General features: G+C 46.0%; 41 protein-coding genes and 1 tRNA gene (1 of these 42 only partly in view). 35 read left to right on the top strand and 7 right to left on the bottom strand.

Features of this window, described 5'->3' with window-relative positions:
- Nucleotides 1-181: 181 nt before the first annotated feature.
- Complete coding sequence (gene ung, locus JUB15_RS03490) at nt 182-853, top strand: uracil-DNA glycosylase (protein ID WP_207510924.1); 672 nt, start codon at nt 182-184, stop codon at nt 851-853.
- Between the two features lie 127 nt (nt 854-980).
- A complete protein-coding gene (locus tag JUB15_RS03485; RefSeq protein ID WP_207510923.1) occupies nt 981-1,724 on the top strand; it encodes a lysophospholipid acyltransferase family protein in 744 nt (247 codons plus the stop codon).
- A gap of 127 nt (nt 1,725-1,851) precedes the next feature.
- On the opposite strand, the gene JUB15_RS03480 is transcribed toward JUB15_RS03485, so the two are convergent.
- Nucleotides 1,852-4,614, bottom strand: a complete 2,763-nt coding sequence (locus JUB15_RS03480) for a putative LPS assembly protein LptD (protein ID WP_207510922.1) — start codon at nt 4,612-4,614, stop codon at nt 1,852-1,854.
- A gap of 80 nt (nt 4,615-4,694) precedes the next feature.
- Between JUB15_RS03480 and JUB15_RS03475 the strand changes: the two genes are divergently transcribed.
- The 4 genes from JUB15_RS03475 (at nt 4,695) to JUB15_RS03460 (ending at nt 10,329) form a co-directional block, all read left to right on the top strand.
- Nucleotides 4,695-5,720 carry an N-acetylmuramoyl-L-alanine amidase family protein gene (locus JUB15_RS03475; RefSeq protein ID WP_207510921.1) on the top strand — a complete coding sequence of 342 codons (1,026 nt, stop codon included), beginning with the start codon at nt 4,695-4,697 and terminating at the stop codon, nt 5,718-5,720.
- A 223-nt stretch (nt 5,721-5,943) separates the two neighbouring features.
- Nucleotides 5,944-6,918, top strand: coding sequence for an N-acetylmuramoyl-L-alanine amidase family protein (locus JUB15_RS03470; RefSeq protein WP_207510920.1), 975 nt, complete (start codon nt 5,944-5,946; stop codon nt 6,916-6,918).
- A 253-nt stretch (nt 6,919-7,171) separates the two neighbouring features.
- Nucleotides 7,172-8,140: an MlaD family protein gene (locus JUB15_RS03465; protein WP_207510919.1), complete on the top strand. Its 969-nt coding sequence runs from the start codon at nt 7,172-7,174 to the stop codon at nt 8,138-8,140.
- A gap of 17 nt (nt 8,141-8,157) precedes the next feature.
- Nucleotides 8,158-10,329 carry an OstA-like protein gene (locus JUB15_RS03460; protein ID WP_207510918.1) on the top strand — a complete coding sequence of 724 codons (2,172 nt, stop codon included), beginning with the start codon at nt 8,158-8,160 and terminating at the stop codon, nt 10,327-10,329.
- Nucleotides 10,330-10,452: 123 nt separating this feature from the next.
- On the opposite strand, the gene JUB15_RS03455 is transcribed toward JUB15_RS03460, so the two are convergent.
- Nucleotides 10,453-11,553, bottom strand: a complete 1,101-nt coding sequence (locus tag JUB15_RS03455) for a Gfo/Idh/MocA family protein (protein WP_207510917.1) — start codon at nt 11,551-11,553, stop codon at nt 10,453-10,455.
- Nucleotides 11,554-11,898: 345 nt separating this feature from the next.
- On the opposite strand from JUB15_RS03455, the gene JUB15_RS03450 reads away from it, so the two are divergent.
- From JUB15_RS03450 to JUB15_RS03425, 6 genes are all read left to right on the top strand, one after another.
- Nucleotides 11,899-12,357 (top strand): hypothetical protein, encoded by a 459-nt coding sequence (locus JUB15_RS03450; protein ID WP_207510916.1) that lies wholly within the window; start codon nt 11,899-11,901, stop codon nt 12,355-12,357.
- A gap of 765 nt (nt 12,358-13,122) precedes the next feature.
- Nucleotides 13,123-13,872: a DeoR/GlpR family DNA-binding transcription regulator gene (locus JUB15_RS03445; RefSeq protein WP_207510915.1), complete on the top strand. Its 750-nt coding sequence runs from the start codon at nt 13,123-13,125 to the stop codon at nt 13,870-13,872.
- A 101-nt stretch (nt 13,873-13,973) separates the two neighbouring features.
- The gene (locus JUB15_RS03440) at nt 13,974-17,192 is read left to right on the top strand and encodes a SusC/RagA family TonB-linked outer membrane protein (RefSeq protein WP_207510914.1); all 3,219 of its coding nucleotides are present in this window, start codon (nt 13,974-13,976) and stop codon (nt 17,190-17,192) included.
- 30 nt (nt 17,193-17,222) lie between these two features.
- On the top strand, nt 17,223-18,881 hold the full coding sequence (locus tag JUB15_RS03435; protein WP_207510913.1) for a RagB/SusD family nutrient uptake outer membrane protein: 1,659 nt from the start codon (nt 17,223-17,225) through the stop codon (nt 18,879-18,881).
- Between the two features lie 190 nt (nt 18,882-19,071).
- On the top strand, nt 19,072-19,779 hold the full coding sequence (locus JUB15_RS03430) for a hypothetical protein (protein ID WP_207510912.1): 708 nt from the start codon (nt 19,072-19,074) through the stop codon (nt 19,777-19,779).
- A 182-nt stretch (nt 19,780-19,961) separates the two neighbouring features.
- A complete protein-coding gene (locus JUB15_RS03425) occupies nt 19,962-20,711 on the top strand; it encodes a DeoR/GlpR family DNA-binding transcription regulator (RefSeq protein ID WP_207510911.1) in 750 nt (249 codons plus the stop codon).
- A gap of 556 nt (nt 20,712-21,267) precedes the next feature.
- On the opposite strand, the gene JUB15_RS03420 is transcribed toward JUB15_RS03425, so the two are convergent.
- Nucleotides 21,268-22,671: a nucleoside recognition domain-containing protein gene (locus tag JUB15_RS03420; protein ID WP_207510910.1), complete on the bottom strand. Its 1,404-nt coding sequence runs from the start codon at nt 22,669-22,671 to the stop codon at nt 21,268-21,270.
- A gap of 197 nt (nt 22,672-22,868) precedes the next feature.
- Between JUB15_RS03420 and ychF the strand changes: the two genes are divergently transcribed.
- The 3 genes from ychF to JUB15_RS03405 all read left to right on the top strand — a co-directional run bounded on the left by ychF (nt 22,869) and on the right by JUB15_RS03405 (nt 24,984).
- Complete coding sequence (gene ychF, locus JUB15_RS03415; protein WP_207510909.1) at nt 22,869-23,966, top strand: redox-regulated ATPase YchF; 1,098 nt, start codon at nt 22,869-22,871, stop codon at nt 23,964-23,966.
- A 116-nt stretch (nt 23,967-24,082) separates the two neighbouring features.
- A complete protein-coding gene (locus tag JUB15_RS03410) occupies nt 24,083-24,355 on the top strand; it encodes a hypothetical protein (RefSeq protein ID WP_207510908.1) in 273 nt (90 codons plus the stop codon).
- Nucleotides 24,356-24,474: 119 nt separating this feature from the next.
- On the top strand, nt 24,475-24,984 hold the full coding sequence (locus tag JUB15_RS03405) for a hypothetical protein (RefSeq protein WP_207510907.1): 510 nt from the start codon (nt 24,475-24,477) through the stop codon (nt 24,982-24,984).
- 107 nt (nt 24,985-25,091) lie between these two features.
- On the opposite strand, the gene JUB15_RS03400 is transcribed toward JUB15_RS03405, so the two are convergent.
- Entirely contained in the window at nt 25,092-26,435 is a 1,344-nt protein-coding gene (locus JUB15_RS03400; protein ID WP_207510906.1) for a sensor histidine kinase, read from the bottom strand.
- A 100-nt stretch (nt 26,436-26,535) separates the two neighbouring features.
- Complete coding sequence (locus JUB15_RS03395) at nt 26,536-27,894, bottom strand: sigma-54-dependent transcriptional regulator (RefSeq protein WP_207510905.1); 1,359 nt, start codon at nt 27,892-27,894, stop codon at nt 26,536-26,538.
- A gap of 301 nt (nt 27,895-28,195) precedes the next feature.
- Between JUB15_RS03395 and JUB15_RS28745 the strand changes: the two genes are divergently transcribed.
- The 8 genes from JUB15_RS28745 to JUB15_RS03355 all read left to right on the top strand — a co-directional run bounded on the left by JUB15_RS28745 (nt 28,196) and on the right by JUB15_RS03355 (nt 40,452).
- Nucleotides 28,196-29,452: an efflux RND transporter periplasmic adaptor subunit gene (locus tag JUB15_RS28745; protein WP_207510904.1), complete on the top strand. Its 1,257-nt coding sequence runs from the start codon at nt 28,196-28,198 to the stop codon at nt 29,450-29,452.
- Between the two features lie 57 nt (nt 29,453-29,509).
- Nucleotides 29,510-30,187 (top strand): ABC transporter ATP-binding protein, encoded by a 678-nt coding sequence (locus JUB15_RS03385; protein ID WP_207510903.1) that lies wholly within the window; start codon nt 29,510-29,512, stop codon nt 30,185-30,187.
- Nucleotides 30,188-30,414: 227 nt separating this feature from the next.
- Entirely contained in the window at nt 30,415-32,847 is a 2,433-nt protein-coding gene (locus JUB15_RS03380; RefSeq protein WP_207510902.1) for an ABC transporter permease, read from the top strand.
- 20 nt (nt 32,848-32,867) lie between these two features.
- Nucleotides 32,868-35,261 carry an ABC transporter permease gene (locus JUB15_RS03375; protein ID WP_207510901.1) on the top strand — a complete coding sequence of 798 codons (2,394 nt, stop codon included), beginning with the start codon at nt 32,868-32,870 and terminating at the stop codon, nt 35,259-35,261.
- Nucleotides 35,262-35,288: 27 nt separating this feature from the next.
- A complete protein-coding gene (locus JUB15_RS03370; protein WP_207510900.1) occupies nt 35,289-37,715 on the top strand; it encodes an ABC transporter permease in 2,427 nt (808 codons plus the stop codon).
- 387 nt (nt 37,716-38,102) lie between these two features.
- Nucleotides 38,103-38,765 carry an ABC transporter ATP-binding protein gene (locus tag JUB15_RS03365; protein WP_207510899.1) on the top strand — a complete coding sequence of 221 codons (663 nt, stop codon included), beginning with the start codon at nt 38,103-38,105 and terminating at the stop codon, nt 38,763-38,765.
- 194 nt (nt 38,766-38,959) lie between these two features.
- Nucleotides 38,960-40,303, top strand: coding sequence for a TolC family protein (locus JUB15_RS03360; RefSeq protein ID WP_242696173.1), 1,344 nt, complete (start codon nt 38,960-38,962; stop codon nt 40,301-40,303).
- Nucleotides 40,304-40,379: 76 nt separating this feature from the next.
- A tRNA-Gly gene (locus tag JUB15_RS03355) sits at nt 40,380-40,452 on the top strand.
- Nucleotides 40,453-40,780: 328 nt separating this feature from the next.
- Here the strand turns inward: JUB15_RS03355 and JUB15_RS03350 are convergent.
- On the bottom strand, nt 40,781-43,678 hold the full coding sequence (locus tag JUB15_RS03350) for an SBBP repeat-containing protein (protein WP_207510898.1): 2,898 nt from the start codon (nt 43,676-43,678) through the stop codon (nt 40,781-40,783).
- A gap of 1,099 nt (nt 43,679-44,777) precedes the next feature.
- On the opposite strand from JUB15_RS03350, the gene JUB15_RS03345 reads away from it, so the two are divergent.
- Nucleotides 44,778-45,047, top strand: coding sequence for a hypothetical protein (locus JUB15_RS03345; protein WP_207510897.1), 270 nt, complete (start codon nt 44,778-44,780; stop codon nt 45,045-45,047).
- A 359-nt stretch (nt 45,048-45,406) separates the two neighbouring features.
- On the opposite strand, the gene JUB15_RS03340 is transcribed toward JUB15_RS03345, so the two are convergent.
- On the bottom strand, nt 45,407-45,670 hold the full coding sequence (locus tag JUB15_RS03340) for a hypothetical protein (protein WP_207510896.1): 264 nt from the start codon (nt 45,668-45,670) through the stop codon (nt 45,407-45,409).
- 309 nt (nt 45,671-45,979) lie between these two features.
- Between JUB15_RS03340 and JUB15_RS03335 the strand changes: the two genes are divergently transcribed.
- The 11 genes from JUB15_RS03335 to JUB15_RS03285 form a co-directional block, all read left to right on the top strand.
- A complete protein-coding gene (locus tag JUB15_RS03335) occupies nt 45,980-46,570 on the top strand; it encodes a hypothetical protein (RefSeq protein ID WP_207510895.1) in 591 nt (196 codons plus the stop codon).
- 166 nt (nt 46,571-46,736) lie between these two features.
- Nucleotides 46,737-47,588: a class I SAM-dependent methyltransferase gene (locus tag JUB15_RS03330; protein ID WP_207510894.1), complete on the top strand. Its 852-nt coding sequence runs from the start codon at nt 46,737-46,739 to the stop codon at nt 47,586-47,588.
- A 455-nt stretch (nt 47,589-48,043) separates the two neighbouring features.
- Nucleotides 48,044-49,051 (top strand): DNRLRE domain-containing protein, encoded by a 1,008-nt coding sequence (locus JUB15_RS03325; RefSeq protein ID WP_207510893.1) that lies wholly within the window; start codon nt 48,044-48,046, stop codon nt 49,049-49,051.
- A gap of 292 nt (nt 49,052-49,343) precedes the next feature.
- On the top strand, nt 49,344-50,816 hold the full coding sequence (gene miaB / locus JUB15_RS03320; RefSeq protein WP_207510892.1) for a tRNA (N6-isopentenyl adenosine(37)-C2)-methylthiotransferase MiaB: 1,473 nt from the start codon (nt 49,344-49,346) through the stop codon (nt 50,814-50,816).
- 280 nt (nt 50,817-51,096) lie between these two features.
- On the top strand, nt 51,097-52,341 hold the full coding sequence (locus JUB15_RS03315) for a sigma-54 interaction domain-containing protein (protein WP_207510891.1): 1,245 nt from the start codon (nt 51,097-51,099) through the stop codon (nt 52,339-52,341).
- Nucleotides 52,325-52,882: an LPS assembly lipoprotein LptE gene (lptE, locus tag JUB15_RS03310; protein WP_242696172.1), complete on the top strand. Its 558-nt coding sequence runs from the start codon at nt 52,325-52,327 to the stop codon at nt 52,880-52,882. The genes JUB15_RS03315 and lptE overlap by 17 nt, the downstream gene beginning before the upstream one ends.
- 9 nt (nt 52,883-52,891) lie before the next feature.
- Entirely contained in the window at nt 52,892-54,496 is a 1,605-nt protein-coding gene (locus JUB15_RS03305; RefSeq protein ID WP_207510890.1) for a DUF8458 domain-containing protein, read from the top strand.
- 1 nt (nt 54,497) lies between these two features.
- Nucleotides 54,498-54,827, top strand: a complete 330-nt coding sequence (secG, locus tag JUB15_RS03300) for a preprotein translocase subunit SecG (protein WP_207510889.1) — start codon at nt 54,498-54,500, stop codon at nt 54,825-54,827.
- Between the two features lie 245 nt (nt 54,828-55,072).
- Nucleotides 55,073-56,128: an endolytic transglycosylase MltG gene (mltG, locus tag JUB15_RS03295; RefSeq protein WP_207510888.1), complete on the top strand. Its 1,056-nt coding sequence runs from the start codon at nt 55,073-55,075 to the stop codon at nt 56,126-56,128.
- Complete coding sequence (locus JUB15_RS03290) at nt 56,125-57,105, top strand: YihY/virulence factor BrkB family protein (RefSeq protein ID WP_207510887.1); 981 nt, start codon at nt 56,125-56,127, stop codon at nt 57,103-57,105. The genes mltG and JUB15_RS03290 overlap by 4 nt, the downstream gene beginning before the upstream one ends.
- Nucleotides 57,106-57,397: 292 nt before the next feature.
- A protein-coding gene (locus JUB15_RS03285; RefSeq protein WP_207510886.1) for a thioredoxin family protein crosses the window boundary here: on the top strand, nt 57,398-57,671 show its beginning. 332 nt of this gene lie beyond the right edge of the window; 274 of the gene's 606 nt are visible here — the first part of the coding sequence; the start codon lies at nt 57,398-57,400; its stop codon lies off the right edge, out of view.

Raw genomic sequence — 57,671 nt, 5'->3', positions numbered from 1 at the left:
CGTTTCGCGTTCGGCGTTTCGCGTTCGGCGTTTGCGTTCGGCGTTCTAATTTAACGCATCCTGAATACTCTTTGCAAAAAAAATATTAGCACGTAGTAACTGTATCAGTTACATAGCAGGTAAATTATCTATATCAAATAAATTCCCTTTCCTTATTTTTATCGCAAATATGTAATGTATCATGGACGTACAAATTGAGGAAAGCTGGAAAACAGCCTTGAAACCCGAATTTGCCAAATCCTATTTTCAAAATATTGTTACGTTTTTGAAGACTGAAAAAATGGCCGGGAAAACCATTTATCCGCCCGGTTCCCAGATATTTAATGCGTTCAACACAACTCCACTCGACCAGGTAAAAGTGGTCATCCTTGGACAAGACCCCTATCACGGTCCCGGTCAGGCGCACGGCCTTTGTTTTTCCGTTGCCGATGGCGTAGCACCGCCGCCTTCGCTGGTAAATATTTTTAAAGAACTGCATAGTGATATTGGTGTTCCCATTCCCAATCACGGCAATCTCACCAAATGGGCCGAACAGGGTGTCATGCTGCTCAATGCTTCTTTAACTGTACGCGCTGCCGAACCCATGAGCCATTCTCAAATCGGCTGGGCAGAGTTCACCAATAATGTCATAAAAAAGATCTCCGAATTAAAGGCCCATGTGGTTTTCATGCTGTGGGGAAAATTTGCGCAGGAAAAACAAGTGCTCATCGATGAAACCAAACACCTGGTATTGAAATCGGCACACCCCTCCCCGCTGTCGGCGCATGCCGGTTTTTTCGGCTGCCGCCATTTTTCAAAAGCCAATGAATACCTGGTTAGAAACGGTATTGATCCAATTAACTGGGCATTGTAAAACCATGTGAATACCGTTTCAGGTAACAAGTTGCAGGGCTTTCAGTTGAGCCTCATGTCTGTCATTTACCGTAACCTGTAACCTGAAACTTGTAACTTGCGCTTTGAACACCGAAGCTTTATTTAGAATGAAAATCATCAAAGAAATAGTAGGCAGAATTTGTGCAGCCTGGGCGGCATTGGTATTTGTTATCACTTTGCTCATAGTGCTGGTCCCCTTCCTGATCTTCAGCTATCCATTGGCCGAGCCTAAAAAGACCAGGCGCTTTGCTGCTATTTCCCGCATCTGGATGGGCATTTACCTTCCTCTCATTGGCTGTCCGCTGAAAGTACGGGGAAGAAAACATTTTGCACCCGGCGAAACGTATATCGTCGTTAGCAACCATAATTCTTTTATGGATGTACCCATCTCCTACCCGGCCATTCCCGGCGGCAATAAAACAATCGCCAAGGTTGAAATGGCTAAGATCCCCATCTTCGGAATGATCTATAAAGCAGGTTCGGTACTCGTTGATCGCAAAAGCGAAGCCAGCCGTAAGGAAAGTTATTTGAAAATGCGCAAGGTGCTGGAAATGGGTTTACATATGTGCCTGTACCCCGAGGGCACCCGTAACCTTACCGGTCAGCCGCTGAAATCTTTTCACGATGGAGCGTTCCGCCTCGCCATCGACAGTGGCAAAGCCATTATTCCCAGTTTGATATTCAATACCCGGAAAGTATTACCGGCCAGCAAACCCTTCTTCCTGTTACCGCATAAAATGGAAATGCATTTTCTGCCGCCTGTTCCGGTTCAACCGGGTGACACCACGCAGACGTTAAAAGAGAGAGTTTTTCAGGTCATGTATGATTACTACACCAGGAACGCAAAGTGATTTCGGGATGTCTGATTTTGAGATTTCGAGATTTTGAGATTTCGGGATTTTGAGATTTAATTATTAAGCTGAACGTAAAGAGATCTCAAAATCCCGAAATCAGAAATCAGAAATTGCTCACCGGGGGTTATTGATAGAAATAACGTGTACGGTTCAGCCTCAGGTCACGCAGGATACCCGACTTCGGACTGATCGTAAAATTGAACGTACGGTACAAGCCCACCGGGGTTACATTGATGCTCAGCTGCCAGCAGTGCATCTCCCGCGAAATATACATGGTAAAGGTTTGTATCTGTGAGGTCTTGATATCGTAATAGCCGTTCATGCCAAACTTCCATTTCGGCGTCAGATTGAAATCTCCGTTCCAGCTCAGGTTGGCGTAGGTATTTGTTTCCCATCCCGAATAATCGGGCCTCAATGCACGCGTAAAGGTCATGGAATACGATAAGCTCAGCGACCACGGCACATTGAAATCAGCAAACTCAGCCGGGTTGGCCCGCGCAAACGCCAATTGCGCCTGTTGTTCTTCGGGCGTTAAGATACCCTGCTGTCGCAAAGCCTCCTCTTTCTGCTCTGCTGCTTTTTTATCTTTTGCCTGGCTTTGGAACGACGTTGAAATGGCGATATTCCCACTCGTGATACGGCCCAGTTTGCTGAAAGAGAATTTCTCCCCTTCCCAGGTATACTTATTCATGCGGTAACCAAACGAATCAACCTGGTAAGGATCGAGGTTAGCACCGGCAGTAATATTGATCTTGTCGAACAGAGTGCTGCGTACATACAGGTTAAATGGCGCCAGCTTGAAGGAGTCGGCCATAAAGTTGTAGCTGCTGGTAAAACCGAAACCATCTATCAACCGGATCTTTTTGATGCCGCCATTCGAAGTATCTTTTTTGGAACGCATTTTCGCCTCTATATTATTATCGATACCAAAGCTGATACCACCAAAGGTCCCTTCTGACGGTGGCCCGTAAATGCTTCCTTCAAAATAAGAGAAGCGCTGAAAGTGTCCCTCTCCCGGATTTTTCCCATATGCGGTATCCACCTGCACATCATAATAGTGCTTTCCCCCGAGGTCTGGCCGGTAACTGGCCGAAACTGTTGGCCTGATCACGTGGCGAATGGCGGTTATCGGGCTCTTTTTACCAAATTTGTCGAACATCCCAAAGATGGCCGTATTAATACCTAAACTGAACGACACATCGCTGGCCCGGTACAATCCTTTTGTCATCTCAACTGTATCTACTTTGTAGGTATTAGGGTTCCATGCCCTTTTCATTCTCCTCTGGTACCATTTCTCCTGGTAACTGATACCCGGCGCTATTTGTAAGGGCCCCAATTGTGGCAGCGATAACTGAATAGGCACCGAGTGCTGCGCGCCCCATTGGGCAGAATCGATCAGGGTCCTGAAACTGAAATTTTCTTCTTTGAAATTTGCCTGGTTGGCCAGCGTACTGTTCAACCCGATACCGAGTTTATGATACCACTTCGACTCGCCGGCAAAATCTTTGGGTTGTAACGGGTAAAATGTATTTACCGTAAAAGACATATTGGGCAGGCTGAGATTGATATCACGCGTCTGGTTATTCTGGCTGTGGTTCGCAGTAGCCGTGAGGTTATACTTCGTACCCCAGGTTTTGGAGTAGGCTATTGATGAAGTGAGTGTATTTGAAAAGTTGAGTGTAGGATTGTTTGGTATAAGCCGGTTGTATCGGGTGGATGCCACATTCACGTTCGCTGAAAAAGTTTGTCCAGGCCTTGCCCTGCTGTCAACCGAATGGCTCCAGTTCACACTGTAGGTCTTTGTATTGTCGAACTCATTCTTCGAACCGGTTGATAAGATCCTCGAGGATTGATACGACAGGTTCATGGTTCCGTTATACCGGTAGCGTTTGCGGTAGGTAGGTGTTAAAAACAACGAATAACCGCCGTATGAATATAAATTCGAACGCAGGGTCACATCAAAATATTCATTGATCACTTTGTAATAGCCCAGCCCTTCCAGTCCCAACCCAAACTGTTCGCTTTGCGAGAACTGCGGAGGCAGAATACCGGAGTGGCGGCCCTGTGATAATGGGAAGAAACCAAACGGAATGTATATGGGAACCGGCACTCCTTCAAACTCGGGGTGAATGGGTCCTGAGATCGCCAGCTTCTGGCTTACCATTTTCATCTTATTGGCGCGAAAAGCAAAATGCGGCGTATCCAGATTACAGGTAGTGAACTGTGACCGGTAAGCATAAAAGTCGCGCTCATTGATCTTCTTTACTTTTTCCCCCTGCACATACATCTCACCCTGCTGGGTAATGGTATTTTCCGTGATCCCCTTCTGGCTTTTAAAGTTATACTTGATGACGTCCGACGACATTTTACTATCCGACTGCACCATGACCGGTTTACCCACCATAGCGCCTGCTGTATCTCTGCGGAACGTGGCCGTTACCATCTGCGACCCCTGATCCATTTCAATACTGTCGGCCGACAGATCCATATCCTTATATTTAACATTTGCTTTGCTGTAGAGGATGATCTTCTTATCAGGCACCACCAGCACCATACTGTCGGATGCCTTATACGCAACCGGTGCATCCAGTGAATCCTGGGAAACAGCAACATTAAACGTGTCTGATTTGTTTATTAATGTATCTTTCGAGGGAATAGTATCTGAGGGAATGGTATCTTTTATCCTAAGTAAAGAATCTGTTTTACCCGGAACAGTATCCAGTAAACGTACGGGCTTTGTAGTATCCTGAACATTTCTGGTTAAGGATTTGGTAAAATCGGGTTTGAAAAAATAATTCGCCCAGATATCAGACGTTAATAGCAAAAGCCATACAGATAAAATCAGGGCCGAACCATCTTTTAAATTATTTTTGCGTCCGTTCATCATATGCAGGTGGTGGGCAAAAATAGGTATTAATGCATTAAGAATATGTGAAGATTAATGTCTCCTAAATTCTTGAAGGATAAATGAATAAAAAAAATTTATATCGCGGTTTTTTAAGTTTTATTGTTGCAGGAATTTTATTTTTTGCAGGTACCCGCGCATGGGCGCAACAGAAACCTGTACTCGGCACTATCATTATCGATCCCGGCCACGGGGGCATTGACCCCGGCGCGCATGGACAATTCTCTACCGAAGCCGCCGTTGCTTTGTCCATTTCACTCAAACTGGGTAAGGCCTTAGCCGCTGAATTACCCGAAAGTAAGCTGATATTTACCCGCACTACCGATGAGCTCCCTGGTGGACTGAACAATATTCATGATGCCTTGCGGTATCGTGCTGATTTGGCCAACCAGGCCAAGGGCGATCTGTTCATTGCCATTCACTGCAATGCTTCCGGTGCAAAAGCCGGCGGGTGGTATGCCAAACGGGTGGTAGGCTATAAAAACCGCACTGTTTATGTGGGAAAAGGGTCAAAAAGACGTAAAAAAACCGTGCGCGTGCCCATTTATGAAAATTATTGGGTCAAGAATCAGATGCACGGCACGGAAACCTATATCTGGGCAGCCGACCGTACCGGTTATAAAGGCGAGGCTATTCAATCAACCGGTGAAACCGGGGAAATGGTAGAGGACAGCACCAATATGCTTGACCTGAATTCGCCCGAAGCCATGATCAGGGCACAGCTCTATGAAAAGAAATATTTCGGTAAGAGCCTGCTGCTGGCCACATTGGTTGAAGAAGAATTTGTTAAAGGCGGCAGGGTCAGCCGGGGTGTAAAACAACGGAATGAAAAAGGCATCTGGGTGTTGCAGGCTACCGGCATGCCCAGCATCCTGGTGGAAACCGGTTTTATTACCCAGACAGAAGAAGAAGAATACATTAACAGCGAAAAAGGACAGGAAGAAATAGTGGCCGCCATTGTAAATGCCATTAAACGTTACAAAGCCAGCCTCGAGGGCGGCATTACCCCGGTTCAACAGGCTTCATCTGCCACATCAGAACCAGCTCCGCCCCCATTGATCCCGGCCGACAGCACCGGTACTCATTAAGCTCTTAAAGTTCAAAGTTCATAGTTCAAAGTTCATAGTTTGGCCACTGCAAAACGTCTGTTAGCATCACATTTAATTATCATATCATCACATTATCCAATTATCGAATTGGTTTTTAGTACTTTTTGAATATTAACGAATTGATAAGCCAATAGCAGCACTATCTTTGCGTTATACCGGAAGAAAATAGCTTGTTTACATTAATCCCGTAATCCCGGAATAGATGCTGCGAAATTTAATTTATTGCCTGTTGGGCACCGGACTTTGCCTGGTTGTGTCTTCGTATAACACAGCCCCTGCCAGCAAAGCCCCCGCTGTGCCAGCAATCGCCAGACCGGGCATTAAGACCATCATCATCGATGCCGGGCATGGTGGCCGCGATCCCGGGGCCCGTGGGGATTATTCTACCGAAAAAAAGGTTTGTCTCGCCATTGCCCTCAAGCTGGGCGCGAAACTTAAATCAACATTTCCTGAACTCAAGATCTATTATACCCGCATGGGTGATACCTACCCGGAAATAAAAGCCCGGGCCGATTATGCGAATCGCAACAAAGGCGACCTCTTCATTTCCATCCACGCCAATGCAGCACCCAAGATCAAACACACGAAATTCCTCGGTTATAAAACGCAGGTTTACTATACCCGCAAGGGTAAAAAGCGCATAAAACATACGCGCCGGGTTAAAAACTACAAGACCTGGTATACCGATAATCCCAGCCGCGGTACTGAAACCTACATCTGGGCAGCCGACAGGTCAACGATCAAGGGTGGTTATGTTGGGGAACGTATGGTCGAAGATGTAAGTGATAAGGAATACGTGCCTGATATCAATGACCCTGAATTCAAGGCCAAGTCGCTTTTATGGACCAAACGCTTCTTCAACAAAAGTCTCCTGCTGGCCACCCTCGTTCAGGAAGAAGTGGCCAAAAAAGGCCGCATCAACCGGGGGGTGAAGCAGCGTAATGAAAAAGGCATCTGGGTGTTACAGGCTACGGCCATGCCCAGTATCCTCGTGGAGACCGGGTATATCACCCACAGCGCTGATGAAGCCTACCTGAACAGCAAAAAAGGGCAGGATGAAATGGCCTCTGCCATCGTCAATGCTGTGAAACGCTACCAGGGCACCAGTGCGCCACAGCCTATTTCAAAGAACGCCGCCCACAGCAGCAGCGCCAAATCACTGCACGCCTCCAGGTGATTGGCACTGGGTAATGGGCAGTTGGCAGATGGCCATGGGCAGTTCCCAGTAGGCAACCGGTAACTAAGATAACTTATCAACTCGCCTGTATTTCAATTTTTTATACTTTTGCTTCCAATTGGCCGTTTTTATAAGGGCAACCTTTAAAACTTAACCCGTTCAGATGAACCCGGGAATACAGGATTTTCACCTGGCGGTGAACAATTGTACGCGGGGATTTGTCTGGCCATTGAAAACATCATAGCAAATTCAGATGAAAATTTCTAATGAAACTAAAGTAGGCGCATTAACCGCAATTGCGATCACTGTGCTTATACTTGGCTTTAATTTTTTGAAAGGAAAAAGTGCGCGTGGTAAAGAAGTATATGCTGTGTTTCCTAATATTGAAAAACTGGTGGTATCCAACCCGGTATTTATCAAGGGCCTGCAGGTGGGTAAAGTCACCAGTATGCAGGAGACTGATAAGAACCTGAGTGGCATTGTGGTTACCATTACCTTAACAAAGGACATAAATATTCCCCGCAACTCGGTGGCCACCCTTAACAGTGAGTTGTTAGGTTCTACCGGCGTGAATATTTTTTTAGGCAGCGGCGGCGATTTCCTGAAAGAAGGTGATACCATCCGTACCGAGCGCTCCCTGGCATTGACCGACAAACTGCAAAAATCCCTCGATCCGGCTATCAACAATATCAATAAGACCCTGGCTTCGCTCGACCTGGTGTTGCAAAATCTGAATACCATACTCGATCCCAATACCCGCAACAATTTACAGGGTATTGTAGCCAACCTCGCCGCAAGCAGTCATTCATTACAGCAAATGCTGAATACCGAAACTGGCATGCTGGCCAAAACGATCGGTAACCTGAATACTATTACCACCGGCTTTGCGCGTAATGGTCCGAAAATTGACAGTACATTCTCAAACCTGCAGGCGGCAACCGATCAATTGTCGAAAGCAAAAATTCAGGAAGCTGTTGAAAGCCTGCAAAGAACAATGGCAAGACTGGAAGCGGGGATCGCCAAGATCGACAGCAAGGAAGGCACTGTTGGTATGCTGTTAAATGATCGCCAATTGTACGAAGAGGTTCGACGCACCAATCGCAGTTTGACTATCTTGCTCGACGATCTGCGGATAAATCCCAAACGCTATATTAATATATCCCTTTTCGGACCAAAAGATAAAAAGGGGCCGTTAAAAGCACCGCTTGATACACTGAAATAACAAGGAAAGCTTTATAAATGATACGATATGTGTTTTGGCCGCTGATAGCGTTGTTATCTTTTGGTAAAATAGATGCTCAGGTAATAACCACCCGGCCCGGCGCAGACACTATGAAAGTAGTGACGCTCATTAACGCCGACCGGCTCAGCTATAAACGGCCCGACTCATTGACCGACCTGCAGATGCTGGCCGGCAACGTTCAGTTACGGCAGGAAAATACATTGATCAACTGCGATAGCGCCGTGTTCAATAAAAAGACCCGGTACGTTGAGGCGTTTGGCAATGTACATATCATCGATAACGACACTGTCAATATCAGGTCGCAGTACCTGCAGTACTATGTCGACACAAAAATGGCCTACCTCAAAAACAACGTGTCATTAACCGACAGTAAAAGCACCCTGCTCACAAACGAACTTCAATACGATCTGAATACCAAGATCGGGGAATACCACAATGGTGGTAAACTTATTAACAAACAATCTGTCTTAACCAGTAAGGAAGGCACCTATTACGAAGAGCTGAAAGATGTGTATTTCAAAAAAGATGTCGACCTGAAAGATCCGCAATACAGTCTGAAGACCGATTCGTTGTTGTACAACACCGAAACCCAGATCGCAACCTTCATAGCCCCCACCACTATCATCGACAGCTCAAAAAGGACCATCAATACCAGTGATGGATTTTATGATACCCGCAACCGGAAAGCTTATTTCGCCAAACGGCCGATACTAAAAGACGGGGCAGTAACCATCATTGCCAATTCTATTGACAGCAACGACAGCCTCGGCCTCAGTTTACTGCGGGGCAATGCCGTGTATATAGATACTGCCCAGGGCGTATCGGTGCTGGCCAATTTCATTGAAGCCAACCGCGACGATGGCACTTTCCGCGCCACCCAGCATCCGTTGATGATCATTAAGCAGGACAAGGACTCCATCTTTATCACGGCCGATACCCTGTACTCGGGCCGACTAAGTAAATTGCCCGGCTACAAAGACAGCAGCAGCCATCAAACGGATACAGCCAAACGTATCTCAGATACCGCTGCGCAGCTGGCTAAAGCGCCTGTTAAACGGATAGATCCGGCCGCTCTGGCGGATGATACGGTGAAACGTATTGCAGATACCACTGCCCTGGCCAAAGATCCAGTTATCAAAGTAACTGATACCACGCTCCTTGCGAAAGATTCCGCCATAAAAATAACAGACACAGCTACCCTGGCCGCCACGCCTGTTAAACGCAAGACAGATACGGCGCTTGTAAAAGGACCGGCTACCAAAAAGCCGGGTAAAGCGGGCTCGCCGGCAGTAGCCAGTAAACCGGTGAAAGCAGCCAAACCCGCCAAAGCAACCAGAGAAAACAAGAACGATAGTACCGACCGCTATTTCCAGGCATGGCATCATGTACGTATTTACTCTGATTCCATGCAGGCGGTTTCAGACAGTCTGTTTTATTCAGGCAAGGATTCTGTTTTTCAGTTATACACCGACCCGGTCATGTGGGCCAGCAATAGCCAGATCACCGGCGATACCATTTTCCTGTATACTAAAAACAAGAACCCCGACCGGCTGTTTGTGTTTGAGAACGGCTTTGCCGTAAACCTGAGCGATACCCTGATGTATAACCAGATCAAAGGCAACCGCCTGAATGGTTATTTCAAGAACGGGGAAATAGAATACATGCGGGCAACGGGCAACGCGGAAAGTATATACTATGTAAAAGATGAAAAGAACTACCTGGTCGGTATCAACAACGCCACCAGCGACATCATCGACATGCGGTTCAAGAACAAAGAACTGAACAAAGTGGTATTCATCAGCGAAGTATCCGGTACCATGTACCCGGTAAGACAGGCAACGGAAGAGAATAAAAAGCTCCGCAATTTCAAATGGCTGGAAGACCGCCGGCCAAAGTCGAAATTTGAATTGTATGAAGATATCAAACCCGTGGTTATAAAGGATTCGCTGGATCTGGTGGATTCTTTGGAAATGGCAGATTCGTTGAGCAGTCAACAGCTGGTTGCACCGCCGTTAGAAACGCCTAAACAGGCACCCAAAGTAACGCCCGGCGCACCGCAGAAAACACCACAAAAAGAACCGTTGAAAGAGAGGCCCCTGTTCAGACATGCTTCGAAGGATAGCACTAAACAACAGCCGAAAACACCGCAGTTAAAAAACCGGCCATAGAGAACGCCAATAACAACAAATTTTCATCGCATTTCGCAGAAGCGGAGATGCGTAATAACAGATAATAACAAGGTTGTCCAATTCAGAAAAGGGACAACCTTGTTTATTTATTAAGTAATGTGCTTACAATTTTACCCGATGTTTGGTATTGGCTGACTTATAAATAGCTTCCACGATCCTGATATCGCGCAGGCCTTCTTCTCCCGGCACCAGCATGGGCTTCTTTTGCATAATGCTCAGCGCATCATCATCCATTTGTTTGGCCTGTTGAAAGGGAATACTGTAAGGATGATTGATGGTGCCGAGCGGACTGGTTGCATTTTGTCCATTGTATGAAGAATAGGGCTGCACTTTCACTTCGCCCTTCTCACAGGTAATATTGAGGAAATTGATATTCTCGCCGAAGCTTGTTTTGATATCGGCCATTACACCCCCGGGAAATTCCAGGGTGGCGATGGTGGTTTCATCCAGTCCGTTCTTATAGATCTCGGGCCTGGTGGTAGAAGTTTGGGCCGATACGATAGCGATCGGTTCCATTCCCGTGCCCAGCCTTGCTCCCTGTATTGAATAAACGCCCATATCATATAGAACGCCCCCACCCATTTCTTTCTTCTGCTTCCAGTGGTCGGTGCGGTTATCACGATAACCCGCTGCACAGTTCACCTTTGTTATTTTGCCCAATTGTTTTTCCTTAACGATCCGGCGCCAGGCCTGGGTATTGGGTTCATGATGCAACCGGTAGCCGATAGCCAGCGATTTTTTGTTGGAGCGGCAGGCATTGATCATGGCATTACATTCCGCTTCGGTTAAAGCCATCGGCTTTTCGCACCATACATCCTTACCCGCATTGGCAGCCCTGATCACATATTCCTTGTGCATGGAAGGAGGCAGCACAACATATACCACATCGATATCGGGGTTGTTGGCAATGGTATCGAAGTTCTGGTAGTTATAAATATTCTTATCGGGAATATTGTATTTCTGCTTCCAGGCCTCCGCTTTTGACGGCGTGCCGGTAACAATACCAGCCAGGTAACAATGTTTTGTTTGCTGCAATGCAGGCGCCAGCAGATCGGTACTGTAATATCCCAGTCCAACCAACGCCACACCCAGTTTATCTTTATTGCGGCGGTTACCGGCTAATAATGTATTGGGAGAAAGTAAGAGGATGCCGCTGCCGGCAGCAATCGTTTTAATTACACGTCTGCGTGAAACAGTATTCATTGTAACAGGATTTGAAGGTTCATAATGGCGCACCACCTTTGCGTGGCGATTACAGTGAAGTTAAGCTATTTTTATAAGGCAGCGCCTGCTATCATCATTTTATACGGCCGGCGGTTTGCCTCCCGCAACAGACTAATGATACGTTAAAAAACGCTCCAACTACTTTAACAGACAGTTAATCAATACCTTTGGCACTATTTTCGTTTTTAGTATACAACCCCGGTGACACCGGCATAAATCAATACACGGCTGGTAACGGTTACAATGTGCAGCATGATATCGAGGTGGCTCCATAGCTGTTTGTAGAGATGGTAATTTATCATTGAAATTCAAAAACTGTTTTTCATGAAGAGAGTCTCCATAACCCTGCCCGTTATACTATGTTGTATGTTTATTTGCCAGCGTGCAGCCGCCCAGGACTACCGGTTTGCAGCCGGTATACGCCTCAGCAACTCCTCGCCTACTTTAAGCAGCGCTATTTCAGGTAAATTTTTTGCAACCGATAAGACCGCTATAGAAGGGATCGTAGCCTGGGGCAACCGGTTTGGGATTGGTGCATTGCTGGAGATCCATAATAAATTCAACACTCCGGGCCTTAGCTGGTTTTATGGGGGTGGTGCATATGTAGGCTTCCAGGATGGGGATACTTACCTTGGACCTACCGGTATTGTGGGACTCGATTATAAATTCACCAATGCGCCTGTTAATCTTTCGTTAGACTGGAAACCCGAGCTGGACTTCCTGCCCGATATCAACTTTGTACCCGACGCCTTTGCCTTCACGATCAGGTTTGTTATTAAATAACGCGGAACGCTGAACGCAAAACGCTGAACGCTTAACGCTGAACGCTGAACGCTTAACGCGGAACGCTGAACGCTGAACGCTGAACGCGGAACGCGCTTTAGTCGGGTTTGATTTTCATTGACAATTCCGTAGATTATCGGAACTGTATTCCATTATCACATTAGCTAATCATCACATCATCTAATTCATTAGCACATCAGCTAATTAGCACATTAGCTAATTAACGTTTATCTTTTGCCCCGGCACCCACAATCCCCTTGATTATCGGAACTGTATTCAATTATCACATCAGCTAATTATCACATCAGCTAATTCATTAGCACATCAGCAAATTAGCACATTAGCTAATTAACGTTTATCTCTTGCCCCGGCACCCACGGTCGCCTTGATTATCGGAACTGTATTCCATTATCACATTTGCTAATTATCACATCATCTAATTCATTAGCACATCAGCTAATTAGCACATTAGCTAATTAACGTTTATCGCTTGCCCCGGCACCCACAATCCCCTTCAATATCGGAACTGTATTCAATTATCACATCAGCTAATTATCACATTAGCTAATTATTTCATGCTTCTTCCTTCTTATCAAGCTTCACTTTTTACATTCTACATATTATAATACCGCAAATAACCGCATAAATTGAGTATTAAGCCAAAAACATGCACAATTTCGTGCGTTATTTATACAGATTTAATCCAATTTATGCGTCTTCGTGCTACATTTCCTGTTATATTTGAATTGAAACCAACTAACGCGTATGCTGAAAAAAGAACGTCAGGCATATATCCTGCACCAGGTCAACCTGCATAACAAAGTACTTTCTTCCCTGCTCAGTCATGAGATCCGCGTTTCGGAAGACACCATCCGCCGCGATCTGCAGGAACTCTCAGAAGAAGGCAAACTGATAAAAGTTCATGGCGGCGCCCTGTCTCATTCTTTCAATGACGTTATATACGCCGGTCCAAGCGTGTATTCGCAGGACCAGAAACGGATCATAGCCGAAAAAGCAGCCGCTTTAATTGAGAACGGCATGTTTGTACTTACCAGCGGCGGCACTACCATCATTGAAATGGCCCGGGCACTGCCACCCTCTTTAAGAGCCACTTTTATTTCAGGCAGCATTCCCGCCATTCTCGAGTATATGCAGCATCCCAATATTGAAGTCATCATGATCGGCGACCGGGTATCCAAAAATGCCAAGATCACCATCGGCGCAGAAGCGATTGCCAAGATCAAGAACATCAATGCCGACCTGTGTTTCCTGGGCATCAATGCCATCGACATCAAACGCGGTACTACTGAAAACGACTGGGAAATAGCGCAGCTGAAAAAGATCATGATCGACTCATCGCGTAAAGTGGTATGCTGCACCATTTCCGAAAAGATCAATACCCTGCAGCCCATTCACATTTGCAATATCTCCGACATCGACGTGCTGATCACCGAACTGCCACCCGATGCACCTGTATTGAAGCCATACATCGATGCCGGTATCCAGGTGCTGTAACCCCGGCACCCCTATATATCACGACTTCCAGTTAACTGTAAAAACCAGCCTGTAACCAACAGGATTGAAAGCACTTTCCTACTAACTAAAAAAAACAAATTATGAGAAAAGCCCGTTTCCTTGCACTGATGGCACTATGCAGCTGTTTGATCAGCGCTGCACTTGGGCAATCGATCAGCGGGGAGGTTCACGACAAAGCAACGCACAACCCTATTCCCGGCGCTACTGTCATCACTGGTAAAAGCAAAAAAGCCACTTTTTCCGATCTGAATGGAAAATTCACTATTGAACTAACCGATGGGGATGAGTCTATTGAAGTATCCCATACCGGTTATAAAGCACAACGAATTGCCATAACGCCCGGCACCACCTCTTATCAAATCGAACTGGAAACCGCGTCATCGCTCGATCAGGTAGTGGTTGTAGCCTATGGCACCCAGAAGAAGGTAAACCTTACCGGCGCCATTGCCACCGTTGATGTAAACAAAACCTTTGGCAGTAAACCCCTCAACGACCCTACCAGGGCTTTGCAGGGTATTGTGCCTGGTTTAACCATTCAATATGGTAACGGTGGCCTGACTTCCGACGCCAGTGTATCCATCCGCGGTGTCGGCTCCATCAACGGCGCTGCCAGGCCGCTCATCCTGGTCGATAACGTACAAACAGACGATCTGTCTATCATCAACCCCCAGGATATCGAAAGCATCTCGGTACTGAAAGATGCGGCTTCTGCTTCTATTTATGGCGCACGTGCGGCTTTTGGCGTGGTATTGATCAAAACAAAATCGGGTCGTAAAAACCAGAAAGCATCTATTTCATATACCAATAACTTCTCCTGGAATAAGCCTACCATAATGCCCGACTTTGCCGACCCTGAATATGAGCTGCAGGCAATACACGATGCAGCCGTACGCGCCAAGCTGCAACCGGAAACGTTTGGCATGAGCCTGCTGAAATTAAGAGACGGTATCGTTAACTGGAAGAACAATTATGCCGGCAAGAACGGACTTGAAATGGTAAAAGGCGAAGACTGGGACATTCTGCCAGATGGCCGTACTTATTTTTATAAAGTATGGGACCCTAAAAAAGAAATGCTGAACAAATACACCTTTTCCCAATTGCATAACCTGAACATAGCCGGTGGCAGTGAAAAGATCACCTATTACTTATCGGCAGGTTACAGCTATGACGGCGGTATCATGAAAATGAATCCTGACGCCCTGAAAAAATACAACGTAACAGCAGGCGTTAACGCCACTGTAACCGACTGGCTCGATGTAAGCGCCAAAACCCTGTACCGGAACTTTGAATACGAATACCCTTATGAATACCAGAATTACTGGTATTATTTCTGGCGCTGGGGATCCTATTTCCCCTATGGCACTTACCAGGGAAAATATTTCAGGACCAACTCGGCGTATATGGCGGCAGCCAACAAAAGCAAGGTGGTTAGCAACTACCAGCGCATAGACCTGGGCGCTACCATCAAGATCAGCAAAAAATTAAATATCCGCACCGATTACACGATCGGTCGCGATAACATCCTGCGCAAAGAAGCCAGTGGCCCGGTAATAGCCTGGGATTACTGGACAGCCGGCGCCCTGACATTGTCAGATATCGCCGCTTCACAGAATGCACTGACCTATACCAACGGCCGCTTAAAAGTAAATACACTGAACTCCTTTGCTACCTACCAGGACAAATTCGGTGACCACAATTTGAAAGTGATTGCCGGTATCAACGCCGAAGACAATGAGAATATCAACTACTATGTATCGCGGAAAGGATTGTTAGATCCATCACAACCTGAATTCAATACGGCGGCTGGTGACTGGAGCGGAGGCCCGTCGTCTTCAAACGTTCCCCGCGGTTGGAGCCAGAACGGACATGGCCTGAAAGCCTTTGCCGGTTACTTTGGCCGTATCAACTATGATTATAAAGAAAAATACCTGCTGGAACTGAATGGCCGTTACGACGGTTCTTCCCTGTTTCCGCCACAGGACCGCTGGGCCTTTTTCCCTTCCGTATCTGCCGGCTACCGCATCAGCCAGGAAGAGTTCATGGATTTTGCCACGCCGTATTTGAATGACCTTAAATTACGCGCTTCTTATGGCGAGTTGGGCAACCAGGATATAAGTTCCACCGGAAGAAGTTTGTACCAAACCATAATGACAGGCACCCAGGCCAACTGGTTAAATAATTCAGGTATCTATGCACAAAGTATTAGCCAGCCTTCCGCTATTGCCAAATCTTTACAATGGGAACGCGTGAACACCCTCGATTTCGGTCTCGATGCCCGCATTCTCAATAATCACATCGGTATCACCTTCGACTGGTTCGAACGCAATACCAAAGGTATGATCCAACAGGTAGCAGTACCCGCTTCTTTCGGCGTGGCTGGCCCATACATTAATGCAGGTAATTTCCGCGCCCGTGGTTATGAAGTTAACATCGACGTTAATTATGACATTGGTAAAGACATTTCATTGTACGGTACGTTTGGCTTCAGCGATTATAAAACTGTGTTTACGAAATGGGAAAACCCCAGCATGTCTATCAACAGCAGCCTCAACTATGTAGGCAAAACCTATGGGGAAATCTGGGGCTTTGAAACCGACAGGTTCTTTGAATCTGCAGAAGACGTAACCAAATCACCTTATCAAAAGAACCTGGAAACCGGAAACTTCGATTTCGGCCCGGGCGATATCAAATACAAGGACCTCGATGGTAACGACACGATCAGCGGCGGCAGAATGACCCTCGAGGATCATGGTGACCTGAAAGTAATTGGTAACACCCAGCCCCGTTATATTTATAACGCCCGTATCGGTGGCAGCTGGAAAAACTTCGATATAGATATCTTTATTCAGGGCGTAGGCAAACGCAGCTGGTGGGGTATCGGTAATACCATTCTGCCCATGTACCAAAGCCTTGACATCTTATATGCCAACCAGATGGATTTCTGGACGCCCGATAATACAGATGCCCGTTATCCTTCCCCCTACCCCAATAACCAAACCGGCACCATTGGCGGTTTGTTGAACGGTAGCAATAACTTCTACCCGCAATCGAGCTATTTGTTAAACCTGGCTTATTGCCGGTTGAAGAACGTGTCTATAGGCTATACCATGCCGGCCAGCCTGTTAAGCCGCTACAAGGTACAGAAGCTGCGGTTTTATGTGAGCGGACAAAACCTGGCTGAAATTTCAAATGTAGGTGCACCGATCGATCCGGAGATAACAGATGGTGGATTGAATTATACGGGTAGGACCTACCCCTTCAACCGTCAATTTTCATTTGGTATCCAGATCACTTACTAAACCACAACTATCACTTACAATTTCAATAATATGAAATTTAATAAAGCTTATTTGTTCCTGTTGCTATTGCTGGCAGGTGCATCCTGTAGCAAATACATTGATAAAGACAATCCGGATACGTTAACCGATCCTGCCTATTGGAAAGACGAGAACAGCGTACGGGCCTATAACTGGGAATTCTATAATTTGTTCCCGGGTTTTGGCAATGGCTCCAGCACCAATGGCGATTTTTATTTTACCACATTTACCGATGATCAGTTACCGTCTGGTTTTACGCAATATCAACCTACCACGCCGGCAACCAATGCCGACTGGACGTTCGCATACGTAAGGAAAGCCAATATATTGCTCGAGCGGATCGACATGGTAGCCATGAGCGATGATGCAAAGAACCATTGGCGTGGAATAGCCCGCTTCTTCCGGGCCCTGCAATACTACAAACTGGTGCAGATCTTTGGTGATGTGCCCTGGTATGGCCGGTCGTATGAAGTTACTGATACGGAGGAGCTGTATAAACCCCGCACCCCGCGTAAACTGATTATGGATAGTGTGCTGGCCGATCTTAATTTCGCGATAGCGAACCTTCGTCAAACAGATCTGCCCAACACCGTAAATAAAGATGTGGCCCTGGCCCTTAAATCACGGGTATGCCTGTTCGAAGGAACCTATCGGAAATACCATACACAGCTCGGCCTGCCCGATGCCGGTAAATACCTGCAGGAATCGAAAGCAGCTTCGGAGGCTTTGATGGCAAAAGCCAGTTATACACTTGGCAACAATTACCTGTCTATTTACAATGCAGATAATTTAGCTCCCAACAGGGAAGTGATCCTGTACAAAAGGTATGAACCTACCTACCTGATGCACTCGCTCATCGCCTATTTGTACAGCAGTACTGTTATCAGCGGCTTGAGCAAATCGGCCGTAGAATCGTACCTGTGCACTGATGGAAAACCAATTACCGTTTCACCTTTGTATCAAAAGGATGATGACCTCAGTAAAGTACTCGCTAACCGCGACAGACGTTTGCTGCTGACGATAGATACGACCTATCTCTATTACCTGGGGCATACTAAAAATGGTTTTACGGCAACAACCGGCTACCGCGTAACCAAGTTCTTACCAGATACCACTACATTAAAACAGATCCAGACCGGCATCAACACCAACATCACGGATGCGCCTTTGTTCTATTTGTCGGAGATCTACCTCAATTATGCAGAAGCGGCTGCAGAACTTGACAATCTGGGATTATATACCATCACACAGGGCGACCTCGATATCACCATCAATAAGCTGCGGGCAAGAGCTGGGGTAGCGCCATTGACGGTTAATCCCGGTTTCACTGATCCTAAAAAAGATTCCGAGCTGTCGTCCCTCATTTGGGAGATCCGTCGCGAACGACGCGTAGAGCTGATGATGGATGGTTTCCGGTACCAGGACCTGATGCGATGGAAAAAAGGACCGTATATGGATAGCAAACTGAACCCAGATATATTCCTGGGCGCCAAAGTACCGGCCAACCCCGAAGTAAAAAGAAATGCGCAGGGATATATTACACCCTATGCCGCAACCAGTCAACGTGTATTTGTTGATCCCAAGAACTATTTATACGCAGTGCCTAACAACCAGATCCTGCTGTATCCGGCAGATATGCAGAGCAGCATGCAGAACCCCGGTTGGAAATAACCAACGGGTCTCAGTAACGAATACCCTTTCCTATTATAATCGATTTCAGACCGAAAACAAATATGGAAGCCTCCTGGTAAAACGGGAGGCTTCTGCTTTCGGTGTATACAGCACACCTTGCATTCAATTAAAAAGCCGTCATCCATTACATCTTGCGTTAATAATCGGTAGCTTTATATAAAATGGTGCTATGAAACCTACGATCATTAACCATCCTTTCCACGTTATACGCCTGGAATATATAAGCGAAGCGCCACTAAGTGCATTGGAACAAACAGCCATTGAAAAATATGTAGAACTGCATAACAGCGCAGAAGCCTATAAACAGGTATTATCGCGGTTGGAAACCTATTATACTTCAGCAATAAAACCATTGCAACAATGCCAGGTGATATTTGAAAACCTGCAGAATGAGTACCTGCTGCTTACACCCATGTTGCATTACCTGGAAGAAGGCGGTCCGTTAACACAAACAGAAATAGAATCCATTGATGAAAGTGAACGCGTTTGTTACGATACCCAGCCCCTGCTTACCGAGTTACATAATTTCAACCATATCTTCGATGCATACGTCGACGGATTGAAGACTGCCGAGCATGAATATGCGACCACTGAACAACAGCAGGAAAAACTGGAGCAGCAGTTTGATGATTTTGACGAGAACTATTTCTCCCCTATCATCAGGGATTATAAGAATATGGAAATTGACATTTGCAGCCTCGATGAGAATTTCGACGATTTCAGGGGCGCCTTCAGCGATCTGACCCAGCAGGCTGATAAATTATATAATACCCGCGCTACATTCCTGGATAAACATATACAGTTACATAATAAGATAGTGGAGCTCGACAAGGATATTGTCGCCCTCTTTGCAGCCATTAATGGAGAATCGAATTAATGCTCCGATTTTCGCCGGCCTGGGCCGAAAAATTGGCATTAAAGTAACATCCTTTCCGCAAAAAGCAGCAAAGTAGCGGAAAATCTAGCATAAAATGCCATTAAATTGCGTTTTTATCCCGTTTTTATGCACCTTTATGCAGCTAAATGGTTATATTTGATAAGTAACCTCATAGACTGCATATGTTAAAAAAAGAGCGTCAGGCCTATATTCTGCATCAGGTAAACCTGCATAACAAGGTACTTTCTTCTTTACTCAGCCAGGAGATCCGCGTTTCAGAGGACACGATCCGCCGTGATCTGCAGGAGCTTGCAGATGAAGGCAAGATCATCAAAGTTCATGGAGGAGCACTCAGCCATTCCTTCAACGAAGTTTATTATCCAACCGACAATGTGTATTCGCAGGATCACAAAAAGATCATAGCCAATAAGGCTGCTGCGCTTATTCAGAACGGCATGTTTGTACTTACCAGTGGAGGCACCACCATCATTGAGCTGGCGCGCGCGCTGCCCCGTCAGTTGAAGGCCACTTTCATGTCGGGCAGCATACCGGCCGTACTGGAATACATGCAGCACCCGACCATTGACGTGATCATGATCGGCGACCGCATTTCAAAAAGCTCCAAGATCACTATTGGGGCGGAAGCGATTTCAAAAATAAAACAGATCAATGCCGATCTCTGCTTGCTGGGCATCAATGCCATCGATCTCAAACACGGTACTACCGATAACGATTGGGAAGTGGTTCAGTTGAAAAAAGCCATGATACAGTCGGCGCAGAAAATCGTATGTCTCACCATTTCTGAAAAGATCAACACCTTACAGCCTATTCATATTTGCGACATTCAGCACATAGATGTTTTGATCACCGAGTTACCACCCGATGATCCCAAGTTAAAACCATACATAGACGCAGGCATACAGGTACTTTAACAGTTCAAAGTTCAAAGTTCACAGTTCAAAGTTCACAGTTCACAGTTCAAAGTTCACAGTTCAAAGTTCACAGTTCAAAGTTCAAAGTTTACAGTTTATAAAAGCACCTTGCCTAAGGCTGTATTTCATTAGCAAATCAGCAAATCAGCACATTAGCTGATCAGCACATTGGCTTAAGGTTGTATTCCATTATCACATCATCAAATTATCACATTATCACATTGCCTAAGGCTGTATTTCATTAGCAAATTAGCAAATTAGCAAATCAGCACATTAGCTAATCAGCACATTGCTTAAGGATGTATTTCATTAGCAAATCAGCACATTAGCTAATCAGCACATTGGCTTAAGGCTGTATTCCATTATCACATCATCAAATTATCACATTATCACATTGCCTAAGGATGTATTTCATTAGCAAATCAGCACATTAACTAATCAGCACATTGGCTCAAGGTTGTATTTCGTTCGCAAATCAGCACATTAGCTGATCAGCACATTGGCTTAAGGCTGTATTCCATTATCACATCATCAAATTATCACATTATCACATTGCTCAAGCGCTTCCCCCAAAGAAAAGATAAGCCAAAATAATGGCTGTAATGACGCATACCAGGTCGGCCAGCAACATAGTACCAATGGCATAACGGGTATTTTTTATGGAAACAGAACCGAAGTAAACCGCAACCACATAGAAAGTGGTATCCGCAGCGCCCTGGAAAATACCGGAAAGGCGGCTGGCGAATGAATCAGGCCCGTTTGCCATCATGGTGCTTACCATCATACCCCGGGCGGCTCCCCCGCTTAACGGGCGTATCAACGCAGTGGGCAGTCCATCCACAAACCGGGTATCAGCGCCCAGGAAAGCAAAGAAGTTCCTGATGCCATCCATGATCACATCGAAAGTACCGCTGGTGCGCAGCATGCTTACCGCTACCAGGATACCTACCAGGTAAGGAATGATGCGGATAGCTGTTTCAAAACCATTTTTGGCCCCGTCTATAAAAGCGTCAAATACGTCAATCTTTTTATATACAGCTCCCAGCACGGTCAACAGGAAGACCAGCAGGATCAACCCATTGCTCAAAACGCTGGAAAAGAATTGCACACCATTGGCATCCAGGGTAGTCAGGTACCAAACCAGCAGGGCAACTACAGCCGATATGCCTGCGATCCACATTATGATGACAGGCTGCAGCAGATTGATCTTTTGGCGGAGCGATACAATGAACATGGCGGTCATGGTGCCAACAAAGGTCACGATCATACAGGGCAGGAATACGTCGGTAGGATCACTGGCATGTTGCGCAGCTCTTATAGCAATAACACTTACAGGGATCAGGTTGAATCCCGCAGCATGCAAACACAGGAACATGATCTGCGCGTTGGAGGCCACCTCTTTTTTAGGATTGAGCTCCTGAAGGCTTTGCATGGCCTTTAAGCCAAAGGGCGTGGCAGCATTGTCGAGTCCCAGCAGATTGGCGGAAAAGTTCATGATCATATGGCCCATGGCCGGGTGCCCCTTCGGCACTTCGGGGAACAGTTTAGAGAAGAAAGGGCCAATGATCCGCGACAACAGGTGAATGCCCCCTGCCTTTTCCGCAATACTCATAAAGCCCATAAACAGGGCCAGGATGCCGATCAGCTTAAGGCAAAGGTCTACCGCATCCCAGCAGGTATCCACAATTCCATTGGCAGCCTGCACGGTTACCCCCACTACCTTATCTGCTTCCCGCCGGTAAACCAGGTCGCCCTGTTTTACCCGGCCCGCCGTATCCAATGCCGCCACCAGGGCAGGATCGGCTGCAGTTACAGCCATTTCCTTCACCCGAACCGAATCGCCCCGTTTTCCGATAACCATGGAACTGAAAACCTGCTTTTGACCACCCGCGACGAATTGAATAACAGCTACTATTATGGAAACTATAATAAAGGCACTCCAGATGCGACTTAATGCCATAAGGGAATTAGATTAAGCGCTGAAGATAAAGGAATCCAGCCATATTTTATCACCCGGTAATACCTATCTTTGCGCCGCCGAAATTAGTTCTAAGTTCTAAGTTCTAAGTTTTGAGCTGGTTGCGTATTAGGCCGATTGTAAGATCAAAAGAACGGCCATAACAACAAACCACAAACCATAAACAATAAACAAGTAAAATGGCTTTACAAGCAGGAATTGTAGGATTACCGAATGTAGGGAAATCAACCTTATTTAACGCAGTGAGCAACAGTGCCAAAGCACAAGCCAGCAACTATCGTTTCTGTACTATCGATCCGAACGTTGGCCTGGTTGACGTACCTGACGCCCGCTTGCAAAAACTGGCAGAACTGGTGCATCCCGATCGTATTGTTCCTACCCAGATTGAAATTGTGGATATTGCCGGACTGGTGCGTGGCGCCAGCAAAGGGGAAGGACTGGGCAATAAATTCCTGGGTAATATCCGCGAAGTGGACGCCATCATTCACGTGATCCGCTGTTTTGAGGACGAGAACATCCTGCGTGATGAAGGTGCCATTAACCCTGTAGGCGATAAAGAGATCATCGATATAGAATTACAGCTGAAAGACCTGGAAAGCGTTGACAAGAAGCTGAGCCGGATCGAAAAACAGGCCCGCCTCGATCCCAAGCTGAAAGCGGAGTACGACGTCCTGGTACGTTGCAAAGAGCACCTGGAAAAAGGCAAAAGCATCCGGGAACTGGGTTTGAGCAAAGAAGAGCGCCCGGCCATTGCCGACCTGTTCCTGCTGACCGAAAAACCGGTATTGTACGTAGCCAATGTAGACGAAGCAAGTATGCATACCGGCAACAAATTCTCTGCCGCCCTGCAGGAAGCCGTTAAAGGTGAAAATGCGCAGGTGATCATCATGAACAACAGCATTGAAGCCCAGATCAGTGAAATGGAAGACCCGGCCGACAAGCAAATGTTCATGGAAGAATATAAAATGACCGAACCTGCCCTCGACCGGCTGATCCATTCGGCTTATAAATTATTGAACCTGCAAACCTATTTTACCGCCGGTGTGCAGGAAGTGCGCGCCTGGACGATCCACGAAGGCTGGAAAGCCCCACAGGCCGCCAGCGTTATTCACACTGATTTTGAAAAAGGCTTTATCAAAGCCGAAGTGATTGCTTACAACGACTACGTTACTTATGGTTCAGAAGCAGCCTGCCGCGAAGCCGGTAAACTGCGCATCGAGGGTAAGGAATACGTTGTGAAAGATGGGGATGTGATGCACTTCAGGTTTAATGTATAAGCCTGAATGGCAGGAATTTATATAACGGTCCCGGCTGCGCCAGGACCGTTTTTTGCTTTAATATTAAAAATAAAATTCTTATATTCGTGTACACCAATCATAGAAATACTCATCTGATGGAAACTGTAACCCTGACGAAGCTGTATGAAGTGTTGGCGCAAAAGATAGGTAGAAGTGAAGCTGAATGTCTGACACATTATGTTGATGTAAAAGTTAAAACAGAATTGTGCAATAAACTTGAAATATTAGCCACTAAAGAAGATATCCATGCTTTACGCAATGAAATGAAGGATAATATCATTTCCATGCAAAAATGGATGCTGGGAACCTTTATAACTCTTGTAGTAATGATCCTCGGTTTATATGCCGCAATTTTATTAAAACCCTAAGCTTCCCTGATCATTCGATCACGTTTTACTTACTGCTATATTATCTGGTTTCCTCATTGAACTTTCTTCATTCCGCATTGTAATACAACGAAATAACCGTTTTGTATTAATTTTGCATCATGATAGATAATTACAGGGAATTATTACCGGCCGATTTTGCACCGGATTCGAGGGTTTGGGTTTACCAGAGCAGCCGGCTGTTTATGATGAGCGAAGCACTACACATTGAGGAATTGCTGAATAGTTTTACCGCTAACTGGCAATCGCATGGCGCGCCGGTAAAAGGGTATGCCAACCTTTTCTTTGGCCAGTTCATAGTGCTGATGGCCGATGAGCGTGCCACCGGCGTAAGTGGCTGCAGTACCGACAGCTCAGTACGCCTTATTAAACAAATAGAACAGTTATTCAACGTAAATATGTTCGACCGGCAAATGCTGGCCTTTATGGTAAAAGATAAAGTGCAAATGCTTCCGCTTGCCCAGTTGCAATATGCCGTCGACAATAACTTTATTTCCTCCGACACGCTTTACTTCAATAACCTTGTGCAAACAAAAGAAGAGTTGGAAAACAAATGGCTTGTTCCGGTGAAAGACAGCTGGCTGGCGAAACGGGTGAGCCTGAGTTTATAAAAAAATAGTAGTTGTAAGTTGCAGGTAGTGCTTGTTTCTTCACCATGTTAGCCAATTAGCATATTAGCCAATTAGCATATTAGCTAATTAGCACATAAGCACATTGACTAAAACTGCATCATAAAAGCAGTCCCCTGCCCTTCTACCGATTGCACCTGGATATTGCCCTTATGCAGCATCATGATCTGCTTGCACAGGCTGAGGCCAATGCCGCTGCCGCTCTTCTTGGTACTGAAGAAAGGAATGAATATTTTATCGAGGATCTCTTCGGGCATGCCAATACCGTTATCGGCTACTTTGATCACCGTTCTATGGTTGTTGGCATAATAAGCAGATAATACAATACGGGGCGCCGGACGCTCTTTCACGGCCTCCATGGCATTCACCACCAAATTAATCAGCACCTGTTCCAGCAGGTTGGTATCAGCATCCAGTTCCAGGTCGGGATCTTTCAATACAATTTCCAGCTCAATATTTTTTTGCTCCAGGGTGGGCTGCATCAGGTGATGCAGGTTTTCGAACAGATCACGAACATAGATCTTCTTCAGGTTCAGCGTGGTGATCTTGTTCAGGTTGCGATAGGTTTCTGCAAACTTCAGCAACCCCTCACTCCTTCTCTTAATAGTGTCGATGCCAAGTTCCAGGTCGTCCATGGAACCAGACTCCATGTCGGGCCGCTCTGCCAGCTGCTGCAGCCGGTATTTCAAAGTTTCAGCAAGCGATGAAATGGGCGCTATGGAGTTCATGATCTCATGCGTCATTACGCTCAACAGCTTTTGCCATGCTTTGGATTCGGTTTCATCCAGGGCCTCGCTTACATTCTGAAAAGCGATCAGCTTGAACTTGCTGCCATCCGTTTGAAAGGCAGTAGCCGACATCAATAATTTAAACGATGTTTTTTCTGAATGGGCGGTAGCGATCTTGGTTTCCCCGGGTTTCAGTAATGTCACCTGCCGGTACAGGTCATTGTCCCGGCGGGCCAGCGAATGAATGGTTTTCAGGTAAGGCAGTTGCAGCATCCGCTTCAGCGATTCATTCATCCACACCACTTCGCCATTGTGCTCCCTGTACGACAAAATGCCCGTATCAACCAGTTCCAGTATTTTTTGCAGGTACTGGAACTGCGTTTCCTTTTCCTTACTGATCACCTTAAACGTGGAATTGATCTCATTGAACCCTTTCCGCAAGGGTTGAAGTTCTAGGGGAGCATGTTTTACATCAAAATAGCGTGAGAAATCACGGTAGTGCACCGATTCAACAAACTGATCCAGCTCGGCATGCGCCTTTCGCTGGAAGCGGTATAACTCAACGATGGCGTAAATGAGCAGGGGCGCCATTACCACCATATACACATAATATCCTTTTACCAGCAGAAATGATGATATGGCCAGGATTACAAAAAGGAACAGCACCTGGAAAATGATCCGCCATTCAAAACGCTTATAAAACAAGTTTGTAGTTTGTGGTTTGTGGTTTGTGGTTGCCTTCCCCTGCATTTCATTATCACAATTTGTCCCGGCTTCGGGATTATCACATTATCACATCATCACATTAAATATCGTATTTACTTAACCTCCTGTACAAAGCAGTGCGGGTAAGTCCCAGCTCCTTCGCCGCCCGGGTAATATTGCCATTGTGCTTTTCAATGACATGTAAAATGGTGTTCTTTTCAACGGCGCTCAGGTTCAGTTCATCGGGTTCTTTCTCGCGCGCAGTCGAAGATTCAATGGGTGAAAAGATAAGGTCGGTAGCCTGCAACACATGCCCGTCTGACATGATCACCGCCCGTTCAATAGTATACTGCAGCTCGCGGATGTTCCCTGGAAAATGATAGCTGAGCAATTTATCGATCGCCTTATCATCCAGTTCCATCACCGGCTTCAGGTACTTATTGCTGTACAACTGACTGAAATGTTTTGCCAGCAAAATAATATCGTTGCCCCGTTTCCGTAAGGGCGGCACCATGATCTCTACGGTATTGATGCGGTAAATAAGATCTTTACGGAACCGGTTCTCATTGGCGAGTTCAGCCAGCGGTACGTTGGTTGCGCAGATCAGCCGGATGTCTACCGGAACCGGATCGTTGGTGCCCAGCCTTATTACCTGCCGGTTTTGCAATACGCTTAATAACTTGGCCTGTTGATGCAGCGAGATATTGCCAATCTCATCCAGGAAAAGAGTGCCGCCATTGGCCGCTTCAAACCGGCCCACACGGTCTTCCCGGGCATCGGTAAAAGCGCCTTTCTTATGACCGAACAGCTCACTTTCGAACAGGGTTTCTGTAAGTGCGCCTACATCCACCTTCACATACGCCTTTTTGGCGCGAAGCGAATGCTGGTGAATGGCTTTTGCAATCAGGTCTTTTCCCGTTCCATTTTCACCTAATATGAGAATGTTGGCATCGGTAGGAGCAATTTTTTCGATCTTATAAAAGATATCCGCCATTATATCAGATTCACCCAGCAGCTCGGTGCCGATGATCGAATCACTGCTGCGTACAGGCGGTGCATTGGTTTTACCTTCTTTTCTTTTTAAGGCATCCTTTATCGTTATGATCAGCTTTTCGTTATGCCAGGGCTTTACGACAAAATCGGCAGCCCCTTCTTTCAGCGAACGCACCGCCAGGTCAATATCGCCGTATGCCGTGATCATGATCACCGCTGCTTCTGACTTAAATTCTTTAACCTTCTTCAACCAGAACAACCCTTCGTTACCGGTATTGATGGAACTGTTGAAGTTCATATCGAGCAAGATGACATCAAAGGATTGTTTCGATAATAACCAGCGAAGATTCTCCGGATTTTTTTCTGTTACCACTTCTTTTGCTTCTGTCTTCAACAGCAGCCGCACAGCAGTTAGTACATCCACATCATCATCGATCACCAGTATGGTAGCATTCTTTAATAACATATTTTTAAATTGAAATTTCAGTGTAGATGTAACATTCGTCACTACAATTATACCATAATTACAAAGGCGTGGCAAACAATTTTTTACGAAAGAACCACGGCTTTACACCATTGTATCAAAAACGAACACCCGGTGTACTGGTTGCGAACAGCCGGGCCTGAATTTACAGTCTAATTTCCTGTAAATCACTTAACTTATATTCTGGCATATTGTTGCGGTAGTGGTAACAGGAAGCCGAAAGCCTGCCGGGCCGACTGGCAGCTCAACAACACCGGCTTGGATTACATTAAAAATTTATACAGTGGATAGAGTTATCGCTAAAAAAACGTGGACCCCAAAACGCATTATAACCATTGCAGGCATTTCAGCGATCGCGTTACTGATCCTGGGCAGTTTTTATTTTACTTCCGGCAAAAGCCGGCTGAATGTAGACACCGAGCGCATCACCATCAGTGAAGTAAGAAAAGGGCCATTCCAGGTAACCATACCCATCAATGGCATCGTATTACCACAAACTTCTATTTATCTGGATGCTCAGGAAGGTGGCCGGGTGGAAGAGAAATTTGTTGAGGACGGCACCATGATGAAGGAAGGCCAGCCCATCCTCCGGTTAAGCAATCCCGACCTGGAGCTAAGCCTGGCCAACCAGGAAACCAGTGTATTCAACGTATTAACCCAAATGCAGATAGCCCGCAACAATGCCCAGCAGAATACTGTTTCCCGCCTGAACCAGATGGCGGAAGTAGACAATGCGCTGAAAGAAGCAGAACGCGTTTATAACCTTAATAAGAAACTGGTTGCCCAGAAGGTGATCGGCACACAGGAATACCAGCAGGCGGAAAATACCTACCAATACCAGCTGCGCCGTAAGAAACTAACAGAGGACATTATGCGGCAGGATTCAGCTACCAACAGGATCCAGCTGCAGCAACAGGAACAGTCGTACCTGAACATGAAAAAAGCGCTCGACCTTATGAAGAAAAAAGTAGGCGACCTCATTGTTAAATCGCCTATTGCCGGTCAGCTAACCTCTTTTGATGCAGAAATAGGCCAGAACATCAGCGCCGGTACACGGCTGGGGCAAATTGATGCTACCAGTGGCTTCAAGATCAGGGCCGATATTGACGAACATTATATCACCAACGTTTTTACCGGCCTGACCGCCAAGTTTACACTGTCGAACAAAGACTATAAACTCAAGATAAAGAAAGTATATACCCAGGTAGTGAACGGCCGTTTCCAGGTGGACATGGAGTTCGTAGGCGAAGTGCCGCAGAATATCCGCAGAGGGCAAACCCTGCAGGTATTACTGGCGCTGAGCGATGAAACACAGGCAGTGCTGGTATCCAAAGGCGGTTTCTACCAAACCACCGGTGGCAACTGGATCTTTAAAGTAAGTGAAGATGGAAAAACAGCTTATAAAGCCGACATCCAGCTGGGCCGTCAGAACCCCGATTATTATGAAGTGCTGGAAGGATTGAAACCCGGTGATAAAGTAGTTACTTCCAGTTATGAAAATTATGGTAATATGCAGGAACTGGTGTTGAAGAAGGAATGATTCCGCATTCATTATTTCACCAAAAATTTCTAAACAACAAATCAAATCATACATCACATGATAAAGATCCGGGATCTCGAAAAAATCTATCGCACGGAAGAGGTTGAAACGGTGGCATTGAATAAAATTTCCATAGATGTTAAGGAAGGCGAATTTGTAGCCATCATGGGCCCATCGGGTTGTGGCAAATCGACCCTGTTGAACATCTTGGGTTTGTTAGACGACCCCGATAACGGCAGCTTCCTCTTCAACAATATTGAAGTAGCTCATTTTAACGAGCGCAAAAGGGCCGAACTGCGCAAACACAACATCGGCTTCGTTTTCCAAAGCTTTAACCTCATCGATGAACTCACCGTTTTCGAAAATGTAGAGTTGCCGCTCATCTATACCGGGGTAAAATCGGGAGAACGCAAAAAGCGCGTGGAAGAAGTGCTGGATAAAATGCAGATCATGCACCGCCGCAATCACTATCCCCAACAACTGAGCGGTGGTCAGCAGCAACGTGTTGCCGTAGCGCGCGCCGTAGTGAATAATCCCAAGCTGATTCTGGCGGATGAGCCTACCGGTAACCTCGACTCCAGCAATGGTAACGAAGTAATGACCCTGCTTACCGACCTCAACGAACAGGGCACCACCATCATCATGGTTACGCACAGTGAACACGATGCCCGCTACAGCCATCGCATCATTCGTATGCTCGACGGACAAACGGTGCTCGAGAACATCATGGTATAAGCTCAATTAGCTAATCAGCTGATGTGCCAATGTGCTATTAAATATGAGCCCGTTTCATCGGCACGTCGATCTTTTGCCAATAGCCTATTGTCCATGCCTGTTGATTTATCATGTACCAAAAGCGAACACCGGCTGTAACGTTAACGAACAAGTTCGTAGATCACTATATAAAAGCTATTGACATTCAATAACTGTGAACCCGGTACAATTCTGGCAAAACAGCCGTCATGATCAAACATTACATCAAGGTCGCTTTTCGTAACCTGGCGCAACAGAAAGTGCTCACGGGTATCAACACCTTCGGTTTGTCGGTAGGCATTGCCTGCTTCAGTTTGTTCCTGTTATACGCCGTACATGAGTTCAGCTATGACCGGTTCCATACAAATGCCGATCGTATTTACCGCATTGTAGAATGGTGGCAGGGCGAAGGCCGGGAACCCGGCGGCGCTGGCGGCGCATATACGCCGGTGGCAGAAGCCATGAAACGCGATTTTCCCGATGTGGAATACGCTGTACGCTTAAAAGGCGCCGGCTGCTTGATGAAAGCCGATAACAAGGTTTTCCATACCTCCATCACATACGCCGATACCCCGTTCTTTCATGTTTTCACTTTTCCCTTGGTATATGGCAGTACCCGAACTGCTTTACAGCACCCGAACCAGGTTGTTGTTACCAAAGAGAAGGCGTTGCAATTGTATGGCACCGTCAATGCAGTTGGCAGGATCCTGCAAATAAAAACTGATAGCGCCTTTGAACCGTATACCATCAGTGGCGTTGCAGAAAATATTCCCGCCAACTCATCTGTAAAGTTCGACCTGCTGTGCAGTTTTGAGCGTATAATCAACCATCCCGAGGTGCAGCAAAGTAATAAGGACTGGTATATGACCATCGGCATGGAAGCGTTCGTGCAATTAAAGCCCGGCAGCCGGCTGGCGTATGAACAAAACCGGCTTGACCTGTTCAGAAAAAAATATTACCCCGAGGATCAGCGACCCCGTAAGAAAGGCAGGAAGGCAATAAAAAAAGAACCGGAGATCCAGACAAGCTTCCGCTTGCAACCTATACGGGATATACATACGAACCCTCAAATAGAAGGCGGCATTGATCCAAAAAATATCTGGCTGCTGATCACGATTGCCGGCGCCGTATTACTGATCGCCTGTATCAATTTTACGACGTTGGCCATTGGCCGTTCCGCAGGCCGCGCGAAAGAGATCGGCGTTAGAAAAGTAATGGGCAGCCGGCGAGCACAACTTATTGGACAGTTCCTCGCAGAATCGCTGCTGCTCAGTGTGGCTTCTGCCATTACCGGACTAATACTCGCCTATACGCTCCTGCCCTTGTTCAACCAATTGGCCGACCGCAAGCTGAGCTTTTCCCCGAGCCGTTTTCCCGAACTCCCCTGGTTGCTGATGGGTCTTATCATATTGGTGGCCTTGCTCGCGGGTAGTTACCCCGCGCTGGTGTTATCATCATTCAAACCCATTGAAGTGTTGAAGCAAAAGATCAGGGTGGGTGGCGCCAACCTGTTCACAAGATCGCTTGTAACATTGCAGTTTGTATTATCAATTGGCTTGATCATTTCCACCATCATCATTCTGCAGCAGCTATCGTACATCCGTTCGAAGAATATCGGATTTAATAAAGAGAACGTTGTCATGATCAATGCGGAGGGGATCGATTCAAAAAAGATCTATCCTTTGTTCAAAGAGGCTATCCAATCCCATACCGGCATTGTAAGTGTAACGGCATCAGAAATGGGATTGGGATCGGGCGAAGGACAAATGGGCTGGGGCTTTACAGATTATCTTGGCAAAGTGAAGGGGGTTATTGCATATCCCGGCGATTATAATTTTCTCAACACCATGAGCATGCAGCTGGTGGCCGGAAGAAATTTCGATCCCGCCATAGCATCAGACAGCATGGGAGCAGTGATAGTGAACGAAGCTATGGTACAGCAGATATTAGGCACAACCAACGAAAAGTCATTGGGTAAACAGATCAAAAATGCCAAAGGCGATGCTGCTCCCAAAACGATCATTGGCGTTTCGCGCAACTTCAATTTTGAAGACCTTACCCATACAGTAAGACCGCAGATGTTCTACCGTCCGGCAATCCTGCAACCGTCACGCATCTTTGTAAGATTGCAGGCCGGTGATCCCCGCAGGCAATTGGCCCTGCTCGATGCAAGCTGGAAAAAACTGGTGCCAGATGCACCATTTGAATATCACTTCCTGGATGAAAAGTTTGACAATTTTTATAAGAACGAAAAACGCTGGAGCGCTATCGCAGGCTGGGCCGGCGGCATTTCTATTTTCCTGGCCTGTTTGGGGTTGTTTGGACTGGCAGCGCTGGCGGCGGTGAACCGGACCAAGGAAATAGGCATCAGAAAAGTAATGGGCGCCACGGTAACCAATGTAGTGGCCTTGTTGTCGAAAGAGTTTATAAAGCTCATTGCCATAGCGTTGGTGATCGCTTCTCCCCTTGCCTGGTATGTGATGCATGACTGGTTGCAAGCCTATGCCTGGCGCATTAATATTACGTGGTGGGTTTTTGCGGTTACCGGATTGTTTGCCCTGTTCGTGGCCGTTACCACAGTAAGTGTGCAGGCAGTGAAAGCAGCGCTGTCGAACCCCGTAAAAGCATTACGGACCGAATAACGCATTAATCATTCATAGCCATGATAAAAAATCATTTAAAGATCGCATTCAGGAATCTCTGGCGCCACCGGGTTTTCTCCTTTATCAATATTATGGGTTTAACCGTTGGCATGACGGCCTGTTTCCTGATCTTTCTGTATGTACGCTTTGAATTGAGTTATGACCGTTTTCATGCAAAAGCCGATCGTATATACCGGATCGTGGCAGATATAAAAACGCCTACAGAAACGATTCCGGCGAGCGGTCCGGCCTGGCCTGTAGGACCACACCTGAAGCTCGATTTCTCTGAAGTAGAAGCGTATACCCGGGTATTACCTGATCAGATATTATTTAGAAAAGGCGATGTAAAATTTCAGGAACCAAATGCCATTTGGGCCGACTCGGCTTACTTCAGCATATTTTCTTACATATTGATCAAAGGCGATGCACGCACCGCATTGAAAGAACCATTCAGCGTGGTGCTCTCAGAAACAGCCGCCAAAAAATATTTTGGAAAAGAAGACCCGATGGGCAAAACCCTTTTGATGACCGGCGATGCAGCGCCGGCCACTATCACGGGTATCATGCAGGATATGCCGAATAATACCCAGGTAAAAGGCGATGTGCTGGTATCTATGAGCACTATTACGGCCAAATGGGCGCAGGACCTGGATAACCAGTGGGGTAATTATTCGCCATGGGCATACATTCTCCTAAAGCCAGGCATCAATGCCCGGGCACTGGAAAAGAAATTACCGGCCTTCCTCGAAAAATGGTCGGGCAAAGAAATGAAGCAGTTACAGATGTTCGTTACCCTGAAACTGGAACAGTTGAAAGATATTTACCTGAAATCTACCCGTGGCGAAGCTATAGGAAGTAAAAAAGTGGGGAACATTAAGAATGTTTATACTTTTTCAATCATAGCTGCATTTATCCTTTTTATTGCCTGTATTAACTTCATAAATCTTACTACAGCCAGGGCAACAGAAAGGGCTAAGGAAGTGGGAATACGTAAAGTAGCCGGTGCGGTGAAAACACAACTTGCGCGGCAGTTCATCGGCGAATCGGTGATCATCTGCTTTATCGCTTTCCTGTTTACATTGGCGCTTTCTGCGTTATTACTGCCCTCTTTCAATCATCTTGCCGGCAAAACCATCAGTGAGGGCATTTTCACAAATAGCAGTTTGTTGCTCTTGCTGTTGGGTGCCGGCATGGTGATCGGGCTGCTCGCCGGTATTTACCCCGCGTTAGTACTTTCGGCATTTAAACCCATTGAGGTATTGAAAGGCCGGTTTGCTACCGGAAGCAAAGGAAGCATTTTACGGAAAAGCCTTGTAATTGCACAATTCGCCATTTCCACCGCATTGATCATCGGCACCATTATAGTTTACTCACAAATGAGCTATATGCGTAACCGTAACCTGGGTTTCAACAAAGATCAGGTATTGGTGATAGACACCGATGGCGATAAAAACCGGGAAGCGTTGCAACAGGCAATAAGCCGTTTACCCAATGTAAGATCCACTACCTTATCGGCCAGCGTACCGGGCGGCGCTTATTCAGGCGCCTATTCGGAATTGGAAAATATCAAAGGCGATCTGCAGATCACCAACCTCGATCTGTATTTTGTTGACTTTAATTATATTCCGCTGTACAATATACAAATGGCTGCAGGCCGGCCATTCTCGCCGGAACACAAAACAGATTCCAGCCAGGCCATCATTCTGAATGAAGCGGCAGTACGGTTACTGGGGTACCATACACCTGATCAGGCTATTGGCAGACGATTCAAACAATGGGGTCATGAGGGAAAGATCATCGGCGTCATTAAAGACTTTCATTATAAATCACTGCAACAACCTATAAAACCCCTGTCGATGCGCGTGGAATGGCCACGTTTTAGTTTACTATCGGTGAAAATTAATCCTGAGAATGTAACAAGAACCATATCGGCCATTGAAAAGGAATTTAAAACAGTGATCCCCAACCGGCCATTCAGCTATTATTTCCTCGATGAATTTTTCAACCGGCAGTATCACGATGAAGAGCGGTTCGGCCGTCTCTTTCTGAACTTTGCTATGCTGGCCATCTTTATTTCCTGTTTAGGCTTACTGGGACTGGCTTCCTACAGCACCATGCAAAGAACCCGGGAGATCGGTATCCGCAAAGTAATGGGCGCATCCGTGTCGAACATCATTAACCTGTTATCAAAAGAGTTCTTAAAGCTGGTTGTGATCTCTTTCTTTATTGCAGCGCCGGTTGCCTGGTATTTCATGCATAAATGGTTACATGATTTTGCGTACCGTACCAGCATCAGCTGGTGGATCTTTGCTGCCGCAGGCATCCTGGCGTTGCTGATCGCCATATTGACCATCAGCTTCCAGGCCTTTAAAGCCGCGGTATCCAATCCTGTGAAAGCTTTGCGCACTGAATAAGATCATTCAAAATGTAAGAATAAAGCTATGCTTAAAAGTTATTTAAAGATCGCCTTACGCAAACTTTGGAAAAGCAAGGGCTTTTCGGCGATCAATATAATCGGACTGGCCATTGGACTGGCCACCTGTTTGCTCATTATGCTGTTTGTGCTCGATGAGCTGGATTATGACCGGTATCATAAAAAAGCAGATCGCATCTACCGGGTAGATACCGATATAAAATTTGCCGGTAATCGCTTTATTTCTGCCGTAACGCCCGATCCTATGGGCCCAACCCTCAAAAAAGACTTTCCGCAGATAGAGCAGTTCGTGCGTTTCAGAAGCGCCGGTGGTCTGCTGCTTAAAAAAGACAATGAAAACGTGCAGGAGAACAGGGTGATCTATGCAGATTCTACCCTGTTCGATGTATTCACCTTTCCCATGCTTGATGGTGATGCCAAAACAGCCTTACAGGAGCCGAACAGCCTCGTACTAACTGCCACCACAGCGCGTAAATATTTCAATACCACGCAGGCAGTGGGTAAAAGCATCCTGATCGACAATCAGCATACCTATAAGGTCACCGGTGTTATAAAAGACATCCCTCCGCAGTCGCATTTCAACTTCGACATTTTTGTATCGCTTGCTACCCTGGAAGAAAGCCGGCGAAACAACTGGTTAAGCAACAACTTCAACACCTATGTAGTTTTGAAAGAAGGCGCCAATCCCAAACAGCTCGAAGCGCAATTCGACGCCCTGGTGGTAAAGTATATAGGGCCACAGGTGCGGCAATTCCTGTCGGCCAGCCTCGACGATCTCAAAAAAAGCGGCAGCCATGTAAAGCATTCTTTAATGCCTCTTACCAGCATTCACCTGCATTCTGATAAAGTTGCCGAACTGGGCGCCAACAGCAGCATTCAGTATGTATATATTTTTTCGGCGATCGCTTTTTTCATCCTGCTTATTGCCTGCGTAAATTTCATGAACCTGTCAACAGCCCGTTCTGCGAACCGGGCGCGCGAAGTAGGAGTGCGAAAGGTATTGGGTTCATTAAAGACAAACCTGGTAAAGCAATTCCTTACTGAAAGTATGCTCATCAGTTGCATTGCGCTGGTGCTGGCCCTGCTGCTTACCTTTGCCATGCTCCCCTACTTCAATGATCTGGCAGCAAAAAATATTACATTAGATTTCCGGGCAACCCCCTGGCTGATCCCTATTTTATTACTGCTGGTATTGATCACCGGTATGCTGGCCGGCAGTTACCCGGCTTTTTACCTCTCGTCTTTCAAACCCATACAGGTCATTAAAGGCAAGCTGGCCGGGGGTTTTAAAAGAAGCTGGTTACGCAGCAGCCTGGTCGTTTTCCAGTTTGTGATCTCCATTGTGCTTATCATTGCCACCATCGTCATTTATAAACAGCTTCATTTTATTCAATCACACAAACCCGGGTTCAACCGGGATCAGGTGGCGATAATCCATAATAGCAGTCCGCTGGGTAACAAAGCCAGGGTTTTCAGAGAGGAAGTAGTGAAATTAGCGGGCGTTGAAAATGCTACCATAACAGGCTATCTGCCTACAGATAGCTGGCGGAACGACAATCCCGTATTTGCCGACCCAACCCTCGATCGAAAAAGAGCCGTATCCATGCAAACCTGGGATGTGGATCATCAGTACATCCCTACCCTCGGAATGGAAATGGTGGCGGGCAGGAATTTTTCAAAACAGTTCCCAACCGACTCAAGCGCAATCATCATAAACGAATCTGCCGCAAAAATGTATGGCTTTGATGATCCCATTGGGAAAAACCTTTATTTCATCAGGGATATTAACCACCCGGAAAACGTTTCTACCCTGCATATCGTTGGCATTGTAAAGGACTTTAATTTCAGCAGCCTGCGGCAGCATGTTTCACCCCTGGCGTTAATGCTGGGAGATAACCAGGGAAATGTAGCGCTCCGTATTAAAAGTAAAGATATTCCTCACCTGGTAAGTCAGATAGAAAAAAAATACAAAGCGATAGCTCCGGGCGCTCCCTTCGATCTCACCTTCATGGATGAAGACTTCAATAACCAGTACCGTACAGAACAGCGTATGGGCGCCATAGCCATTTCCTTCTCGGTGCTGGCTATATTGATCGCCTGTTTGGGCTTGTTCGGATTGGCCGCTTATGCCGCAGAGCAACGCACCAAAGAGATCGGCATCAGGAAAGTGCTGGGCGCTACCGTAAGTAACATTACCGCCATGCTGTCGAAAGACTTTCTGAAACTGGTGATCATTGCTGCCCTCATTGCCTTCCCGCTGGCCTGGTGGGTAATGTACAGCTGGCTGCAGGACTTTGCCTATCGCACACATATCAGTTGGTGGGTGTTTATATTGGCCGGACTGCTTGCTGGCGGAATAGCGATCATTACCGTTAGTTTTCAAACGATCAAAGCAGCGTTTATGAACCCGGTGAAGAGTTTAAGGACCGAATAAAGCTAATTAGCTAATGTGATAATTTGATAATGTGATAATGTGATAAGTGATAATGGAATAGAGGTTGAAATGCAATAGGCAATGAGTTTACGACGGCGCAAGCTTGGTTATTAGTTTCAAAATTTCGCGAGCTATTCACCATTGACCATTCACCATTGACCATTGACCATTCACCTGTATCAAAACCGGACGGTTCCTGTATCGAAAACAAACGCATGCAGATCCAATTCCCTTATAGTATATTGCAAATCACCTGACTATAAACTGGCATGTGGTTAATGTGATGATGTGATAATTAGCTGATGTGAATGAAATGCAGAAAGCCAAACCGGTAAGATGCAGAACCGAAACAAGCAACTATAAATTAAGAACCCAGATCCAAGAAATATGATCGAACTGAAGCACATCTCTAAATGGTACCAGGTAGGCGGTAAACCCACATTTATTTTAAAGGATATTAATCTGACGATCAGAGAAGGAGAATTCGTTTCCATCATGGGACCCTCCGGTTCAGGTAAATCGACCCTGCTGCACATCCTGGGCATGCTCGATGATGCATCGGAAGGCGAATATCATTTTATGGACCAGCCCGTACACAACCTGAAGGAAAAACAACGGTCGCAAATTTACAAACAGCATATAGGCTTCGTGTTTCAGGCATATCACCTGATAGATGAACTGACCGTGTATGAAAATATTGAAACGCCACTCATTTACCAGAATATTAAGTCTGGCGAACGTAAGGCTATGGTTGCCGATATGATCGACCGTTTCAATATCGTTGGTAAAAAAGACCTCTTCCCTAACCAGCTCTCGGGCGGACAACAGCAGCTGGTAGGTATTGCCCGCGCCCTGATCGCCAAACCCAAACTGTTACTGGCCGATGAACCAACCGGTAACCTGAACTCAAAACAAGGCGAAGAGATCATGGATCTGTTCAAACAGCTGAATAAAGAAGGCGTAACCATTATACAGGTAACCCATTCGGAAAAGAATGCCGGCTATGGATCGCATATTATAAACTTGCTGGATGGACGAATTGAAAACTAATTTGATAATGTGATAATGTGATGATGCAATAATGAAATACAATTGGGGAACGGCAATGAATTTCAGGCGGCGCAAGACCGGTTATTAACTTTGGCTGTAGGAATACTCACCATTCACCATTGACCATTCACCATTGACCATTCACCATTGACCATTCGCTATTGAACATTGACCCTTAAAGAACGCAAACGATAATGATAAGAAAATTATTCATATTAGGGAGTATAGCCATGATGATGTACATGGACGGCCGGGCGCAAAGCATTACCGGTCGCCCATTGTCGTTGCAGGAATGTGTGCAAACGGCTTTTGCCAATAACCTGGATGTGAAGCAAAGTGACCTCGATATGCAGCGCGCCGCTGTTTCATGGCGTCAGTCGAAGGCCAATATGTTACCGAATCTCAACGGTCAAATTGACCACACGCTTAACCAGGGCCGTAGCATTGACCTCAGCACGAACAGCTATGTGAACCAGCAACAAACCTCCGGCAGTTATTCCTTGTCAAGCGGCGTAACGCTCTTCAACGGATTGCGGTTATTGAATACGTTAAAGAGCAGTCAATACGCTTATGAAGCCAGTAAAATGGAACTGCAGCAGCAAAAAGACCAATTGATGCTGGATGTGATACTGGCCTATCTGCAAATTCTCACCAGTACCGACCTGCTGAAGCAGGCGCAAACGCAGGCCGATGTAACCCGCAAACAGGTAGAACGGCTGGAAACGATGAACGAAGAGGGCGCCATAAAACCTTCAGACCTTACAGATATGCGGGGGCAGCTCGCCGATAACAAACTGAGCGTGATCAATAACCAGAACAACCTCGAAGCAGCCCGCCTGTCGTTGTCACAATTAATGAATGTGCCGTACAATAAGGACCTGCAGGTAGAAAGTTTACGGGCCGACCAGCTGGAACTGAATTACGCCACTACGCCCGATAGCATCTACCAGATCGCGCAGCAGCAACTGGCAATCATTAAAGCGGCGGACCTGCGTACGAAAAGCGCTGAAAAGGCCGTGCAGGCTGCACGCGGAAACCTGTTTCCTTCGCTTGACCTGGGCGCTGGCTTTTATACACCGTATTCCAGTACCGCCAGGGATTCAGCAGCGCAGAAAATTGAATATTATGACCAACTCAGCAACAACTACCGCACGTATGTTGGCCTGGGTATTAGCATTCCTATCTTCAATAATTTCCGGTTCCGCAACCAGATAGCGCTTGCGAAAATTGATCTTAAAAGTGCAGCGTATACCGCGAAGACCCGGCAGATCCAATTAAAGCAGGCCATAGAAAGGGATTTTGTGAATATGACGGCAGCGAAGAACAAATACCAGGCCCTGGTTGACCAGGTGACGGCATATGCAGAATCATCCCGTGCGGCAGAAGCCCGTTATTATGCAGGTGCTTCTACCGTGGTGGACTTCCTCATAGCCAAAAACAATTTAGACCGGGCTAATGTGAATCTCATTATCGCCCGGTACGATTATGTGCTTCGCACTAAAATTCTTGATTACTATCAGGGAAAACCGTTGTGGTAGTTGATCATTGAATTTACTTTTTTCTTAACTTAGTTTAAAGAATCCGCCTACGCCAAGACTTCGGCGGATGAAATAAGCGGAAGTAGCTCAGTTGGTAGAGTGGAAGCTTCCCAAGCTTCAGGTCGCGCGTTCGAACCGCGTCTTCCGCTCAAAGCTGAAATCTTTAGAGATAAGGGTTTCAGCTTTTTTTATAAATATCTTTTTTGCTTTAAGGAAGATTTAAAGGTCACGCTCTCGGTCACCATAGAACGCCGTTAGTAATTTTTAACTGCTAAGCATCACTGAGTTCCGCTATTGCCAATCGATATTGATCAATTATTTTATATCGAATCAGTTTGTGACTTAGCGCATCGGCAGAGCGTGCAAAGACAACCCCGACGGTTTACCGCCGGGGCGCATTATTAAAGATATGTATGAGCCATTACTGTATAGCCCTGGAAACAATTGGCGAGTAACCCTTTTGTCCTTTACGGTAACTTACTTTTTAACAAGCTTCAATACCACTTTCTCGGGCCCCTGCACTATTTCTGCCAGGTAAACGCCCGGTCTGAACTGATAGCCGGTCTGTAGGGTACCACTGGAGGCAAGGCTGGTTCTTTTTTCCACCAGTCTGCCAAGCAGATCGGTGATCGTAATAGTTACTGGTTTATCACTCCCGCTCCACTGCAGGTTGATGTATTCTGTAAATGCATTCGGGAAAGCTTTTACACTTAGTTTAGCGAATCCTGGTTGCTCAGGATTGGTGGCCAACCGGGTGGTTATGAGTGGTGTTTGCTCATACTTGATGGTGGCATAATCGAAGTTGGTTCCATTGCCGAAGCTCCTACCTGTTACATACACATTGCCATCATTATCAAGGTCGATGGCAGTTGCGTTATCGGCGCCATTGCCCGGTCCGTCATACCTGGCCACCCATTGCTGTACGCCGGCTGCATTGTACTTAATGGTCGCATAGTCTTGAGAATTATCGGTATTGCCGCTCATGCTGCTGCCCGTAACATAAACGTTACCTGCAGTATCCAGTTCCAGCGCTGCTGCAATATCGAAAGAATTAGCGGGGCCATTATACAAACTTGCCCATTGCTGTACGCCGGCATTGTTGTACTTAACAGTGCCGTAGTCACCCCCACTTCGTCCGGTCACATACACATTACCTGAAGCGTCTATGGCTATGTCCCTGGCTTCATCGTCGAAGAAAATAGAAGGGGTATGAAACCTTGCCACCCACTGCTGAACGCCTGCTGTATTATACTTAATTGTAGCATAATCGCTGCCGGTGCCAATGCCATAGCTACGCCCGGTTACATACACATTGCCAAATGCGTCCGTTACCAGGGCAGTGGCCACATCGGAAAAATTTTCCGGGCCGTTATACCTGGCCACCCACTGTTCATTTCCATTGGCATCATACTTAACAGTAGCATAGTCTCCCGAAATACCACTTGCATAACTTGATCCTGTTACATACACATTCCCGTTCTCGTCCACGGCAATGGCATTTGATTCGTCGATAAAATTAAATGGACCATTAAATCGTCTTATCCATCTTGTATTTCCATCTTTATCGTATTTAATAGTAGCATAATCGCTGCCGGTTCCAATACCGCCACTCGGTCCCGTTACATACACATTTCCGCTTTTGTCCACCGCAATAGCCCTTGCCTGATCGAAACCATTACCGGGACCATTATACCTTTTTACCCATTGGGTGTTTCCCGCTTCGTCATATTTAACAGTGGCAAAGTCGTTACCTGTTCCCATGCCCTCGCTCTGTCCCGTTACATACACATTTCCATTCGCATCCAGCGCCATGGCTGTAGCCTCGTCGGAACCATTTCCGGTGCCATTGTATGTTTTTTTCCATATTCTGTTTGCATTGTTGTCGTATTTATAGGTGGTATAGTCTAAACCGGTTTTAAGCCGGCTGATAGCACCGGTTACGTGAACATTGCCATGTTTATCAACGGCCAGGGCATTCGCACGGTCAGGACCTCCGGCCCGGTTGTTATACCTTTGTACCCACTCCTGCATACCGGCCGGATCGTATTTAATAGTACTAAAGTCCAGATCGCTCCTGCCAGTAATATATACGTTACCCTCTTTGTCTAAACCAATAGCGTTCGCCGCGGGGCCTTCAAAAATCGCAAACCATTGCTGCACCCCATTGGTATTGTATTTAACGGTAGCAAAATGAAACGTATCCTGTACGGCGATGCCTCCGGTAATATATACGTTAGCCGCTGAATCGAGCACAAGGTCAGTGGCGCCTTCTCCACCCTGGGCACCCAGTTCTCCAACGCCTTCAAAGAGCGATGCCCACTGCTGTGCACCGGCCGCATTGTATTTGATAGTCACATAATCATTGACAGGATCCAGGTCTCTCGGACCGCTTACCCCTGTCAGGTACACATTGCCGGAGCGATCCACCGCTATGGCATTTCCTTCGTTATGGGCCTGGCCCTGGTAAGTTACCAACCATTGCTGGTTCCCGGCAGTATTGTATTTGATCGTCACAATGGCGGTTGGATTTCCATCTTCACCCACGTCTGTCGTGGAAAAACCCGTTACATATACATTGCCATTGTCGTCCAGAGCCAGTGCTTTTGCGATATCCAGGTCATTAAAAGCACCATTAAACCTTTGTACCCATTGCAAATCACCATCATCGTCGTATTTGATAGTGGTATAATCGCCGCCCGTTCCAAGACCGGTGCTAAACCCCGTTACATATACATTACCGTTTTTATCTACAGCAATGGCTGTTGCCTGATCGGCGCCATTACCAGGACCGTTATACCTTTTTACCCATTTGGTATCGCCATCGTCATCGTATTTGATAGTGGTAATATCGCCAGCCGTTCCGCTGCCGGTGCTTGTACCGGTTACATACACGTTTCCATCTTTATCCACAGTTATGGCAAACGCCTGGTCTATTCCATTACCTGGTCCGTTATATCTTTTGACCCACTTTGTGTCTCCGTCATCATCATACTTAATGGTTGCAAAATCCAAACCTGTTCCGCTGCCGGTGCTCCAACCTGTTACATACAGATTGCAATTGCGGTCTGTGGCTATGGCAACTGCTCTGTCTACACTGTTTCCCGGTCCGTTATATCTTTTTAGCCATTTTTTATCTCCATCGTCATCATACTTAATGGTGGTATAGTCGTTATTGGTACCTACACCGGCGCTAACACCCGTTACAATCACATTGCCATTACGGTCCACCACCAGCCCATTGGCCTGGTTAAAAGAATTGGCATCGCCGTTTTGCCTTTTTACCCATTTTTCAACGACCTGACCAAAAGAAATGGCAGACGTACAAAGAAGAAAGACAAATAGAAATGATTTTTTGAATAGTAGCATGTTCCTCATAACTGAAAGATTTGAGATTTACAAATAATGGTAAACAATGACTACCGGTTGCATTTGGTATCAGCGGGCAGGATAGTTTTCAGCGGAAAAAATTAAAACATTGGAATAATGTGGCTATTGGAATGAATGGGAAGCATCAATAAAGTGCAGAGCAATGATCTTACAAAGTACGGTTATTGGCGCGGTCTGTACAATGACCGCTATCAGGTATGGTTAAGTTCAGTTGCATTGACCGTTCTGATTCACAAAGCGTTTTCATAACATAATTGAACACAAATAACATAAATGGAACGGGAATGAGCATAAGCAAGTCTGAAATGAGCCATATAACAGTTCAAAATGAAACTATTTTAATTAATTCTAAAACTATATTTATATAACCTGAGTACTAGGAGATTATAAAAAATTTTTTAACGCACAAACGGTCTGAAGATCAGAACTTCCTTTTAACTTTGATAGTTCTTTTTTCTAATTGCGATATCTTCTCCTGATTTTAAACACTGTACACGCATCTGCGTAACCAATAAGGCTTGCATTGAGTCAAGCCAATGATTTTGAATGCTCACCGACGCTGTTTCAAGATACTGAAAGGGATATTACATTTAACTACGTGATTTGATGGATTCTGAAGGGAGAAATACTTGCTCTTTGAAATAACGGAAATGAACTATTGTTTAGGTTATATTTAGCAATGGAACATAGACCTATAGAAGAAACGATCTGCTGCCATGCCACTGAAAAACTGCTATCAAAGCAATTGATAATAACTTTATCTACCAATTAGGATCTTTAAATCATAATTGGCGCATGAGTATCTTATCCTGTCCTGAATTGACGTACCAACCAACCATTTGAATTATGTGTCATAATTTTACACCATTATTATCACGCAGACCTTAAATATCTATTTGGACATTTTCTTCTCCACTATCATACCTTATCGTCAGCACCATCCAACTATTATTCAACACTTTTTCCGGTTCTGCAATCCGGGGATCCTTTTCATTCAGTTCGAGCCTGAATGGTTATTAAGTAATGCCAGGTAACCTGTAACCAGAGGTTAGGTGGAATTATTTTTAACCAACAAAAATGAATGATTATGACAGTTACGTATGTAACTATTATTGTTATTCGCGCGCAACGCGAATACCAACATGAAAGATCGCATTTTACCTTTCAGGTAGGCGGACCCGAAAATGAGCCGTCCCCGGTTCCTGACAACAAAAAGGCCCCCCGAAAGGAGCCTTATCCGGGTTTTTGTAAACCCAGTTTTTATGATAAGATGTGCGGTGCCATCGAAATTGTTATCAAGGTGATCTATGCTATTGGTTTACTTGGCGGTGTACTCAATAGTTTTATCTCCCGCTAACATGATGGAGCGCCCATCCAGCCAGCTGATTGTAATCCCCAGCTGGCTTTTTTTTGCCGTTTATTGACAAACTTTTATTATGTAAGCATAATAATAAGTACCGCCCACTGAAACAAAACTGCTCCTAATCGCATGTATATCAAAGCCGAACAAATTAGAGGGGAATAGATCGTCTGGTTGGGGAAGAGCAAAAAAAAGCAACATTTTTGCTGCACTATTTTGCCAAATATAGGTTATAAACACCCGGTCTATAAAAGTGTGACAACAAAAAAAAAGGAAAAGTTTTAAGAATACAACACAACCCCTATAGGTATTTACAAGTAAACACTTAGTTCGGAAAATTTAAAGTTCATCTCACGTCATAGGCCCACCCGAATGAAGCCGTCACACAGGCTTTCAAAATACCCCGCTCTATGATGATCTCCAATTCCTAACGCTTCTTTTTCGATCTCATCCTGCATACCTTGCACCACTCTTATTAAAACGCCAGAACCCAGGTAACCTATTTGAGTATATGTAGAATGCACACAATCTCGTTCACCCATTTGCGATATCCTAGCCAGTTGTGCCACTAAAAATGAAATATCAAAGTAACCCGCTAAAAACCGGGCTATTTCTGACATTTTATTTATCTTCCTTCCTTCCCGACTTGGATTTACATAAAGCAGCACTTGTCAACAAACTTAACCGGTTCCAGGTTCCGAAGCTGTTGACTGTATGACCTGCTCATAACCGACCAGATCATAAAAGCATTTTGACGGCATGCCTTCACAAGAAGGTCGTATGGCCATCAAATCTGCTGTCGTTATTTGCTATATTGCTTATGTATTTATACTCGGATCATTTCGGGATTAAATATAAGTCGAAAAATCGATACAAAGTGCATGCACATCGATTTTCCCGACAAAATTTATAAATCGATACTTAATTAAATGGACGCGGTAGATCGATTAAAAATAGCGATAGAATCTATAAAAAACGAAGAAAATCTTGCGAACCCAGACAAGGAAAAGCTTACTAATGAAGCTATTGCAACCAAATTATGGTATGAGGCTACCAATTATGTATCTGATATTTTAAGCCGTTCGAAAAAAATCACCAAGCTTTTTCTAAAGCGCCTGCAGCGCGAATATTCGATAAGCGCAGAGTGGATTTTAACCGGAAAAGGAGAAATGCTGATACCGGCAGCTCAAAGGACTGGTCCACGGGAAACCAGTTCTTCATATAGAACAGAGACGCCAAAAATTAAACTGAATACGCCTGACGGGATTTTGTTGCTTGACCCAGAGAACAAAGATCAGCGATTATTGCTGAATACATTGATCGCTGACAGGGAGAAATATCTAAAGGACGCAGAACTAAGAGCAGAAAAAGCCGAACACGAAAAAGTTGCACTCGATTTACTTAAAGAAACCCTCGAAAGGCTTGTTGTTATGGCGAATCGAATTGATATCAACCTGAATTTATTGAAGGCTGATCTTGACGCACTAAAAAATCAGCAATCAGGCGGAACATCAGAATGATCCGCTCAAATAACACTGTGAGCACCGCGTAAGCAGGCAATCCGCTCAAATCGCTGCACTAAAAAGTCTCCCCCATCGCCGGTTTACCTCCCGGAAATTAATTAAATTTAGGTAAGCTTTGATTACTGCAAAGTGCAACCGTATTACCAAGCCAGGAGGGTGGGTTATGCAAGACAAGCTCATTAATAACGTTTCCGACACAGCGCTATGGATCGCTGCCTTCAGGGCCCTGGAATCTGAACGCCCCGACGCCGTCTTTAAAGATCCACTCGCCCGAAAACTCGCCGGCGAACGCGGGTTTCAAATGGTGGAAGCCACACCCATTAAAGACCATATGGCCTTTGCCATGGTAACCCGCACAACTGGTATCGACAAGCTGATCAACATAGCCATTGAACGTGGTATTGACGCCGTTATTAACCTGGGCGCCGGCCTCGATACAAGACCTTACCGAATGCCTTTGCCTGTTAACCTGCGTTGGCTCGAAGTGGACTTTCCCAACATGATCGAATATAAAAGCAAACTGCTTGAAAATGATATCCCGGCCTGTCACCTGCAACGTTTAGCAGTTGACCTGTCGAACGACCAGGAACGCAAAACCCTCTTTGCCCAAATCGGTGCTGAAACCAGAAGAGCCCTCGTCATAACGGAAGGCGTGGTAGGTTATCTTACCAATGAACAGGGCGCGCGCTTATCAAAAGACCTGTTTGCCGTACCAACCTTCCATTACTGGATCCTGGATTACCATGGAGGTTTGCGCCGTCACCGGCGGGCAACCGATCTGAAAAAAATCCTGTCTAACGCGCCGCTGCAATTTGATGTGGAAGACCCGATAGGCTTTTTTACCAGCCATGGCTGGAAAGTACATGAAAATATTTATCTGCTCGATGAAGGTGATCGCATTGGCCGCAAGATTCCACCCTTTAAATTTCCCCTCAGTCTTTTCATCAAATTATTCCCCAAAAAAGCGCGAGAAATCGGGAATAAGACCTATGGCTATGTTCTGTTCGGAAAATAGCATTTCAGTCACACTTATTGGCGGAATTTGCACGCTTATTGCCAAAATCTACACACTTATTGCCAAATCTGCACGGTTACCAATTTTTTCGCATAATCTCGCTATTTGCATGTAATTTTATTCATCAGTTGTAGATAAACGTTATACAACGCACCTCTCCACATATACAGGTCATATATGCAGGCATGACCAAACAATCCACTCACTGTTAAAAGGTCATTTACTAATTGGTTACTGCTCCATCCGGAGCTGAATGACTTATACATTTTATATAAACGATTTTCCCTGCAGGAAAAACAGCACCGGCAGTAACGGCATCCTGTTCGTGCTGCAAAGGGATCTGTATGCCTTATCCAACAACCATTAAACTGTTAGCTATTGACGAAGACCATCTTTGAAACCAAACACATCGATCCATTACCAACCAAAAGTTTCACTTCAATCAACTTTATTTTATGAAAAAAATCAACTTTCGTCTTTTACAATCCGCTTTAGCCGTCCTCGTTAGCAGTGGTGCATTCAGCCAGGCAACGCAAACTGAAATGATCTTTCAGCCCGATGCCTGCCGCGGTAAAGATGCGCACGTGTTAACTATTTCAAACATTCCAAGTGCTGCAGATGGTAATTATGCAACATTGGAAGAGCTGGTGCCAACCGCCTGGACTTTTAACGGTGCTCCCGGTTATCTCAGGGCGTTCATCGATTTCACCGATCTGCAATCAATTCCACAAGGAACAACGGTAACGTACGCTTACCTTTCCCTGTATGGCAAACCATCTTCACCTACGGCTCCGCAAGGCAACCAGGGTGCGAATGGCTGTTATGTACAACGGGTCACTGGTAGCTGGGCTGAAAATACCCTTACATGGAATAACCAGCCTACAGCAACTGCCACTAACCAGGTAGCATTACCCGCTTCAACATCCCAGTGGAACTATGATGTAGTTGATCTGAACGTAACTGCGCTTGTTCAGGACATTATCAACCAGCCTCCGGCCAATCGCTATGGCTTCCTGATAAGACTGCAGAATGAAAGCTACTATAGATCGATCATTTTTGCATCCAGCGATTACTCAGTAGCTGCAAGACGTCCCAAACTGCGTTTAGGCCTTAACTTCTGCAGTGATTCGGTTGCCAGAAAATCAACCCAGGAGGGCAAAATATTTACGCCTGATGTGGTCGAGAACGGGAAATTGCAGAGTGGCATTTCAGCCCTGGTAAGAACAAACCTCGGCGCAAACTCAGTTATTGTTGATTATGAGCTTGCCAATGAAGGAAAAACCTACATCGAAATCATTTCTATCGACGGTGCTGTACTGAAAACACTGGAAGTAGCCGGCACTGTAGGAAAACACACCAGAACGATCCCTTACGACGCCAGGATCTTGAAAAACAAAATGGCGGTACTGGTAGTAAAACAAGGCGCCAGCAAAACGGCCAATCCATTTGTTATATCCCAATAAACGCTTTCACCAATCCGTTCAAACGTCCCGATTCGTCGGGACGTTTTCGTTAAAGGCAATGGTCAATGGTCAATGGTCAATGGTGAATGGTGAATGGTGAATGGTGAGTGGCTCGCGACAATTGAGACCAATATGCTATCTTGCGCCTTCCGCCTTCCGCCCATTATCACATTATCAAATTATCAGATTATCACATTATCACATTAGCTAATCAGCTAATTATGCTGCTCTGTCAACCTGTCATTTTTACCCTTTTTTGGCTATCTTTGCCATCCCAAAAACTGAATTGTTGATGTTAGAGCGGATGAACCATACGATGCACGAAGAAAGCAGGCAGGGAGAAGCCTATGCCCCCTTTGTTAATGACCCCGTGGCGTATAACAAAAAATTTTATATCGAAAGCTATGGTTGTCAGATGAATTTCTCCGACAGCGAGATCGTAGCTTCTATTTTAAATGAAAACGGATTCGGCGCAACCCGCAACTTTGAGGAAGCCGATTTGATCCTGATCAATACCTGTTCCATTCGCGAAAAAGCCGAACAAACCGTGCGCAAACGCCTGAGCGACCTGCGTATCGTCAAGAAGAACAATCCCGGCGCCCTCATTGGCGTACTGGGCTGTATGGCTGAGCGGCTGAAAGCGAAATTCCTGGAAGAAGAAAAGCTGGTCGATATCGTGGTAGGCCCCGATGCCTATCGCAGCCTGCCCGGCCTTATCATTGAAGCAGAAACCGGCCAGAAAGCGGTTAACGTGCTCCTGAGCCGGGAAGAAACCTATGCCGACATCTCCCCTGTTCGACTCGACAGCAACGGCGTATCGGGTTTTGTAAGCATCATGCGCGGGTGCAATAATATGTGCTCGTTCTGCGTAGTACCCTTCACCCGGGGCCGCGAACGAAGCCGCGACCCGCATTCTATTATAAAAGAATGTACTGATCTGTTTGAAGCTGGCTATAAAGAAGTGACCCTGCTGGGCCAGAATGTAGATAGCTATTACTGGGTACCGGAACAGTCTATGGAGCTTTCCTCCCCCTCCACGGGAGGAGGCCGGGGGGAGGCCAGCCAGGGGGAGGCGGTGACCTTCGCCAACCTGCTCGAAAAAGTAGCCCTGATTGACCCCACCTTACGCGTTCGATTCTCAACTTCGCATCCGAAAGACATCACCGATGATGTACTGTTCACCATGGCGAAGTATGAAAATATTTGCAAATACATCCATCTGCCGGTGCAAAGCGGTTCTACCCGCGTATTGCAGCTTATGAATAGAACCTATACCCGCGAATGGTATATGGCCAAAGTAGATCGCATCAGGGAGATCATACCCGATTGCGGCATCAGCTCCGATATCATTGCCGGTTTTTGCACTGAAACGGAAGAAGACCACCAGGATACGCTGAGCATAATGAAGCACAGCCGGTACGATATGAGCTATATGTTCTTTTACAGCGAGCGTCCCGGAACACTGGCCGCCCGCCGCTATAAAGACGATGTGCCTGAAGAAGTGAAGAAAAAGCGGCTCGACGAGATCGTGAAACTGCAGAATGCGCTCAGCCGCGAAAGCAACCAGCAGGATCTCGGAAAAACCTTTAAAGTTTTAATAGAAGGAAACAGTAAACGCAGCGACCAGGATTGGATGGGACGTAACAGCCAGAACAAAGTAGTTGTTTTTCCCAAAGAACATTATAAGTTGAACAAAGGCAACTATGTAATGGTTAAGGTATATGACTGTACAGGCGCTACGTTAATTGGAAAAATTGAAGCATAATCCAATTAACCATTGGCAGTTGGCCATTTGCAATTACCGGTTTGCAACAATCCGCCAATCCGTACACTTGTTGCCATCCTTGACAATAATTGCAAACCAGCCTGCCGGCAGGCAAACTGCCAGCTCCAAACGCCAACAGCATAAACCGGCCCTATACTACAGAGGGCATGTATTAAAATGACATATACAGGGCATGGCCCTGATTAAAATAATCCGGATCACCTTCATGCAGAATCATTACATGATAAACGCAGAGGGTATCTGAAAAATTAGTAGTCAAGTGGATATTCAAAGCATCAAAAACAGGTTCGGCATTATTGGTAATTCGCCGGCATTGAACTTTGCCCTGCAGGTAGCTGCACAGGTAAGCAATACCGATCTTACCGTGCTGATCACCGGTGAAAGTGGCGTAGGTAAAGAAGCATTTTCAGTGATCATTCATGCTTTATCGGCTCGTAAACACAATCCTTTCATTGCTGTTAACTGCGGCGCGATACCCGAAGGCACTATCGATTCGGAACTGTTCGGCCATGAAAAGGGTTCATTTACGGGAGCTGTAGATGCGCGCAAAGGCTATTTTGAAACCGTGAACGGAGGTACCATCTTCCTGGATGAGATCGGTGAAATGCCGCTCGGCACCCAGGCCCGGCTGCTGCGTGTGCTTGAAACCGGCGAGTTTATCAGAGTAGGTTCTTCCAAAGTGCAGAAAACAGATGTACGGGTAGTAGCAGCCACTAACAAAGACCTGCTTACTTACACGCAAAACGGCAAATTCAGGGAAGACCTGTATTACCGCTTAAGCACCGTACCTATCAGGGTACCTGCCTTGCGCGACCGGCCCGAGGACATACCGCTCCTGTTCAGACGATTCTGTGTTGATTTTGCAGAGCGATATAAAACCACCCCGGTGCAGTTGGATGATGAGGCAAAAGATGTGTTAATTAACTACCCCTGGCCCGGTAATGTGCGCGAATTGAAGAATATTGCAGAGCAGATCTCGGTACTGGCATCAGACAAACTGGTTTCGGCCAATGAGGTGAAACGGTTCCTGCCTAACCGCGATTTTAATCGTTTACCGGTGCTGGCCCACGCCAGTGGTAGCCCCGTTTCCAATGGCCATGAATTCGCCAACGAACGCGAGATCCTGTACAAGCTCTTTTTTGATATGAAAAAGGACGTGACCGAACTGAAAAAGATGTTTGTCGATATCTTGCAGAATCCGGGTACTGCCGTGCAGAACCAGTCATTAATAAATGAGCTGAAAACAAAAGAACTGTTGCCCGCCGCATACGTACAGCCCGTAGGGCCTGTTCAACAGCAGCCGGTAATGATCCACCATGACAATGAAGATATTCATCATCATGAAGAGGTAGATGAGTCGCTCAACATCATGGACAAGGAAAAAGAACTGATCGAAAAAGCACTTAAAAAACATAAAGGCAAACGTAAGGACGCCGCCCTCGATCTGGGTATCAGTGAAAGGACACTGTACCGTAAATTAAAGGAATATGACATTAAAGAATGATAAAATCAATGGACAATTGACAACTGGCAATGGACAACGAATAAGATTGTCTATGGTCTATTGTCTATTGCCAATTGTCCTGTTGTTTGCCGGTTGTTACTCATTCAAAGACATCGGTTCTATCCCCCAGGATGTAAAAACCTACCGGGTACAATTGATTGAGAACAGGGCCCGGTATGTGAATCCGATATTAAGTCCACAGATCACCGATAAATTACGCCAGAAGATCACCGGTCAAACCCGGTTAACAGGGGTGCAAACGGATGATGCCCATTACGACATTGGCGGTACCATCACCGGGTACAATGTTACTACATCAGCGATTTCGGACCAGCAGGCTGCCGGCCAGCGGCTTACCGTAACAGTGCATGTTGTTTTTAAAAACAACTTAGACCCTTCAAAGAACTTTGAAGCCGATGTTTCCCGTAACTTCGATTATTCGGCCAACCTGACTATTACGCAGGCAGAGGCCCAGTTAAATGAAACCATCATCAAGAACGTGGTGGATGAAATTTTCAACCGTATTTTTTCAAACTGGTAAGCTGGTATAATGCAATATCATATCCAAACGCTGGTAAAGCACCTTTTTGATAAGGACTCATTCGAACAGGTAACCGTGCAGGAACTGAAGCAGTTCACGGATGATTATCCTTATGCAGCGGTGGGACAATTCCTGTACGCCAAGAAGCTGAAAGACAGTGGTTCTTATGATAATTATGAGCAGTGCCAACAGGCTTCCCTATACTTTCATAACAGCTTATGGCTGCGCTGGCAGTTAGATCAGAAAGAAGAAGCCCCTGCCATGCCCAGGACTGAAGAGCCTATGCAGCAGCCGGGATTCAGGATCGTGGTTCAAATGCCGAAAACCGGGCAGGCAAACTATACTGCTCCGCCAGCAGAGGAAGAGAATCAGGAAGGATCGGCCATTCAGGCATCGGCGACCGGCGTACCAGAAGAAACACCTGTTACAGAACAACCGGCTGCCGAACAACCAGCAGCAGCTGCTGCTGAAATGCCGGAAGCAGAAGGCATCAGTCTGCAGGTGAATGAAGACGGCTCCCTGGTTGAACAGGTGGCCCCCGAAGAAGAGCAGGCAGCTGAAATTGGATCGCTTGAGCAAACCGAGGAGGCCACGCTGGAAACAGCTTCCGCGGTAGCCATCGCAGAAAGCAGCCAGCTGGCAGAAGAAAATACGGCGGGACCGGCCGGGCATGCAGTAAGCATCTCCGAAGAAGCTTTGAGCGCATCTGCCACTACCAAAGAGAATACAGAGATCGATGACATAGTTCCCGCCATAGAAGCAACGCCATTAGAGGTAGAAAAAGCAAGGGAACAGGATGAAATTGTGCCAGCCGTGGAAGCAACCCCACTGGAAGTGGAACAGGCCCGAACCGAAGATGAGATCGTTCCGGCAGTGGAAGCAACACCGCTTGACATTGAAAAAGCAAGGGAGCAGGATGAAGTTGTTCCTGCAGTGGAAATAGCACCGGAAGAAATAGCTGCCGTTACCGATTCAACAACGGTTGCAACACCGGCAGAAGAGACTGCAGTGAACGCTGAAATGCCACCGGCCGAGATCGCCATCGGGGAAGCAGCGGCAACCGGGATCGATCTTGAAGAACAACCGGTTACAGCCGTTACTGAAAATAGTAAAGAAGAATCGGCCGCCATTACTGCAGCAGCAGAACAGCCGGCCGTTGCCGCCTCAGCAGCACCGGTTCAACCCCAGCCTTATAGCTTAACCCCCGGCAAACTGGAAGGCCAGACCGCCGTTGACCCTGGTGAACCGATCTTTGAATCTTATCATACCATAGACTATTTTGCGTCGCAGGGCGTTAAATTGATGCAGGATGATCTCAAAGACCGGCTGGGTAAAAAAATGAAAAGTTTTACCGACTGGCTGCGCAGCATGAAGCGGATCGGTGGTCCCATAGAAACAAACACTTCGCTCGACGAAGTGACGAACCAAAGCATTCAGCGCATTGCCGAACATTCGGTAGAAGAAAAAGAGGTATTGACCGAAGCAATGGCCGAAGTTTGGGCCAAGCAGGGAAACGCCGCCAAAGCCATCCGGGTATACGAGAAATTAAGTTTGCTTAATCCCGCCAAAAGCCCTTATTTTGCGGGCAGAATTGAACAATTAAAAGCACAGTGACATGACGTATTTGTTCCTGGTACTTATTATTATAGCTAGTGTGGCCATCGGGTTGTTTATCCTGATCCAAAACCCCAAAGGCGGCGGATTGGCCGGTAACATTGCCGGTTTCAACAGCCAGTTCATGGGTGTGAAACAAACAACCGATGTACTGGAAAAAGGTACCTGGGTTATGGCAATTGCAATTGCCCTGTTATGCCTGTTCTCGGCATTTTTTATCCCTGCAGGTAAAAGCAGCAGCCGCGAACCGGTAAATGCAAGGCCGGCAGCTACAGCCCCCGCTCCTGCCAGTGGTTCACCTTTACAAAATACACCCGCTCCGGCGAAATAATAGATTGTAAAAAATTAGCTCAACCCTGTCTTTTTTCGGGCAGGGTTTTTTATTTTGGTGAATGGTGAATGGGCAATGGTTAATCGTCAATAGCCTCATAAAATTTCTGCTTGCCGATTACGTTATTACCCTCGAAAAAGGGGGTTCTATTCACCATTGACCATTCCCAATTGACTATTAGCATAGTTATTGCACCTACAGCCAGGAGATGAAGCAACAGATGATAAAAAAATAATCTATATCCCATGTTCAGAAAACTGGTCACAAGCGTTCTGATTATAGCAGTGCTGGCAGCCGCCTTTGCCGGATGGTTATTCTTTACAGCCAACACCGCATTCAACCAAAAATCGAAATACCTCTATATACGCACCGGTCATGCGACCTGGCCCGAAGTATTAAAGACTTTCCGTGACAGCAATCTTGTAAAAAGTCCCGCCGCCCTCGACCTGCTGGCGACCCGGCTGGGTGTACCCGAAAAGCTGAAAGCCGGCCGTTACGAAATTAAGCAGGGCATGAGCCTGATGGACATTTCGCGGTTATTGCGCAATGGCACCCAGGCCCCGGTAAAGCTCATTATTACCAAACTGCGCACGAAAGAGAACCTGGCCGGCTTCCTGGGCCGCAAAATGGAGGTAGATTCTGCGGATGTGATAGCCTGGATGACGAACCCCGATACCCTGCAGCCATACGGGTTCGATAGCAATACCGTCATGGCCATGATCTATCCGAATACCTACACCTATTTCTGGAACGCATCCATACATACGATCTTCAACAAGTTCTATAACGAATACAAAAAGGTATGGACCGATGCCCGGCGCGAGCAGGCGCGTAAACAGGGCCTCACACCCGCTATGGCCTATACGCTGGCATCAATTGTAGAAGAAGAGACCAACGACCTCGAAGAAAAAGACACGATTGCCAGTGTATACCTCAACCGCTTACGCAAAGGCATGCGCCTGCAGGCGGATCCTACCATTAAATTTGCCATGAAAGATTTTACCCTAAAGCGTATTTATTTAAAATACCTCACGGTTGAATCGCCTTACAATACTTACATGAATACAGGTTTGCCGCCGGGACCCATCTGTACCCCGTCGCTGCAAACCCTCGATGCAGTTTTACAGTCACCACAAACGAATTATCTTTATTTTGTAGCCAAAAGTGATTTTTCCGGCCGGCACGTGTATACCGAAACCTATGATCAACACCTGAAGGTTGCCAAGGAGTTTCAGAAAGCACTGGATATTGAACAACAGAAAAGAGCAGCCGCTCAGCAAGATCTTGAATCCCCTGAATGAACGTAGAACGAATTATATTAAACTCACCTCCTATCCGCTTTTTTACTGAAAAAAGCAAGAAGACAATATTGCCCGGATTCGACGGTGTGCCGCTGTACGATGTAATGATGTTCTTTAAAGAACAGGTACGCCGCGTGGGATTAACGGAAAGGGCATCGGCCATATCCTATAACTTTATCATGTCCATTCCGCCCTCCTGTCTGTTCCTGTTCACCCTGATCCCGCAATTGCCTTTCGTAAGGCGCGGACAGGTTAAACGGCAATTGCATGTCATCATCAGGGATATTATTCCTGCCGACACATATAACAAGGGGATCATCAGTTTTGTCGACAGCTTTTTTAAAGAAGATCATATAGCATTACTGTCATTCGGTTTCCTGTTACTCATCTTTTTTGCTTCCAATGGAATGATGGGCTTAATGCGTTCCTTCAATAAGAATTATATCGGATTCGAAAAACGCACGGGCCTGAATGCGCGCATGGTGGCCATTAAACTTACTATTCTCCTGATGGGACTGATCCTGGGCTGCCTGCTGCTTCTCATTGCACAGAGCGCTGTGCTGAAGTTTTTAGGTATCAGGAACGCTGCGGTACTGGCCTTCATCGGTGTATTCAGATGGCTCTTCATCATTGCCCTGATCTTTTATGCCATCGCCTTCATTTATAAATACGCGCCGGCTATACAGAAGCGATGGAAACTGTTATCGCCCGGCGCCATACTGGCCACCTTCTTAAGCATCCTCACTACCGTTGGCTTTTCAATATTTGTAAACAATTTTGGCAAGTACAATGCGCTGTATGGGTCCATTGGTACCATCATTGTGTTGATGATCATCATTTACATCAATTCGCTGGTATTGCTCATCGGGTATGAGCTGAATGTAAGTATACATTCCATTAAGGCCATGTCGGTTGAGCGGCAGAAGCAGGTGCATCACGACACAAGTGACGATCTCATTCTTCATGACCGGGTATAAGAAATCCCAAATACCAAAAAACAAGACCCAAAGAATACATCCAAAACCCAACTACCGAAAACCAAAGCACACATTAAAAATATTCCCCATTTTTTAATAAAATTTTTAGAACCGCCTGGCAGAATTAACTAGGTAAAACCACCATTTTTTAGTAAACTTTGCATAGCTGCATTTGAAGTGATCTGTTACGTTGAAAGCTCCATTTAAAATTTTCATGAGCATATCCAGTATGAAGATCTTAATTTAGGTAAATTCCCTCCGGCCCTGTTAATAACCTTTAAAAAGATGTCAGATGAAAAAAACAATGACCAGCTTATTGCTGTTACCCGCAATGGTGTTTTTATCGTTTACTATGAAAGACCCATTACCATTGGGGTCAGTCGTTCCCAAAGCAGACAATAAGTTAAAAGATATTTCCGGCAAAGAAGTAACGTTGAATGAGGCTAAGAAAGAAAACGGTTTGCTGGTAATGTTTAGTTGTAATACCTGCCCTGTTGTGATCAACAATCAGACCCGTACCAGGGAAATCTGTCAGTTTGCCTCAAAGCAAAACATTGGTGTGGTTC

Origin of the sequence: Longitalea luteola, from assembly GCF_017356035.1 — a bacterium.
GTDB classification, from domain to species: Bacteria; Bacteroidota; Bacteroidia; order Chitinophagales; family Chitinophagaceae; genus Niastella; species Niastella luteola.
Note: the sequence above shows the minus strand (reverse complement) of the source record. Positions and strands in the feature narration are given on the sequence as shown.

Coding starts and splice junctions, on each gene's coding strand:
- JUB15_RS03410 (WP_207510908.1), top strand. CDS start 24,083: ATGGAAACTGTAACCCTGACGAAGCTGTATGAAGTGTTGGCGCAAAAG.
- ung (WP_207510924.1), top strand. CDS start 182: ATGGACGTACAAATTGAGGAAAGCTGGAAAACAGCCTTGAAACCCGAA.
- JUB15_RS03365 (WP_207510899.1), top strand. CDS start 38,103: ATGATCGAACTGAAGCACATCTCTAAATGGTACCAGGTAGGCGGTAAA.
- JUB15_RS03325 (WP_207510893.1), top strand. CDS start 48,044: ATGAAAAAAATCAACTTTCGTCTTTTACAATCCGCTTTAGCCGTCCTC.
- JUB15_RS03380 (WP_207510902.1), top strand. CDS start 30,415: ATGATCAAACATTACATCAAGGTCGCTTTTCGTAACCTGGCGCAACAG.
- lptE (WP_242696172.1), top strand. CDS start 52,325: ATGACATTAAAGAATGATAAAATCAATGGACAATTGACAACTGGCAAT.
- ychF (WP_207510909.1), top strand. CDS start 22,869: ATGGCTTTACAAGCAGGAATTGTAGGATTACCGAATGTAGGGAAATCA.
- JUB15_RS03460 (WP_207510918.1), top strand. CDS start 8,158: ATGATACGATATGTGTTTTGGCCGCTGATAGCGTTGTTATCTTTTGGT.
- JUB15_RS03405 (WP_207510907.1), top strand. CDS start 24,475: ATGATAGATAATTACAGGGAATTATTACCGGCCGATTTTGCACCGGAT.
- JUB15_RS03395 (WP_207510905.1), bottom strand. CDS start 27,894: ATGTTATTAAAGAATGCTACCATACTGGTGATCGATGATGATGTGGAT.
- JUB15_RS03385 (WP_207510903.1), top strand. CDS start 29,510: ATGATAAAGATCCGGGATCTCGAAAAAATCTATCGCACGGAAGAGGTT.
- JUB15_RS03370 (WP_207510900.1), top strand. CDS start 35,289: ATGCTTAAAAGTTATTTAAAGATCGCCTTACGCAAACTTTGGAAAAGC.
- JUB15_RS03485 (WP_207510923.1), top strand. CDS start 981: ATGAAAATCATCAAAGAAATAGTAGGCAGAATTTGTGCAGCCTGGGCG.
- JUB15_RS03465 (WP_207510919.1), top strand. CDS start 7,172: ATGAAAATTTCTAATGAAACTAAAGTAGGCGCATTAACCGCAATTGCG.
- JUB15_RS03305 (WP_207510890.1), top strand. CDS start 52,892: ATGCAATATCATATCCAAACGCTGGTAAAGCACCTTTTTGATAAGGAC.
- secG (WP_207510889.1), top strand. CDS start 54,498: ATGACGTATTTGTTCCTGGTACTTATTATTATAGCTAGTGTGGCCATC.
- JUB15_RS03440 (WP_207510914.1), top strand. CDS start 13,974: ATGAGAAAAGCCCGTTTCCTTGCACTGATGGCACTATGCAGCTGTTTG.
- JUB15_RS03450 (WP_207510916.1), top strand. CDS start 11,899: ATGAAGAGAGTCTCCATAACCCTGCCCGTTATACTATGTTGTATGTTT.
- JUB15_RS03360 (WP_242696173.1), top strand. CDS start 38,960: ATGATAAGAAAATTATTCATATTAGGGAGTATAGCCATGATGATGTAC.
- miaB (WP_207510892.1), top strand. CDS start 49,344: ATGTTAGAGCGGATGAACCATACGATGCACGAAGAAAGCAGGCAGGGA.
- JUB15_RS03290 (WP_207510887.1), top strand. CDS start 56,125: ATGAACGTAGAACGAATTATATTAAACTCACCTCCTATCCGCTTTTTT.
- JUB15_RS03480 (WP_207510922.1), bottom strand. CDS start 4,614: ATGATGAACGGACGCAAAAATAATTTAAAAGATGGTTCGGCCCTGATT.
- JUB15_RS03345 (WP_207510897.1), top strand. CDS start 44,778: ATGACAGTTACGTATGTAACTATTATTGTTATTCGCGCGCAACGCGAA.
- JUB15_RS03445 (WP_207510915.1), top strand. CDS start 13,123: ATGCTGAAAAAAGAACGTCAGGCATATATCCTGCACCAGGTCAACCTG.
- JUB15_RS03350 (WP_207510898.1), bottom strand. CDS start 43,678: ATGAGGAACATGCTACTATTCAAAAAATCATTTCTATTTGTCTTTCTT.
- JUB15_RS03455 (WP_207510917.1), bottom strand. CDS start 11,553: ATGAATACTGTTTCACGCAGACGTGTAATTAAAACGATTGCTGCCGGC.
- JUB15_RS03475 (WP_207510921.1), top strand. CDS start 4,695: ATGAATAAAAAAAATTTATATCGCGGTTTTTTAAGTTTTATTGTTGCA.
- JUB15_RS03435 (WP_207510913.1), top strand. CDS start 17,223: ATGAAATTTAATAAAGCTTATTTGTTCCTGTTGCTATTGCTGGCAGGT.
- JUB15_RS03420 (WP_207510910.1), bottom strand. CDS start 22,671: ATGGCATTAAGTCGCATCTGGAGTGCCTTTATTATAGTTTCCATAATA.
- JUB15_RS03425 (WP_207510911.1), top strand. CDS start 19,962: ATGTTAAAAAAAGAGCGTCAGGCCTATATTCTGCATCAGGTAAACCTG.
- JUB15_RS03430 (WP_207510912.1), top strand. CDS start 19,072: ATGAAACCTACGATCATTAACCATCCTTTCCACGTTATACGCCTGGAA.
- JUB15_RS03470 (WP_207510920.1), top strand. CDS start 5,944: ATGCTGCGAAATTTAATTTATTGCCTGTTGGGCACCGGACTTTGCCTG.
- JUB15_RS03335 (WP_207510895.1), top strand. CDS start 45,980: ATGGACGCGGTAGATCGATTAAAAATAGCGATAGAATCTATAAAAAAC.
- JUB15_RS03330 (WP_207510894.1), top strand. CDS start 46,737: ATGCAAGACAAGCTCATTAATAACGTTTCCGACACAGCGCTATGGATC.
- JUB15_RS03340 (WP_207510896.1), bottom strand. CDS start 45,670: ATGTCAGAAATAGCCCGGTTTTTAGCGGGTTACTTTGATATTTCATTT.
- mltG (WP_207510888.1), top strand. CDS start 55,073: ATGTTCAGAAAACTGGTCACAAGCGTTCTGATTATAGCAGTGCTGGCA.
- JUB15_RS03375 (WP_207510901.1), top strand. CDS start 32,868: ATGATAAAAAATCATTTAAAGATCGCATTCAGGAATCTCTGGCGCCAC.